Below are 56,281 nucleotides of genomic sequence, written 5' to 3' on the forward strand. Positions count from 1 at the left end.
CGTTCTGCGTGGCCGGAGCGGAGCGGCAGCGGAGTGCAGGCCGCGCGCCCTGGCGGCGGCGCGTGCGGCCCGTCTCGGGCCGCCTTGAAGACGTATAGAAAGTTCTCACCGATCGGCCGGCAGTCGGCCCGCTGCCTCTCTCGCTTGATAGCGGTCGCGGACGGTAGGCCACTCCGCTTCGATGACGCTGTAGTAGATCGAGTCCCGTACGTAGCCGTCGCTAAGGATGCGGTGACTGCGGAAGATTCCTTCCTGCTTGGCACCGATGCCAAGGATCGAGTTCTGGGACCGGACGTTGCGGCTGTCGGTTTTGTAGGCGACGCGGATGGTGCCCATGGTCTCGAAAGCGTGGTGCATGAGCATGAAAACGGACTCGCGTGACGCGCCAGTCCGCCAACTACCTGGCGTCAGCCAAGCCCATCCGACCTCGACGGCTCGGTCACGCTGGCGAATGTCGATCAGACTGATGCTTCCGATGACCTCGCCCGTGCTGACGTCGATTGTGGCGAAGGGCAGTCGGGCACCGTTGGCCTGCTCGTTCTCGGCATCCCGGATCAAGGCTTCGGCGTCCTCGATCCGCTGCGGCGTGGGCTCGTCGAGATACGACCAGATCTCGTCGTACGCAGCCGCCTTGAGTAGTCCAGCCGCGTGGTGCAGTCCAAGCGGCTCAAGTCGAATGATCGACCCGGTCAGTGTTACGGGCGTGAGATCCATCAGGCTTCCACCTCATAGAGCAAGACGTGTCGGTCTCCAGGCAAAATCACCTGATACACCTCGACAGGCAGATCGTTCTGGTCAAGCGTCGTGCGCAGCAGTCGACCAACGGGCGTCGCTGGCCCCAAGTGCAGAGCCGTGGCCTCCTCGGCGGTGGGCATGCGCCAAGTGATCTCGTCCTGGTAACGAGTCGGTGTGTGACCCAGGTCTTCCAGCACCTGATCGGTTCCTTCGGCAACGTCGGCTGGATCCATGATCTTGCTGCCCTGCACGATCGTCAGTGGGTAGTAGCTGTCGCCGAGCTGCAAAGGTTCGTCGTCGGCATACTGCACGCGCCGCCGTAGGGCCACGAGGTCGCCGGGTTGCAACGCGAGGTGAGCGGCAATCTCGGCGTTCGCAGCGACCGTCTCGACGGTGCTCACCTGCTTTGGCCGCTTGCCCTGCGCCTCGATCTGCTGACCGAACGTGTCGCGCTTCCGCTCGGCCTCCAAGCGCCGCTGACGCGAGCCCGTCAGCGATGCGTAGTAACGCATCGGCGGTTCTGACCTTACGAAGCTGCCTCGCCCCTGCTGCGACGTGATCAGACCTTCGTTGCGAAGTACGTCCAAGGCAAGCCGGACAGTGTTCCGGCTGGTGTCGTAGCGCTCGGAAAGATCGGCTTCGGTGGGAACACGGTCGCCCGGAGCCAGTGCCCCGCCGTTGATCTGTTCCCTGATTAGCGCCGCGAGCTGCTGGTAGAGCGGCCGACTATCGGCCGGGTTCAACATCATGTGCCTTCCTCGGGTCCGTTGTACCAACAGGCTAACAACCTATTGACCCGAGCGGTATTGGGCTGCTAGACAGGATGTTGTTGGTACAACCCAACAAGAATGGCCCCGACGGGTTGCAGCCCGTCGAGGCCGGTGCATCGGTTCCCCTGCGAAAGGACCACACGATGCCTGTTCAGCGTACCCAAAACCCTGCGTGTCGCGTCTCGGGTCTTCAGACGGACGCTCCTTCCGTGCCCTCCACCCATGGGCACTGGTCGGTGGCGTCGACCCCTGTCGAGGCGTCGTGCGACTCGCCTGCGGGCTCTCGCTCGCACCTGTCACCCGCTGACTACGGCCCTACCGTCCACTCCCACACCCGCACCGCTACCAGTCCCTGCAACGAACGGCTCCGAGAGCTACTGCTCTCCCTCGGTGAGTCCCCTGCGGACTTCGCCGGCAAGCTCGGTGTCGATCCGAAGACCGTCGAACGGTGGATCAGCAGCCGGACCCGCACTCCGCATCCGCGTATCGCCTACCAGGCAGCGCGGCTACTCGACGTGGACGTCACCTACCTGTGGCCCACCATCCACGGCCGCCGCGCCTCCAAGATCTCCGGCACTGACGAACTCCTGGCCATGTGGCCCGGACGTGCCGCCGTCCCCGCCGACCTGTGGCCCCGGCTGTTCGCCGAAGCACAGCGGCGCATCACCATCATGGGCGACCCGGGCCTACCGGACCTCATCCCCCACCTCGCCCGACTCCTGGTCGACAAGACCAACCAGGGCGTCCAGGTCCGGATCATCCTCGCCGACCCCGACGCCACCCCCAACCCTCTCGACAAGGCCCGTGCCATCGCCGCACAGGCCACCTACCAACCCCTCACCGCACACGGCGTCACCGTCTGCCACTACCCGGGCAGCCTCGCCACGACCATCCTGCGCATCGACGACGACCTGATCGTGCGCACCGGCATCGACGGCTGCCCTGCCGCGTTCGCCCCCGTCATCCACCTCAGGGCACTCACCGACGGCCCGCTGTCCCGGTCCTACCTGACCAGCCTCGACAGCATCACCGAAACCGCCATCCCGCTGACCACCGGCCTGCGTGCGGTGGCCTGATGACCACCACCCCAACCCCCACCGGCTACCGATGGCGTCAACCCCGCCTTGTCCGAGGCTGGGAACCCGTCCAACTCATCGGCCGCTTGAAGATCCTCGCCGCTCGTGACGGTGTGGAACTGCCGAAGACCTACCAACTCATCCGCGACATCTACCTGTGGGAGCACCACCGGGCCGACCTGCCCGCACCCGTGGCTTCCCTGCTCGGCCGGATTTTCGACGGACCCAACCCGTTCGCCAGCGGCCCCGTTCAGCACCTCCCGATGAAGGCGGCCCGCACCCGTGGCCGCTGATGTGATGACCGTTGTCCCGGACCAGTGCAGCACTGCTGGTCCGGGGCTCCGGCCCGCCTCGTTGACCGGCTTCGTTGGTCGGGATGAGTCCGCGTTTCACCGGGCCACCGACCCGAACGTCTTCGACTGGCTCGATCACGTCAAGGCAGCCGCGGGCTGCTCACACCCGATCCGACTCTCGGGCGAGGTCGCCACCGTCGACCGGGCCACCGGCCAACTCCTGTCCGCCGCTCGGACCGAGGACATGCCGGACGGGGAGATCTACAAGCCGTGTGGCAACCGCCGTCACGCCGTCTGCCCCTCCTGTGCCCGGACCTACCAACGCGACGCCTACCAGCTCCTGCGCGCCGGTCTCGCCGGCGGCAAGGGCATCCCCGCCTCGGTTGCCGGGCATCCAGCGGTGTTCGTCACCTTCACCGCCCCGTCGTTCGGCACCGTGCACACCCGCATCGTGAAGCGGCACACCTGCGGTAACCGTCGCCGCTGCGACTGCCGGGCTGAACCCTGCCACCCCCGCCGGGCCACCGACCCCACCGCCCGTCCCTGTGAACACGGGCAGCCGTCGGTCTGCTGGGCACGTCACGAGGAGACTGATCCTCGGCCGGGTCAACCGTTGTGTCTGGACTGCTACGACTACGACGCCCAGGTCGTGTGGAACCACTCCGCGCCGGAGTTGTGGCGCCGCACCACCATCGCCATCACCCGACACCTACGCACCCGCGCCCGGCACCTCGGCCTGCCCTGGGTGGAGCAGGTCACCACCTCCGGCCGTCTGCGTCGAGTGCCACCGGCCAAGCCGTCGTTCGGCAAGGTCGCCGAGATGCAACGTCGCGCCGTCGTGCACTACCACGCCATCATCCGCCTCGACGGCATCCACCCCTACGACCCCGAGGCCGTCATCCCACCCCCGGCAGCCTTCGGCGTTGACGACCTGGTCGCCGCCGTCGAACACGCCGCCACCACGGTCGCCTTCACCACCCGCCCTCACCCGGCAGCCTCGGCAGGCTGGCATATCGCTTGGGGCGAGCAGGTCGACGTGCGCCCCATCGCCGCTGACGGGGAGATCACCGACGGCAAAGTCGCCGGGTATCTCGCGAAGTACGCCACCAAGAGCACCGAGGCCACCGGGCACGTGTCCCGACGCCTCGACGGCGAGGTCATCGACCTCTACGCCAACCACCAAGGCAGCCACCCAGAACGGCTCATCGACGCCTGCTGGACCCTCGGCAGCAACCGCGACTGGCAGCACCTCCGACGCTGGGCACACATGCTCGGCTTCGGCGGCCACTTCCTCACCAAAAGCCGCCGCTACTCCACCACCTTCCGCATCCTGCGCAACGCCCGCGTCATCTGGCGACGCACCGAAACCGGCCACGAATACGCCGACCACACCGAGGAAGAGACGACGCTCATCGTCGGACTCCTCACCTACGCCGGGTCCGGTTGGCGCACCACCGGAGACGCACTGCTCGCCAACACGGCCGCCGCCATGGCCCGCGAAAGACGCGAGGTCGCACGAGAGGAGATGGCCGCTGCTGCCTGACCTGCAAGACCCCGTTCGCAATCACGAGAGGATCACCGCCCTGAACGAACCCTGCGACGTCGACATGCTCACCGTCGAGCAAGCCGCGCAACGCCTCGGTACCGGAGTCCGCTTCGTGCGCCGCATCGTCGCTGAGCGCCGTATCCGCTTCTACAAGGTCGGCAAGTACGTCCGGTTCCACCCCGACGACATTGCCGAGTACATCCGTCAAGGCTGCATTGACGCTATCCGGCCTGTCCTGCACTACCGGAAGGGAGAACACGTCTATGGCTAGCAAGCGCCGTTTCGGCCGTGTTCGCAAGTTGCCTTCCGGCCGGTACCAGGCTCGTTACCAAGGCTCGGACGGCATCGACCGGCCCGCACCCCGCACCTTCGCCTCCGAGACCGACGCTAACCGCTGGCTCACCGCGATCGAGGCAGACATGATCCGGGGCACCTGGCGCAACCCGGACCTTGGCCGTATTGCCCTCAGCGACTACTTGACCGAGTGGATCGACCACCGCCCGGGTCTGCGTCCTCGGACCCTCGACCTCTACCGGTGGCTGCACCGGAAATACATCGCGCCGAGCCTCGGCGACGACCTTCTCACCGACCTGACGCCCGGTGCCATCCGGGCCTGGCGTGCTGACCTCCTCGCCGACGGAGTGAGCGCCACCATGACGGCCAAGGCGTACCGCCTTCTTCGCGCCGCACTGAACACCGCCGTTGACGACGAACTCATCCGGCGTAACCCCTGCCGCATCCAGGGCGCGGGCATCGAACGGCCTACCGAGCGACCTACCGCCACCGTCGCCCAGGTCTTCCAGCTCGCCGACATCGTGCCCCGACGCCTTCGCGTCCTCATCTTGCTGGCCGCCTTCGCCAGCCTCCGCTACGGAGAGCTTGCGGCCCTGCGTCGTCGCGACTTCGACCCGCGCTGTCGGACCCTGACGGTCCGCGCGACTTTGGTCGAGCGCCAGGACGGCACCCTGACTTTTGGCCCGCCCAAGACCGATGCCGGCATGCGCACTGTCACCATCCCTGCAGCGATCCGTCGCGATGTGCTCGCCCACCTGGACGCCTTCGTGAACGACGACCAGGACGCGCTCGTCTTCACTGGCGCAACCGGAGCGACCCTGCGTCGCTCCAACTTCCAGCGCACCTGCAATTGGCGGGCGTCCGTCGCGGCGGCTGGCCTGCCTGGCTTCCACTTCCACGACCTGCGGCACACCGGTAACACCCTCGCCTCCCGGACCGGCGCGAGTCTCGCCGACCTGATGGCGCGGATGGGTCACGCCTCTACTCGTGCCGCGATGATCTACCAGCACACCGCCCGCGAGCAGGACGAGCAGATCGCCGACGCGCTCAGCTCGCAGATCAAGAAGAGTCAGGATCGGGCACGTAGCGGGCACGGTAAGCGTAAGAAGTGACGGCAACGAATGAGGCCCCAGCCAGGAAACATGTCCTGAGCTGGGGCCTCACGTTGGAGCGGGTGACGGGAATCGAACCCGCACTGTCAGCTTGGGAAGCTGATGTTCTGCCATTGAACTACACCCGCAAGCGGCACCACTGTACCCGAGTCACCGAGCCCGTGCACCCAGGCACCCCCGCGCGACGGCCGCCCTGCCGGCCCAACCTTGTCCCGGGGAAAGAAGTTTCCCGACGGCAACTCATAGCCGTTCTCAAATACATCGATGAGTTGTAACGTCTGCCTCACGTTTCCAGCCACGGCGTGACACACCCCCTGCCACGCCGCCAGAAAGAGGTGGGCCCATGGGACTCCGTCCCAACCTGCTGACCCGGCGTGCTGCCGGTGTCGCGTCGACGACCCTCGCGCTGCTGCTCAGCACCGCTGCGGTGGGCGTCGTTCCGGCTGCTTCGGCCTTCTCGGCGGCGCCCGGCGGCGCCTGCGTGGAGCCGGCCGACAGCCACGCCAACGCCCGGGCGAAGCCCGGTGCCGCGGCCAAGCACGACCCGAACGAGCTGACCGCCACACAGGTCCGCCAGCGGGAAGCCGACCTGGCGGCGGCGCTGCGCGAGCGCGCCACCTTCCGCACGGGTGCCGGCGCGACGGCGCTGGCCACCGTCACCATCCCGGTCGTGGTGCACGTGATCCAGGAGAACAGCACCCGGGCCGGCGGCAACATCCCGGACTCGCTGATCACCTCACAGATCAGTGTGCTCAACCAGGCGTACGCAGGTGCCACCGGCGGCGCGGTCACCGCGTTCGCCTTCCGGCTCGACAAGATCAACCGGGTGACGAACCCGTCGTGGTACCCGATCGTGCAGGGCTCGTCGGCGGAGCGGTCGATGAAGTCCTCGCTGCGGGTGGGCGGCAAGAACACCCTCAACATCTACCTCGGTGAGCTGAGCAACGACCTGCTGGGCTGGGCAACCTTCCCGCAGCGGAACCTGAGCAGCATGGACGGCGTGGTCGCGCTGAGCGAGTCCCTGCCGGGCGGCACCGCGACCAACTACAACCAGGGCGACACCGGCACCCACGAGGTGGGGCACTGGCTGAACCTGTACCACACCTTCCAGGGTGGCTGCGGTGGCTCGGGTGACAGCGTCAGTGACACCCCGGCCGAGGCGTCGCCCGCGTACCAGTGCCCGACGGGGCGCAACACCTGCTCGGCGGCGGGGCTGGACCCGATCACCAACTTCATGGACTACACCTACGACTCGTGCATGTACCAGTTCACCCCGGGGCAGGCGACCCGCATGCTGACCGCGTGGAACGCGTACCGCGCGGCGTGAATCTTCCGCGTACACCCGGTGCCGGCTCCGTCGTGACGGAGCCGGCACCGTCGTCTCTGCCTCCGGACCCGGCCGTGGTCAGGCGGCCGTGTACTGGACGTCGCGGTTGAGACGGGTCGGGCGCGCCTGCGGTACGACGAGCGGCGCGGCCGCCGCCGACGGGGCGTGCGGGTCGAGCCAGACCCGAACGGCCGGCCGACCCGGCGCGAGACCCGGAATGCCCGCGGTGTGCTGCTCGCGGCGGGTCAGCATCGCCACGTCGACGGTGAACTCGAACAGCCGCCAGTCGACCTGCGGCTCCGCACGGGCGCCCTGCGCCAGCCGGGCCACCCGTGTCGGATCGGTCACCGGATGGGCCCGCCCCGCCACGTACGCCTCGTCGTCGCTCTCCTCCGGGGGGAACGAGTGCAGCGCGTAACGGCCGTCCCGTTCGAGGTCACGGCGCTTCGGAGAGTCGATGATGAAGCAGAAGAGGCCCTCGTCGGTGATGACCGGGGAGACCGGGTGGACCCGGGGTCCGCCGTCGGCGCGGACCGTGGCCAGATAGCCGAAGCCCGGCCCGTACTGCTGAAGGAGAACGCGGATCCCGTCGGCGAGTCGGGGCTCGTCGGCGGCGAATTCGGACCAGGAAGCCATGCGGACATTCTATCGAACAAATGTACGAAGAGCGACCTCGACACGCTGGTCACCGCCTACCTCGCTATGGTGGTCCGATGCTGCTCTCTGACCGCGACCTGGTCTCCGAGATCAAGGCCGGCACGCTGGGCCTGGAGCCGTTCGAGCCCACCCTGGTCCAACCGTCCAGCATCGACGTGAGACTCGACCGGCTGTTCCGGGTCTTCAACAACCACCTTTACACCCACATCGATCCGGCGATGCAGCAGGACGACCTGACATCGGCGGTCGAGGTGCCCGACGGCGAGCCGTTCGTGCTGCACCCGGGGGAGTTCGTGCTCGCCTCGACGCTGGAGGTCATCTCGCTGGGCGACCAGCTCGCCGGCCGGCTGGAAGGGAAGAGCTCACTGGGCCGGCTCGGGCTGCTCACGCACTCCACCGCCGGCTTCATCGACCCGGGTTTCTCCGGTCACGTGACGCTGGAGCTCTCCAATGTGGCGAACCTGCCGATCACCCTCTGGCCGGGCATGAAGATCGGCCAGCTCTGCATCTTCCGGCTCTCCTCGCCGGCCGAGCACCCGTACGGCTCGGCGGTCTACGGTTCGCGCTACCAGGGCCAACGTGGGCCGACGCCGAGCCGCGCCTGGCAGAGCTGGCGCGCCTGGCCCACCCGCTGATCCCTGTACGCACGACGAGGGCCCGCCGCGAACGGATCGCGACGGGCCCTCATTCGTGAGGAGTGGGTCAGCCTGGGCGGCCGTAGCTGTGGATCGGGCCGTCGTCGACCTTCTTCATCTTGACCGGTTGACCAGCCTGCGAGGCGTGCACCACCCAGCCACCGCCGACGTACATGCCCACGTGGTGGATGTCGCTGTAGTAGAAGACCAGGTCGCCGGGGCGCAGGTTGGCCTTGCTGACGTCCTTGGTGACGCGGCTCTGCGCGGCGGCGTTGTGCGGCAGCGACACGCCAGCCTTGGCCCAGGCGGCCAGCATCAGCCCGGAGCAGTCGTACGAGTTCGGGCCCTCGGCACCCCAGACGTAGGGCTTGCCGATCTGGGCGCAGGCGAACTTGACGGCCGTGCCCGCGGCGCCGCCGGGGTAGCTGCCAGGGCAGGGCGCCGGGCGCAGCGAACCGCCGCCACCGTTGCCATACACCTTGAGGCGCAGCTTCTGCAGCCGGTCGATCTCCTCGTTGATCTGCTTCTTCTTCGCCGCCAACTGCGCTTCGGTGCGGGTCAGCTGGGCCACCATCTCGTCCAGCGGCGCCTTCTGCTGGGCCAGCTCGTCGCGCAGGTCCGCGACCTGCCGCACGTCCTGCTGCTGGTTGTGCGCGAACCGGTCGAGCATCTCCAACTGGCCGACCACCTCGGTGGGTGACCGGCTGCCCAACATCGCGTTGACGGTGGAGACGTTCTCGCCCTTGTAGGCACGGACGGCGAGGGCGCTGACCTTGTCCATCGCCGCGTCGACCTCCCGCTCCAGCGGGGCGATCCGGGCGGCCAGCGCGTCGGCCTGCTTGCGCTTGGCAGCCAGGTCGGTTCGGGTGGCGTTGTGGCGTTCGATGATCGGTTCGAGCTTGTTCCAGTCGGCGTCGATCTGGCGCTCAATCTCGGCGACGGACGGGTCCGCGTGGGCCGCCGTGGCGCTGCCGGTCAGGACGACGGCGACGCCGGCCAGTGCGGCGAGGGCCGTGGTGAAGCGGGACCAGCGTGGGCGCGGCACGATCGACGTCGGGCCGGCTGACGCCGACCGCTCGGACGACGGCCGCGGGGCATGGAGTGCCACCGGGTTCCGTACTCCTTCTTCCTGACCGCCTACCGGGTTAGCTGACGGGTTCGGGCGGGAAGTTGGCGCCCTACCGCAATGGCTGCGGATTCACCCCGGGAAAACCTGGGTCCCCGGTTCGCTCGGAAGCGACTCGGCGGTGTCGGTCCGTTACCGCCCGGGCTGGGCGGACCTGCTATCGGGCCGACAAATGACCAGAGTAGAGACGGCTGTTACCGATCCGCAACCCGTGCGGCCGTGACACTCCGTACCGATCCGAAAGGTTCACCGACCGTGTGTGAAGATTTTTTTCCTAACACCTCGATACATGGAAAGGTATTGACGCAGACTCCCGGGCGGCGCGAAGGTGACCTCACCTTCACCCGCAACATCTAGGGGGTTCGATGCGCCATTCAACCCTGTCGACCGGCCGGCGCGCACTGCTCGCCGCCGCCGTGGTCGCAGCCGCGACCGCGGTTCCGCTACCCTCCGGCCCGGCCGCCGCCGCGCCCACCGCCGACCGCCAGCAGCAGTACGCCGCGGCGGCGACCGAGTACGGTGTGCCGACCGTCGTGCTGCTCGCCGTCTCCTATCTGGAGTCCCGCTGGGACAGCAACGCCGGCACACCGAGCACCAGCGGCGGCTACGGCCCGATGCACCTCACCGACGCCCGGCACGTGGCCGCCCTACCCGGGCGCGGCCACCACGACGCCGGCACCGAGGACCCACGCGGCGACGACTCCCGCTCCGCGAGACTGCTCGCCCCCCGACCGGCCGAGGATCCCGCGCCGCCCGCCGCCGCGTTGCAGACCATGGACGCCGCCGCCGCGCTGACCGGCGCCGCCCCCGAGGCACTGCGCACCGATGCGGGCGTCAACATCCGGGGCGGCGCCGCGCTGCTCGGGGCGTACCAGAGGGAGTTGGGCGCGCCGGTCGGTGCCGACACCGACCCGGCGGCCTGGTACGGCGCGGTGGCCCGCTACGCCGGCGCGGACAGCGCTGACGCCGCGGCGGCCTTCGCCGACGAGGTCTTCACCACCATTGGTGCCGGCGAAACCCGGGTGACCGACGACGGCCAGCGGATCACACTGCCGGCCCGCGCGGTGCAACCGCAGCGTTCCTGGTTGGACCGGCTGGGCCTGCGCCGCCTGGCTCGCCCGGACGGGCTGGAATGCCCCCGCACCATCTCCTGCGAGTGGATCCCGGCACCCTACGAGGCGTTCGGCGACGGCGACTACGGCAACCACGACCTCTCCGACCGGCCCGCGCGGCAGAAGATCGAGTACATCGTCATCCACGACACCGAGGCGAGCTGGGCGACCACCCTGCAGCTCGTCCAGGACCCGACGTACGTGAGCTGGCACTACTCGCTGCGCTCGGTCGACGGGCACGTCGCCCAGCACGTGAAGACCAAGGACGTCGGCTGGCATGCCGGCAACTGGTACGTGAACGCCAAGTCGATCGGCCTGGAACACGAGGGCTTCGCCGCGCAGGGCACCTGGTACACCGAGGCGATGTACCGGACCTCGGCGAAGCTGGTCCGGCACCTGGCACTGCGGCTGGGCATCCCACTGGACCGCCAGCACATCATCGGCCACGACAACGTGCCCGGCACCGTCGCCTCGACCGTGCGCGGGATGCACTGGGACCCGGGCCCGTACTGGGACTGGACGCACTACTTCAACCTGCTGCACGCCCCTCGGCTGGACACCGGCACCCCGGCCACCGGGCTGGTCCGGATCGACCCGGACTACGCCACCAACCAGCCGGCGTTCATCGGCTGCGTCACCGTCGGCGTGCCGTGCGCGCCACGCGGCTCCTCGGCCGTGGTGCTGCGCAGCGCGCCGTCCGCGGACGCCCCGCTGGTCAACGACATCGCGCTCCGCCCGGGCGGCACCCCGAACACGATGGAGGTGTCCGATCACGGCGCCCGGGCATCCGCCGGTCAGACGTACGCGCTCGCCGGCCGGCAGGGCGACTGGACGGCAATCTGGTATCTCGGTCAACGGGCCTGGTTTCACAACCCGGCGTCCGCGCCGACTGCCAGCTGGACCGTCGGCGTGGTGGCGACCCCGAAGCCCGGACGGGCCACCATCCCGGTGTACGGGCGGGCGTACCCGGAGCAGGCCGCCTACCCGGCCGGGGTGCCCTACCAGGCGATCTCACCACTCCAGTACACCCTGTCCGCCGGGCAGCGGTACGCCGTCGGCGCGGTCCTGGCCGGCGAGTACTACCGGGCCAGCACGTTCGACGGCTCCTCGCCGGGTGACTGGACGGTGATCCGCGGCCAGAACCGTTACGCGCAGATCCAGTTCGGCCACCGCATCATGTACGTCGACCTCGCAGACGTGCAGCTGCTGCCGTCACCGGTGGGCGCGCCCCGCTGAGACGCCACGCGCTCCACTGAGAACCACGACGGCCCCCGGTCGGTGACCGGGGGCCGTCGTCGTGCCTGTGGGGATCAGCCGGGTCTGCGGAACCCGGCGACCGGCATCGTGTTGATGCTGGACACCTGCACCGGTTTACCGGCCCGGGGGGCGTGCACCATCTGGCTGTTGCCCAGATACAGCCCGACATGACTCAGGCCGGCGAAGAAGAAGACCAGGTCACCGGGGCGGGCGTCGGCTCGCGAGATGGCCTTGCCCTCGTTCCACTGGTCACCGGTGTGGTGGGTGAGGCTGATCCCGGCGGCCTTGTAGGCGTACTGGGTCAGCCCCGAGCAGTCGAACGAGTTCGGGCCGGTGGCGCCCCAGACGTACGGCTTGCCGACCTTCCCGCAGGCGGTCCTGATCGCGGTACGGGCAGCCGCACTGACCACTCCGTTGATGGTCGGGCAGGCCGCGGTCACGACCGTGGTCTTGGGCATCGACGCCTCGAGCTGCTTGATCTCGGCGTCGATCTGCTTCTTCTTGGCCGCCAGGTCGTTCTGCTGCTTGGTCTGGGTGACGATCAGCGCGTCCAGCTTCTGCTTCTCGCCGTCGTACTTGGCCCGCACGGCCAGCACGCTCTCGACCTCTTTGCGCTCCTGCGAGGCCAGCCGGTCGAGGACGGTGAGCTGCTCGGTCAGCGTGTCTGGCTTGGCGCTGACCAGCAGTGCGCCGATGTCGTGCGACGGGCCCGAGATGTAGTAGCGGGAGGCGAGGTCGCCGACCCGGTTGAGCGCCAACTCGCTCTGCAGCGCAAGCGGCTCGATCTTCTTCTGCAGCTCCGTCGACTTCTTCCGGTTGACCTTCAGCTGCGCCCGAACCTTGTTGTACTGCTCGATGGTGGGCTCCAACTGCTCCCACTTCTTGTCGATCTGCGCTTCGATCTCGTCGACCGTGGGCTCGGCGTGTGCCGGCGCGGCCAGCAGACCGGCCCCGACCGCCGCAGCGGCGACCAGAACGAGCAGACGGTGGGCGGCGCGACGCAGGCCACCCGACCGAGCAGACGCTTTCAGGTCGTGACGATGAGGGGGCATGGTTGCCACCGGCATCGACTCCTTTGCAACCGACCGCCGGGCGCCTCGCGTGAGGGAAGGCCGAGGCAGACGACCCACAGCGGTCGGTGCCTCACATTAGGGAAGGTCGGGGCGGTAATCAAGGCGAGCGGCGACACCATCACTGTCGTGCAACCGCTTGCATACCAAGGGTATTGGCACATCACCCAACGATTGCAGTCAATACGTCATCGAGTGTGACCACGCCGAGAGGGCGCCGACCGTCGCTGACCAGCACCATGTGCCGCCGCTCGCGGCGCATGGCCAGCAGCAGGTCGGCCAACGTACGCTCCGGCGGCACCACCGCCAGCGGCCGGTAGACCTGGGCCGGCACCGGTGACCGGCGACCCTGCCCGGCGTACCCGAGCACGTCCTTGACATGCACGAAGCCGAGCACCCGACGGGTTGACCTCTGCACCACCGGGAACCGGGACCGGCCGGTCCGGGTGGCCAACACCTCCAGCGACGCCGGCGAGACGTCCTCGGCCACCGTCACCACCGTCGACCACGGCTGCAGGGCATCCGCCGCCGTGCGGGTGTGCAGGGCCAGCGCACCGGTGATCCGTACGTGCTGCTCCTCATCCAGCAGACCCTCGGTACGCGCCTGGGAGACGAGCCCGGCCAACTCCTCGGCGGTGAACACCGTCTTCACCGCCTCGGACGCCTCGATCCGCCAGAACGCGAGCACCCGGCGGGCCGCCCATTTCATCGCCAGCAGCAGCGGCTTGGTGGCCACACAGAACGCCAGCATCGCCGGGCCGAGCCAGAGTGCGGAGACCTCCGGACCGGCCAGCGTGATGTTCTTCGGCACCATCTCACCGACGACCGTGTGCAGAAAGACGACCACGCCCAACGCCAGCACGAACGCCACCGGGTGCACCGCCCGCTCGGGCAGACCGGCCGCGTGGAACGGTGGCTCCAGCAGGTGAGCCAGCGCCGGCTCGGCGATCGCGCCCAGGCCCAACGAGCAGACCGTGATGCCGAGCTGCGCGCCAGCGATCATCAACGGGATCTGGTTCATCGCCGACAGCGCCCACCGGGCACGCTTCGATCCGGCGGCCAGCGGCTCGATCACCGTCCGGCGGGACGCGATGAGCGCGAACTCGCTGCCCACGAAGAACCCGTTGCCGAGCAGCAGCACCACGGTCACCAGCAGCTCAGTCATCGTCGTCCGGCTCCGCCGGGCGCAACACCCGGACCTGCTCGATCCGGTGCCGCTCCACCTCCACCACGGTGAATTCCCAACCGCCCGCCTCGACCGTCTCGCCGGCCAGCGGGATGTGCCCGAGCCGGGCCATCAGGAACCCTGCCAACGTCTCGTACGGGCCCTCGGGCAGCCGGAAGCCGGTCTGCTCGGCCAACTCGTCGGAGCGCAGCACCCCGTCGACCAGCACGGTGTGCTCACCGCCGGGCACGGTCAGCTCGGCCGGACGGTTGTCGTCCACGCTGGCCGGGTCGAACTCGTCGGCGATCTCCCCGACCAACTCCTCGACCAGGTCCTCCACGGTCACCACACCGTCCGTGCCGCCGTACTCGTCGACCACGATGGCCAGGTCGGCCCCGGCCGCCTTCAACGCGGCCAGCACACCGTTCAGGTTCAGGCTCTCCGGTACGTACACCGGCTCGCGGGCCACCGCGCCGACCATGGTCGACGTCCGGTCGGCCAGCGGCACGCCCAGGGCGTCGGGCACACCGGCCACTCCGGTGACCAGGTCCAGGGTCTCCTCGTACACCGGGAAGCGGGTCCGCCCGGTCCGCCGGGACTCCTCGAGCAGCTCGGCCACGGTGGCCGTGACGCGCAGCGCGACCACGTCCACCCGGGGCGTCATCGCCTCCGCGGCCCGCTTGTCGCCGAACCGGATGGTGCGGCGCAGCAGCATCGCGGTGTCCGTGGGCAGCGCGCCGGCCCGGGCCGAGATGGCCGCCAGCAGGCCCAACTCCTCCGGCGAGCGGGCACTGGCCAGCTCCTCCTGCGGCTCCACGCCGAGCGCACGGACCAGCCGGTTCGCCGAGCCGTTCAATCCCCGGATCACCCAGCCGAACGTCCGCGAGAAGGTGTGCATCGGGCCGGCCGTGGCCAACGCCGCCGGCATGGGCCGGGCCAGCGCCGCGTTCTTCGGCACCAACTCACCGAAGAGCATGGATATCAGCGTGGCCAGGGCCAGGGCGAGGAACGGGGTGAACCGCTCGGTGCTGTCCCCGACCAGCGGACGCAACAGCGGGGCGAAGAGCCGGGCCAGTGCCGGCTCGGCCAGGTAGCCCGTGAGCAGCGCCGTGATGGTGATGCCGAGCTGCGCCCCGGAGAGTTGGAAGGACAGTTCGCGCAGCGCTGTGCGTACCGTCAGGGCGGCCTGGTCGCCCGCGGCGGCCCGCCGGTCGATCTCCGCGCGATCGACCGTGACCAGGGCGAACTCGGCCGCGACGAAGAACGCGTTGCCCACGGTCAGCGCGACGAAGCCGACCAGGGGCAGCAGCGTCGTCAAGAGTAAGCCGTCGATGTCGCCTCACCTCGGCGAGATTCTTACACGACGACGGCGGCCCGCAGGGGCCGCCGTCGTCGATGTTCAGATCCAGGTGTACGCGTCTCAGCCGGCGATCGGCGCGGTCTCCTTGCCACCCTGCGGCTGCTCCGGCTTGACCGAACGGAGCAGCACGCTCGCCACGTCGATCACCTCGACCTGCTCGCCGGCACCCTTGCCGTTGACCCCGTCATTGAGCATCGTCGAGCAGAACGGGCAGCCGACGGCGACCGTCTTCGCCCCGGTGGCCATGGCCTCCTCGACCCGGTCCACGTTGATCCGCTTGCCGATCTTCTCTTCCATCCACATCCGGGCACCGCCGGCGCCGCAGCAGAAGGAGCGCTCGCTGTTGCGCGGCATCTCGGTGAGCTCGCCTTCGATGGCGTCCCCCAGCACCTCACGGGGGGCCGCGAAGATCCGGTTGTGCCGGCCCAGGTAGCACGGGTCGTGGTAGGTGACCCCACCGTCGACCGGCTGCACCGGGGTGAGCTTGCCGGTGGCGACCAGGTGGGCCAGCAGCTGGGTGTGATGGACCACCTCGAACTCGCCGCCGAGCTGGCCGTACTCGTTGCCCAGGGTGTTGAAGCAGTGCGGGCAGGTCGCGACGATCTTGCGCTTGGCCTTCTCCCGGCCCTCGAACGCCTCGTTCAGCGTCTCCACGTTCTGCTGGGCGAGCATCTGGAAGACGAACTCGTTGCCGATCCGCCGCGCCGGGTCACCGGAGCAGGTCTCGCCCTCACCCAGGATCGCGAACTTCACGCCCGCCTCGTTGAGCAGGGTGGCCACCGCGCGAGTGGTCTTCTTGGCCCGGTCCTCGAACGCACCGGCACAGCCGACCCAGAACAGATACTCGAAGTCGTCCACCTCGCCGACCCGGGGCACCTCGAAGTCCAGACCCTTGGTCCAGTCCTCCCGGGTGTTCTGCGGGGCGCCCCACGGGTTGCCCTTGTTCTCCAGGTTGCGCAGCATCACGCCGGCCTCGGAGGGGAAGCTCGACTCGATCAGCACCTGGTAGCGGCGCATGTCGACGATGTGGTCAACGTGCTCGATATCCACCGGGCACTGCTCGACACAGGCGCCGCAGGTGGTGCACGACCAGAGCACGTCCGGATCGATGACACCGCCCTCCTCGGCGGTGCCGATCAACGGCTTGTCCGCCTCGGCGAGGGCCAGGACGTCCAGGTGTGCGAGCTGCGCCTGGGTGGCCTTCTCCTCACCGGTCAGGTCCTTGCCGCCACCAGCCAGCAGGTAGGGCGCCTTGGCGTACGCGTGGTCGCGCAGGCTCAGCACGAGCAGCTTCGGCGAGAGCGGCTTACCGGTGTTCCAGGCCGGGCACTGCGACTGGCAGCGACCGCACTCGGTGCAGGTGCTGAAGTCCAGTAGGCCCTTCCAGCTGAACTGCTCGACGTGGGCGACGCCGAACTGGTCCTTCTCCGGGTCGGCCTCCTCGAAGTCGAGCGGCTTGCCCTGACTCGTCATCGGACGCAGCGCGCCGAGGCCGGAGCCGGCCGGTCGGGCCGGTTCGCGCTTGAAGAAGATGTTGGGGAACGCCAGGAAGCGGTGCCAGGCGACACCCATGGTGACGTTCAGCGAGATCACGATGAGCCAGGTCATCGAGATGACGATCTTGATGAGTGCGGCGACGCTCGCCCCGTCCGACCAGTCGGGCAGCACCGCGCCGACCGCGTGGCTGAGCGGGGTGGCCCAGAACGGGTACTCGAAGTGGTCGGTGGCGACCTTGAAGCCGCGGATCACCAACCCGAAGATCAGGACCAGCAGCACGATCCACTCGACGAAGTAGCCCTGCCACATGGTCGAGCCGGTGAACCGGGACCGCCCACCCAGCCGGGTCGGCCGGTTGCGCAGCCGGATCGCCATCAGCACCAGGATGCCGACCAGGCCCAGCACGGTGATGACCTCGGTGGCCAACCCGAAGATCGTCCAGTGCCCGATGATCGGCAGCCCGCCGGTCGGGGTGACCACCTCGAAGTACGCCTCGAGCACCAGCAGCGACAGCACGACGAAGCCGACCATCACGAACCAGTGCGCGGCACCCACCACGCCCCACTTGAGCATCCGGGTGTGGCCGGCGGTCTCCACCAGCATGGTCCTGGCGCGGGCGACCTTGTCGGTGAACCGCTCCGGCGCGGGCTGCCCGAGCCGGATGACTGCCACCATCTTCAGGACCGCACGCACCGCAAGCCACACCGCCACGGCGGTGATGGCGGCCGCGAGGATCGTGGTGACGATCTGGACGCTGCCCATCGAGTTGGCCTCCCCGGTCTGCTGCCTGATGACCTCGCTCCGCTCGGTCATGCGTTGCAGCCTACGCGAAGGTTACCCAGCAGTAACGTGAGTCATCTCGCAAGTAGGCCACGCCGCCTGCGGACACCATAGGGGGCCCCACCCGATCGTGCCGGGCAGGGGCTCGGTGGGGTGACGCTGAACCGCCGACGCGCTGGCGCCGAGCCAGCTCAGCGCCAGCGGGAAAGCAGCGCCAGCGAGGCGACCATCGCGCCGAAGCCGACCGCGAGGTTCCAGTAACCCCACGCCATGACCGGATACTGCTGCTCGGACAGGTAGTAGAGCACCAGCCAACCGATGCCAGCGACGATCAAGGCGACCGCGGTGATCGGCAACCACACCGGGCTAGGCTTGCGCGTCGACGCCGCCGTCGTCGGACGAACGTCCGTCGGCGGGGTGTACACCTTCTTCTTGCGGACCTGAGACTTGGGCACGACGCTCTCCAGAGGGGTGACGACCTCGTCCGGCCTGACAACCGGGCGCGGGGGCGACGGTCCATGGCCAATAATGTTCGACAGCTAGCGTAGTCCCGATTACCCGCCCGGACCACGAATGGGGTCAGGCCGGTGCACGGAGTGACCGAAAAAGGCGGGACTGTTCGCATCACCGGCCCAGCCGGGGCGGACCGATCCTCGACACACGGAAGGAACGCTCGGTGGAGTACACATCCGGCGCAACCTCCTGGCAGAAGGTCCTCCGACGGGCCGCCGCCGGGCTGCTGCCCCGGCGACCGCGTCAACGCCGACCAGGCTGGTCGATCGGGGTGCCCCTGATCGCCGCCGCGGCGGGGCTGCTCTTCACCACCAGCGCGACCACCGCCGACGGCACCGCTCTGCGCGAGGACCGGCGGCCCCAGCTCAACCAGTTCATCGAGGACCGGCGCGAACAGGTCGCGGCGAGCGAACGCCGTGCCGCCACGCTGCGCGGCGAGGTCGAGCAACGGACCAACACGCTGGCCGGCTCGGACGCCCCGATCAAGGCGCAGCAGGATCGCGCCCAGGGCAGCCTCCAGGCCGCCGGGTTCACCGCCCTCAGCGGGTCCGGGGTCACGGTCGAGCTGAACGACGCGCCACAACTCGACCAGTCCCAGTCGGACGCCAGCAATGACGACCTCGTGGTGCATCAGGGGGACGTACAGGCGGTGGTCAACGCGCTCTGGACCGGCGGAGCCGAGGCCATGTCAATCATGAACGTCCGCGTGCTCGCAACCAGCGCGGTACGCTGCGTCGGTAACACCCTGCTGCTTCATGGTCGGGTGTACTCCCCACCGTTCAAGATCGTAGCAATCGGCGATCCCGCTGCCCTCCAGCAGGCCCTCGCCAGCTCTGAGGGAGTCCGGTTGTTCAAGGACGCGGTCGACGACTATCAGCTCGGCTACAAGGAGACGGCCTCCACGGTGCGAGTTCCGGCATTCGAGGATTCCACCGCCCTGCGCTCGGCGACGGTGCCCAAGTGAGCGGGCCCGACGAGCGTCGCGACGGACGACACCGGGACCAGGCCGACGAGCCCACCGCCTTCCTGCCCAAGGTCGACCGGCCCGAGCCGGCGCCTGGCCGGACGGCCCCGGCCGGCAACTGGCCCGAGCCGGTGCTGCCCGCCCGACCCGAGCACCCGGCGCGGGCCGAGCACCCGGCGCGGCCGAACTCCGGCCGACCCGACCCGAGCGGCACCCCGGCCCGGCCGGGTGTCGAAGCCCCGCCGCCCTGGCCGGGCAGCGCAGCGCCCGGGCTCGGCCCACAAGGAGGGTCCGGCCTTCCCCCCGCAGCCACCCCCGGCCGGCCGGCCGCACCCACCCAGGGCCCGGTTCGGCCCCCTGCCCCCGGCAACGCCCCGACCCGACCCCCCGCGCCCGGTGCCGCGTCCAGCCGACCGCCGTCACCCGGGAGCGCGCCGGGTGCCACCCCGACCCGCCCGGGTACGCCCGGCGGGGTGCCGACCCGGCCGACGACCTCCGGCACGCCGAGCCGGCCTGCCCAGTCCGGCCCCTCAACCCCGTCGGTTGCCGACTCGCCGACCGCGTTCATTCCGCAGGTTGCCGCCAGGCCCGCGCACCCGACCGGCTCCCCGGCCGCCCCGGTCTCCCCGGCCGCCCCGGGCCGTGTACCTACCGCTGGGCCGGGCCGTGTCCCGCCCGCCGGCCCCGGCCGTGTTCCTCCCGCTGGGCCGGATCGCGTCGCCGACCCGGCCGCCACCGCGTTGATTCCGGCAGTGTCCGCACCCACCACCCGGCCGCCGACCATGGACTCCACGGCGCTGATGGGTGCCGTCCCCCGCACGTCGGTCCCCGACGAGCCGACCGGTGGCGACAACTCCGCCGAGCCCCCCCAGCCCCGACGCGGCGAGCGGGTGGTTCAACTCCGACCCCACCAGACCGGCGAGGGCTACAAGAGCGTCTACTCCGAGCTCACCCGCCCGTCGTTCGGCTCCCGGCTGCGCACCGGCGTCCGCGTCACCGGCGAGGTCCTGATCACCTTCGGCCTGGTGGTGCTGCTCTTCGCCGGCTACGAGGTCTGGGGCAAGTCGGCCATCGTCGACGCCCACCAGAACGACCTCAACAACGAGTTGGCTCAGGCATGGGGCCCGACCGACGACCCGACGGTCGCCCCGTCAGCGGCCGGGCCGAGCGTCAAGCCCGCACCGCCGGTACGTGGCAAGCCGCTCGCGGGCCTCTACATCCCCAAGCTCGACAAGAACTGGGTCGTCGTCGAGGGCGTCACCCAGCAGGACATCCGCTACGCACCGGGCCACTACCCGGCCAGCGCTCTGCCCGGCCAGGTGGGCAACTTCTCCGTCGCCGGCCACCGCAATCGGGCCACCTTCTGGCGGCTGGACGAGCTCAGCGACGGCGACGCGATCGTGGTCGAGAGCAAGACCGACTGGTACGTCTACCGGGTTTCGCAGTCACGGATCGTCAGGCCGACCCAGGTCGAAGTGGTGGCGCCGGTGCCAGGCGAGCCGGACAAGAAGCCGACCAAGCGGATGCTCACCCTGACCACCTGCAACCCGAAGTTCGACAACTACCAGCGCCTGATCATCCACGCCGAGCTGGACCGCACTCAGCCCAAGTCGGCGGGCCGCCCGGCGGAGCTGGGAGGCTGACCCGATGTACGCGTTCATCTGGCGCAAGCTGCCATTCGGCCTGGTCGGAAAGCTGGCCGGCTCGGTGCTGCTCGTGGCCGCCACGGTGGCCCTGCTCTGGTATGTCGCCTTCCCGTGGGCCGAGCCCCTGCTGCCCTTCGACGACGTGCAGGTCGAATCCGGCGTCCCCGCAGAATCGGGCGACGGCAGCCCGGTGACCGGGGACACCCCGGCCGGCGACGAGCACGAACTGCCGTACGACACCGACCAGAACAACCCCGCGCCGTCCTCCCCGAGCAGGTGACCATGCGCGTCCTGGTGATCGACAACTACGACTCGTTCGTCTTCAACCTGGTGCAGTATCTCGGCCAGCTCGGCGTGGACTGCGAGGTCCGGCGCAACGACGAGATCGACGTCGCCGAGGTGGGCAAGGTCGACGCCGCCGGCATCCTGCTCTCACCCGGGCCGGGTAGCCCCGACCGCGCCGGCATCTGCCTGGACGTCATCCGGGAGTACGCGGGCGAGCTGCCGATCTTCGGCGTCTGCCTCGGTCACCAAGCGATCGGCGAGGCGTTCGGAGCGACCGTGACCCGTGCCCCGGAGCTGCTGCACGGCAAGACCTCCGAGGTACGGCACCACTCTGTTGGCGTACTCGCCGGCCTCCCCGACCCGTTCACCGCCACCCGGTACCACTCGCTGGCCGTGCTGCCCGAGACGCTCCCCGACGAGCTGGAGGTCACCGGCTGGACCGGCTCCGGCGTGGTGATGGCGATGCGGCACCGGACGCTGCCCATCGAGGGCGTGCAGTTCCACCCCGAGTCGGTGCTCACCGAGGGCGGTCACCTGATGCTGGCCAACTGGCTGGCCGACTGCGGCCATCGGGAGGCGCTGGAGCGCGCCCCGGAGCTGGCCGCCGAGGTCGACGCCCGTCGCCGAACCGCCTTCGCCACCACCTGAGGCCGACCCGTCAGGGCCCGGCACCCGGTCACCGGACCCGGAACACCGGCTGCCCGGGTCAGCCCCGCAGCGCGTTCTCAATCGCCGGATCCGCGGGCGAGCGGACCGCTGGCGCACGGCCCCGGACCGCATCCCATGCCGCCTTGCCACTGGCGAAGTAGTCCCTGACCGACTTCTCGGCGAGCAGGACGTGTCCGCAGCCGTCGCAGCGGGCGGTCACTCCGTCGACGTCGAGGCCGAGATGGCGGCACAGCGTCACCGCCCGGGACAGATGGTAGGACTGGGTGACGATCAGAGCCCGCTCGACGCCGTACACCTCGCGCGCCCGGGCGCAGCTGTCGTAGGTGTCCAGGCCGAACGGGTCAGCCACCACGCGACGCGGGTCGACACCGAGCTCACTGAGGTACGACGTCATCACCGCCGGCTCGTCACCCGACGTGCCACCGCCGTCGCCCGACACCAGGACGACCCTGGCCCGCCCGCTGGTCACCAACTCGGCGGCGGTCTCCAGGCGCCCGGCGAGCCGGTCCCCCGGCCGCTGCCGATCAGTGGCCACGGCGGTGCCGAGGACGATCACCACGTCGGCGGCCGGCGCATCGGCCTCGGCGTACAGGTGGCCGCGTGCGGCGAGCGTCGTCCACAGCCACGGAAGACTGGCGAGCAGCAGCACGACACTGCCCAGAATGGCCACGCGTCGGAGGCATCGGGGCCGTCGAGGCCATCGCCTCAACGGCCCGACACGGGAGGCTTCCGCGTCGGTCACACCGATGCCCGGGTGTGGCCTAATCCTGGGGAAGCCGAGTCGGCGAGGGCGGGAACGGCAGACCGATGCCGCCCCCGCCGCCGGGAGTGGTCGGCGTGGTCGTCGGCGTGCCCGTCGGCGTGGCCGTCGGCGTGGCCGTCGGCTCGACGACCTTCTCCGGGATGCCGATCTCGATGGTCACCGTCCTGTCCCTGGCCAGTTCGGTGCCCGGCTCCGGGCTCTGCTTCTGGACCCGCCCGGCCCGGTCGGCCGGCACCTCATCACCGTCGCGGAAAGAAACCTTGTAACCCGCCTCGCGAAGTTCCTGGGCTGCCTCGTCCTTCGTGGAGTTGAGCACGTTGGGCACCTTGTTGACGTTGCCCCGGGAGACCTCAAGGGTCACCTTGCTGCCCTGTGCAACGGTGGTCCCCGACGGAGGGTTGACCTTGACCACGATGCCCTTCTGGGCCGGGTTGTCCACAAGCTTTTCGTCGACCACCAACCCCTGAGCCTCAAGTTGGGGCTTGACGTTGTCGACCTGGGAGTTGACCAGGCCAGGGGGGATCTTCACGTCGGGCTTGCCGTCGCAGATCTGGACGGTCACCGTGCTGGCCTGCTCCAACCGTGTGCCCTGCAGTGGATCCTGCTTCGCGACGGCGCCCTTCGTGCAATCGTTGTCCAGCACCGGGTCCCCCACCTGCGCTCGGAAACCAGCGTTGGTGATCTCGGTGACCGCGGCGACCTGACTCTTGCCGGTGAGGTCGGGCACTGCCTTCAGGTCCTTGTCCTGCTGCTGGCTCCAGAGCAGCGCGGCGACCAGGGCGATCACCGCCAGCACGCCGACCGCGCTGAACATCGCGATCAGCCAGGAGGACGCCTTGCGCTGGCGCGGGTCACCCACCCGGGCCGGGATCTGCCGGGTCTGCGACCCACCGGCGGAAGCCGGATAGCCGCCCCCGCCGGCCGGGGCCATCGCCACCGTCTCCGCCTCGCGCAGCACCGGGGTGGCCAACACGGGCCGGCCGGCGGCGGCGCGGAGCAGGTCGGCCCGCATCTCGCCGGCGCTCTGGTAGCGGTTGAGCGGGTTCTTCGACAACGCCTTCAACACGATCGCGTCGATGGCCGGGGTGACATCCGGGTTGATGTCGCTCGGCGTCGGAGGCGTCTCCCGTACGTGCTGGTACGCGACGCTGACCGGGCTGTCCCCGACGAACGGCGGGTGCCCACAGACCAACTCGAAGAGCACGCAACCGGCCGCGTACACGTCGGAGCGAGCGTCGACGGCCTCACCGCGCGCCTGCTCCGGGGAGAGGTACTGCGCCGTGCCGATCACCGCGCTGGTCTGCGTCATGGTGGTCGCGCCGCTGGCCAGGGCGCGGGCGATGCCGAAGTCCATCACCTTGACCTGGCCGGTCTGGGTGAGCATCACGTTGCCGGGCTTGATGTCCCGGTGGATGATGCCGTGCCGGTGACTGAACTCCAGTGCCGCAGCCATGTCGGCGCAGATCTCCAGCGCCCGGCGCGGCTGCAACCGACCCTCCGCGCCGAGAACCTCCTTCAAGGTCCGCCCGTTGACGAACTCCATCACGATGAACGGCAGCGTCTCGCCGGTCGGCGCGGTTTCCTCGCCGGTGTCGTAGACCGCCACGATCGCCGGGTGGTTGAGCGAGGCGGCGTTCTGCGCCTCCCGACGAAATCGCATCTGGAACGTCGCGTCTCGGGCCAGGTCGGTACGGAGCATCTTGATCGCGACGTCCCGACCGAGCCGGAGATCGCGACCGCGGTGCACCTCGGCCATGCCGCCATAGCCGAGCAGCTCGCCGACCTGGTACCTGCCACCGAGCAGGCGGGCCTGCGCTGTCATCGCGTCTGTCGTCCTTCGCTCGTCGTCGTCCCGCCGTCGCCCGGCTGGAGTCGTATCTCCCGACGGTACGACGTCCGGGTCGGATCGTCGCGCCCGTCGAGTCGCAGCGCGCCGGACGTCACGGTGCGCGGAGCCAGCCCGCCGGGTTCACCGGCCTGCGACTGCTTCCGCAGGTTGTAGGAAATCACGCCGGAGCAGAGCAGGACCAGCATGGCCAGCAGGATGGCGAGAAGCACCATTCCGGGCCGGGACCGGTGGGGCTCGGGTGACGGCACCGCCGGGCCGGCCTGCCGGGCGTACGCCGGCGGGTGGTCCTGCCGAGGCGGCGCCGACGGCACCGCGGCGGCACCTCGCGGGTACCCGGTCGGTGCGACCGGCGGGCGACCGGGCGGGACGGCCGGCGCGATCGCGGTGGGGCGCGGCTGCTGGGCCGGCACCATCGCGGTCGGCCTCGGCCCGACGGCCTGCGGGCGGGCAGTTGGCGGGCGCATCTGGTGCGCCTGCGGGACCTGGGCCCGGCCGGGCGCGGCGGGTGAGGCCGGGGCCGCGGAGACCGGCCTGGAGTTGCCACCGGCCCTGGCCTGCTGGGAGAGCGCGGCCTTGAGCTGACGGGCGACCCCGGCGAGGGCGGCGGCGCTCGGCCAGCGGGCGGCGGGGTCCTTGGCCAAGGCCCGTTCCACCAGCGCGCGCACCTGCGGGGGAATGTCGGCAGGCAGTGGCCGGGGCGTCTCCCGGACGTGTCGCATCGCGATGTCGAGGGGGTTGTCGCCCTCGAACGGTCGCCGCCCGGCCAGGCACTGGTAGGCGACCACGCCGAGCGCGTACACGTCGGATGCCGGGGTGGCGACGCCGCCGGTGGCCTGCTCCGGCGAGATGTACGAGGCGGTGCCGAGCACCGAACCGGCGGCGGTGAGCTGGCCGACCATGTCGGAGCGGGCGATGCCGAAGTCGGTCAGCACCAGCGTGCCGTTCGGTCGGACCAGCAGGTTGCCCGGCTTCACGTCGCGGTGCACGATGCCCTTTTCGTGGGCGGCGTGCAACGCGTCCGCGGCCTGCGCGACAAGTGCCATCGTCCGGGCCGGGGTGAGCCGGCCGACCCTGCTCAGCGTGGACGACAGGGCGTCACCCTCGACGTACTCCATGACCAGGAACGCGATCTGCTGGTCGTTGCCGAAGTCGTAGACGTCCACCACGCCGGGGTGGTTGATGGTGGCCATGGTCCGCGCCTCGCCGCGGAACCGCTCGCCGAAGTCCGGGTCGTCGAGCAGCGCGGGGAGCAGGCTCTTCACCGCGACCGTCCGGCCGAGCACCTGGTCGGTGCCGCGCCAGACGTCGCCCATGCCGCCGCTGGCGATCCGCTCGTCGAGACGGTAGCGGTTGCCGAGCTGGACGCCGGGGCTGAGCATGTCAGCGACCTCCGGGGTCGGCGATGGCGGCCCGCATGATCTGGCCGCCGATCCGGGCGGCCTCGGCGCTGCCACCGCTGCCCGCCTGCTCCAGCACCACGCAGACCGCGGAGACCGGCGTGCCGTTCTTGTCCAGCGCGAAGCCAATGAACCAGCCGTGGTCGGGCCGGTCCGGGGCGGACTGGGCGGTGCCGGTCTTGCCGCCGACCGTGTAGCCGCTGATCGCGGCCTTCCGCCCGGTGCCGTTCTGGACCACGCTGACCATCATCTCGCGCAGGTCGGTGGCGACCTGCGGGCTGACCGGCTGGCGCAGCTCCCGGGGCTTGGCGGTGTAGTAGCTGGTGGTCCGGTCCGGGGCGAGCAACTGCCGGACCAGGTATGGCCGCATCTGGCTGCCATTGTTCGCGACGGAACCGGCGATCATGGCCCCTTCGAGGGGGGTCATCCGGACGTTGTTCTGGCCGATAGAGGACTGGGCCAGCGCGGCCGGGTCGGTGCTGCCATCCGGATTCTGCATGTCCCCGGTCCGGCTGGCCTCCGTGCGCAGGCCGCCCTCACCGAGCTGGCCGACGGTGAGGTCCTCCTGCTCGAAGCCGAACTGCCGCGCCTTTTCCTTGATGGTGTCGGCGCCGAGCCGCACCCCGAGCTGGGCGAAGCCGGTGTTGCAGGATTCGGTGACCGCCTCCAACAGGGTGACCTGCGGCTCGGGGCAGATCGACGGAGCGGCGTTGCGGATCGGGGTGCCCGAGGTGGGCGGGGTGTAGCTCGACCCGGCCGGGATCTCGGTCGACTTGGTGATGCCGTTCTCCAGCGCCGCCGCAGCCACCACGACCTTGAAGGTGGAACCCGGCGGCAGCGTCTCGGCGAGCGCGCGGTTGTTCAGGGGGCGTTCCGGGTCCTGTTCCAGCTTGTTGAACGCCGCCGCCGCTTCGTTGCCGTTGTGGCTGACCAGCGGGTTCGGGTCGAAGCTGGGCATGGAGACCAACGCCTGCACCGCACCGGTGCGTGGGTCGACGGCGATCGCCGCGCCCCTCTTCGCCCCCACCTGGTTGTTGCGCAGTTGGTCGTACGCCACGTCCTGGGCCCGCTTGGAGAGTGTGAGCAGCACGTTGCCGCCACCGGTCTCGTCGCCGGTGAACATGTCCTTGAACCGGTCACCGATCAACTGGTCGCTCGTGCCGGCCAGGAAGTCGTTCTCCACCTGCTCGATGCCCCTGTCGGCCAGGTTGACCGGCTTGTAGCCGAGCACGTGGGCGTACTTGGCGCCGCCCGGATAGCTGCGCTGGAACTTCAGCTTGCCCGTGGTTTCCTTGCTGGTGGCCAGCGCGGTGCCGCCGGCCTCGATGTTGCCGCGCTTGCGCTTGTAGTCGGCAACCTGGACCCGACCGTTGTAATCGCTGGTGCGGTACTCGTCGGCCTTGTACGCCTGGATCCAGTTGAGGTTCGCGAAGAGCAGACCGAACAGGACAATGACGACGACGCCGACACGGCGCAGGGGTGCGTTCACGGCTTGATCACCTCCGTGGGGGCACCGTGCAGCTGCTCAGGTGGGCCACCGGCGGGCCGGGCAGCCTTGCCACCGCTCCCGGTGACCGGCCGGCGGGCTCCATCGGAGACCCGCAGCAGCACCGCGATGAGCAGCCAGTTGGCCATCAGCGATGAACCACCGGCGGACAGGAACGGGGTGGTCTGACCGGTGAGCGGGATGAGCTTGCTGATGCCGCCCACGATCACGAAGACCTGCAGGCCCAGGGTGAAGGCGAGACCACCGGCGAGGAGCTTGCCGAACGAGTCGCGCACCGCGAGCGCGGCACGCAGGCCCCGCTCCACGATCAGCAGGTAGACCACCAGCAGCGCGGAGAGGCCGAAGAGGCCGATCTCCTCACCGATGCCGGCGAAGATGAAGTCGTTCTGCACCTCGGGAAGGATGTCCGGTTGACCGCCGCCCGGCCCGGCGCCGAAGAGCCCACCCGTGCCCAGGGCGAGCAGGCCCTGGACGAGCTGGTAGCCCTTGTCGGTCGGGTCGGCGAACGGATCCAGCCAGATCTCGGCACGTACGTAGAAGTTGGCGAAGGGCCCGCCGACCATCTCGCCGAGGACGTAGGCGAGGTACGCGCCACCGAAGAAGAGGACCAGGCCGATCAGTAGCCAGCTGACCCGTTCGGTGGCGATGTACAGCGTCACCACGAACATGCCGAAGTAGAGCAGCGACGTGCCCAGGTCCTTTTCGAAGATGAGCACCAGGAGGCTGATCAGCCAGACCACGACCACCGGGCCGAGGTCGCGACCGCGCGGGAAGTCGATGCCGAGGAAACGCCGGCTGGCCAGCGACAGCACCTCGCGCTTGCGCACCAGGTAGTAGGCGAAGAAGACCAGCAGCGCCAGCTTGGCGAACTCACCCGGCTGGATGGAGAAACCACCGACCCGGATCCACAGCTTCGCACCGTTGATCTCGGAGATGCTCGACGGCAGTACCGCCGGGAGCATCACCAGCACGATGCCGGCCAACCCCAGGGTGTACGCGTACCGGGAGACCGAACGGTGGTCGCGCATGATGGCGAGCAGGCCGGCGGCGAGGATCACCGAGGCGAGCGTCCAGGCCAACTGCCGCCCGCCGATGCCGGCGAAGATCGCCAGAGTCTCCCGGTCGACCGGGGCGGCCTCGCCCAGGTCGATCCGGCGCAGGAAGCCCACGCCGAGGCCGTTGAGCAGGGCCACCGCCGGCAGCAGCGCCGGGTCGGCGAACGGGGCGAGGAACCGGATGACCAGGTGCAGGCCGAGGAAGACCGCGCCGAGCGCGGCGGCGGGCATCCAGAAGTCCGGGGTGACCGTGTCCAGCAGGTTCGCCTCGACGGTCGCCCCGTACGCGGCCACCAACACCATCGCGAGCAGCAGTAGGGACAGCTCGGCGTTACGGCGCGACCGCGCCAGGCGTACGCCGGACTGCTCGCCCGCGGTCGCGGGCGAGGTTGCCGGTGTGGCCGCTACGGTCACGGGTGGAGTCCTCGGGATCTCAGCCGACGCTCACTCAGGAGACCGGCAACCGGCCGGGTCGAGCGCCGGCGTGGCCGAGTCGGAGGGCGTGACGTCGGGGGTGGTGGTCGGGCCGGTCACACCGACAGCGGCGGTGGCACGGACGGTCGGGCTTGCGCTGACAACCCCGTTGGGGGTCGCCAGGGCGTTGGCGCTCGGGCTGCCGTTGGGTGTCGGCGTCGTACCGATCGGCGTGGGCGTGGGCGTGCCGCCCACCGCGCCGGTCGGGTCGGACGGGCAGAGCGGCTTCAGGTTGGGGTTGCTCGGGGTGTCGCTGGTCAGCTCGGTGAGCTGGCGCTCGGCGTCCGGCTCGCTCTTGGCCCGGATGCCCACCTTGACGGTGTCCTGCGCAGCGACCGTGAGGTCGTCCAGTCGGGTGCCGCTGCGACGGTGCACAGTGGAGAGGTCCATCCCGGCGATCTGACCCTGGACGCCACGGAAGACGGCGACCTGCCCCTCCTCGGTGGCTCCCACGTAGTACTGCCGCTGGGTGTACGTCCAGCCGGCGAAGCTCCCACCGCCGATGATCACCAGCAGGGCCAGCGCCATGGCGGCGGCCCTGACGGGGCGACGCTTCGGCCGGTCCGGTTCGTCGTCCGAGGCCGCCGGTTCCTCGGGCACGGCCGGGCGCGGCGCGGAGAGCGCCGAGGCCCGGGCGGCCGGGGTCGACTTGTCGGCGGAGGTCGCCATTCCCCGGTCCCGCGCGGCGGCGCCGCCCACGATCGGGGTCGCCTCGACGATGTCCTGATCCGTGGCATCGGCGATGATCACCGTGATGTTGTCCGGTCCACCGCCGCGCAGCGCGAGCTGCACCAGCCGCTCGACGCACTGCTGCGGGTCGGCGTACTCCCGCATGGACTCACCGATGGTCTCGGCGCTGACCACACCCGAGAGGCCGTCGCTGCAGATCAGGTACCGGTCGCCGGGCAGAACCTGGCGCACCGAGTACTCCGGGTCGATGTCCCGACCGTCGAGGGCCCGGGTGAGCAGTGACCGCTGCGGGTGGCTGCTCGCCTCCTCGGCGCTGATCCGGCCCTCGTCGACGAGCATCTGGACGTACGTGTCGTCCTTGGTGATCTGCGCGAACTCACCGTTGCGCAGCAGATAGGCCCGCGAGTCGCCGATGTGGACCATCCCCAGCTTGCTGCCGGTGAAGAGGGTCGCCGTCAGCGTGGTGCCCATCCCCTCCAGCTGTGGGTTGGCGTCCACCGTGTCGCGGAGATGTTGGTTGGCGGTGCCCACGGCCGAACGCAACGCATCGACGAGGGCGTCCCCTGGGACGTCCTCGTCGAGCGGCGCCATGGCACCGATGACGATGTTGCTGGCGACGTCACCGGCGGCCATACCGCCCATGCCGTCGGCAACGGCGAGTAGCCGCGGGCCGGCGTAGACGGAGTCTTGATTGCCGTCTCGGATCAGACCGCGGTCGCTGTGGGCCGCATAGCGCAGGGTCAGAGTCATGGCCGTAATTCGAGGGAAGTGCGGCCGATCCGGATCGGCACGCCGAGGGGGACGGGGGTTGGTCCGGTGACCTTAGCGCGATCGAGGTATGTGCCGTTAGTCGAGCCGAGATCCTCGACGTACCACTGCCCGTCGCGCGGCACGAGCCGGGCGTGCCGCGCGGAGGCGTAGTCGTCGGTGATGACCAGGGTGGAGTCCTCAGCCCTACCAATGGTGATCTGCGCTTCACCGAGAGTGATCCTGGTGCCGGCCAGCTGACCGGCTGTCACCACCATCTGGTGTGCCGCCCTGCCTCGCTTCACCTTCGCCGGCTTCGCCGCCTGCCCCGTCGAGGCGCCCACCGCGCGCGGCGCCGCCACCAGGCGACCGGACCGGGCACCCGCGAAGAGGTCCCGGCGAATCACGCCGACCACCGTGAACACGAAGATCCACAGCAGGATCAGGAACCCGAACCGGGCAACAGTGATGACCAGTTCCGGCAAGGCGGGTCAGCCGTCCACGCGGAAGGTCAGCGTCGTGGTGCCGAGCTGGACCATGTCACCGGGGTTGAGTGCGACGGCGGAGACCCGCTGCCCGTTGACCATGGTGCCGTTGGTCGACCCCAGATCGGTCAGCACGACCTGACCGCCATCGAAATCCAGCCGGGCGTGTCGCCGGGAGATGCCGACGTCGGGCAGGCGCAGATTGGCCTGGTCGCCGCGACCGATCACCGTCGACCCCATCTGGAGGGGGTAGGTGCGACCGTCACCGGAGACCAGCCGCACGTTGCGACCCCCGCCCTGCCCGGGCGGCGGACCGTAGCCACCGCCCTGGTCGTACGCGGGGTAGGCGGGCGGACCGGCGTCGTAGCCGGGTGCCGACACCGGGGCGACCTCGCCGCCGGTGTAGACCTCGGCCGTGACGCGGAACATGCCCGTGTCCAGGCCCTCGCCTCGCTCGATCTCCACGATCACATCGCCGTAGACCGTCCAGGCCTGCTCGCCGATGAACTCCGCCTGCGACTGGGCCAACTCCTGGGCCAGCGCGGCGGCGTACGGCGCCAGCCGACTATGGTCGAACGGCGAGAGATCGATCACGTAGCGGTTGGGCACCAACGTGCGCCCACCGGCCAGGATCGCCTTGTGCGCCTCGGCCTCCCGCTGCATGGCGTTGAGGATCTCCACGGGGTGGACCACCCCTTTGAAGACCTTGGCGAAAGCCCCTTCGACCAGGCCTTCCAGACGCTTCTCGAAGCGTTGCAGCACGCTCACCGGCTCCTCCTCGGGTCCCGAGGACATGATGGTATCCGGCCGGCGCGCGCGCAGCTCACACGCCGCTCGGCCGCCTGCTCCTGACCCGTTCGGATGGGCCGGGACTGCCGTGCTAATCTTTCGTCCGCCACGAACGGTAATCGCTCGTGGCGAGCGCCTGGGACAGCGTAGTATTCCCGAGGCCCGTTGGAGACAGCGGGACCGGGACGGCTACTGTGTTCCGGGTCGTGCCACGGGGATGTGGCGGAATGGCAGACGCGCACGGTTCAGGTCCGTGTGCCCGAAAGGGCGTGGGGGTTCAACTCCCCCCATCCCCACCACCGACGAGGGCTCCGCATAACGCGGGGCCCTTCCGTCATATCGGGGCACGCCGAACGTCACGCTATGCTCCGAAGGATTCTGCCCTCGATGGACCAGGAGTGGCGTGTGAGTGTCGCGTTGGTGACAGGCTCGGGTGGCTTGATCGGCTCCGAGGCGGTCCGGCACTTCGCCGGCCTCGGTCTGGATGTCGTCGGCATCGACAACGACATGCGCCGGTACTTCTTCGGCGAGGACGGCTCCACATCATGGAGCCTTGAGCGGCTCGGCCGTGACCTGGGTAACGCGTACACCCACTTTGCCGTGGACATCCGGGACCGGGACGGCCTGGAGCAGGTGTTCAAGAAGTACGGCTCGGACATCGCCGTGGTGATCCACAGCGCCGCGCAGCCGAGCCACGACTGGGCGGCCAAGGAGCCGTACACGGACTTCGACGTGAACGCCGGCGGCACGCTCAACATCCTGGAGAACACCCGCAAGCACGCGATCGACGCACCGTTCATCCACTGCTCGACCAACAAGGTCTACGGCGACCGGCCCAACAGCCTGCCGCTGATCGAGCTGGAGACACGGTACGAGCTGCCCGAAGACCACCGCTGGTACCAGGGCATCACCGAAGAGATGTCGATCGACCACTCCCTGCACTCGGTCTTCGGCGCCTCGAAGGTCGCGGCGGACGTGATGGTGCAGGAGTACGGGCGCTACTTCGACCTGAAGACCGCCTGCTTCCGAGGTGGCACGCTGACCGGCCCGGCGCACTCCGCGGCCGAGCTGCACGGGTTCCTGGCCTACCTGATGCGCTGTGTGATGGAGGGCCGGACATACAACCTGTTCGGCTACAAGGGCAAGATGGTCCGGGACGCGATCCACTCGCGCGACGTGCTGACCGCGTTCGAGGCGTTCTTCCGGGCCCCGCGATCCGCGGAGGTCTACAACCTCGGCGGCGGCCGGCACTCCAACACCTCCCACATCGAGGCGTTCCGGATCGCCGAGGAGATCACCGGCCGCGAGGCGCAGATCAACTACGTCGAGCAGAACCGCACAGGCGACCACCAGTGGTACGTCAGCAGCATGGCCCGGTTCGAGGAGCAGTACCCGGACTGGAAGATCACTTACGACGTGCCGATGATCCTGCGGGAAATTTACGAGGCCAACGTGGACAAATGGGTGGCCCACTCATGACCACGTGGACCAAGCGCAACGTGCTCGGGGTCCTGGTCGACGCCACCGACTACGCCAGGGCGACCGACGCGGTGGTGACCGCGGCACACGAGCGGCGCCCTCTCGCGCTGACCGCGTTGGCCGTGCACGGCGTGATGACCGGAGTGCTGGACCCGGCGCACAACGCGCGACTCAACTCCTTCGACGTGGTCACACCGGACGGGCAGCCGGTGCGCTGGGCACTCAACCTGCTGCACCACGCCGGGCTGACCGACCGGGTCTACGGGCCGACGTTGACGCTGCACGTGCTGTCGCGCTTCGCCGACGAAGGGCTGCCGGTCTACCTGTACGGCTCGACCGAGGAGACCCTCGCCAGGTTGATCCCCGCCCTGGAGCGGATGTTCCCCGCGCTGAAGATCGCCGGGGTGGAGCCGTCCAAGTTCCGTGCCGTCCAGCCCGGTGAGGATGCCGAGATCGCCGACCGGATCCGGTCCAGCGGTGCCCGGCTGGTCCTGGTCGGGCTCGGCTGCCCGCGCCAGGAGGTCTTCACGTACGCCATGCGACCGCTGCTCGACATGCCGCTGATGGCGGTCGGCGCGGCCTTCGACTACCACGCCGGGCTGCTGCGCCAACCCCCGCCGTGGATGCAGCGCGTCGGCCTGGAGTGGTTCTGGCGTCTCGGTCTGGAGCCGAAGAGGCTCTGGCGCCGCTACGTCATCCTCAACCCGGCCTACCTGACCCGGCTCGCCGCGCAGAAGATCGGCCTGTGGAAGGCCCGCCCGCCGGCACCGGCCACCGAGCGGCCGGCCACCTTCTCGGTCTGAGCCCGATCCACACGACACGAGGCCCCACCCGGCGTGCCCGGGGTGGGGCCTCGGTCGTGGGAGACCGGTCAGACCGTCAGGGTCCAGGTGTTGATGTAACCGGTGTCGGCCGAGTAGACGTCGCGCACCTGGAGCCGCCAGGTGCCATCGGCGGCCTCACCGGACACGTTGGCCGTGTACGTGGCGATCACGTTGTCGGCGCTGTCCGAGCCGCTGTTCTTCAACCGGTACGCACTGCCGTCCGGAGCGAGCAGGTCGATGACCAGGTCACCGCGGTAGGTGTGCACGATGTTCACCGCGACCGTGGAGGCAGACGAGGCGTTGCGACCGCAGCCGGCGATGGTGATGGAGCTGGTCACCGCCGCACCAGCGTCCGGGATCGCCACGTCGGTGCCGTTGGTGCCGGTGCAGCCGGTGGGCGGCGGCGGGGTGGTGCCGGTGCCCACGTAGAGCAGCCGGTTCGGCGAGCCCGTGCCAGGGCTGGTCACCACGTTGGGGGTGGCGTTTGCGACCAGTTGGTCGCGGACCTGCTGCGGCGTCCAGCCCGGGTTGGCGCTCGCCACCAGGGCTGCCGCGCCTACCACGTGCGGCGTGGCCATCGAGGTGCCGCTGATCGTGTTGGTCGCGGTGTTGCTGCTGTACCAGGCGGAGGTGATCGACGAGCCGGGGGCGAAGATGTCCAGGCAGGTGCCGATGTTGGAGAACGACGAGCGGGCGTCCGTGTTGGTCGTCGAGCCCACCGTGATGGCCTCCGCGGTGCGCGCGGGCGAGGTGTTGCAGGCGTTGGCGCCACTGTCGTTGCCGGCCGCCAGGCCATACGTCACGCCGGACGCGATCGAGTTACGGACGGCGGTGTCCAGCGAGCTGTTCGCGCCGCCGCCGAGGCTCATGTTCGCCACCGCCGGCTTGATCGCGTTCTGGGTGACCCAGTCGACGCCGGCAATCACGCCTGCGTTGGTGCCGCTGCCGGAGCAGTTCAGCACCCGTACGCCGACCAGCTGGACGGCCTTGGCCACCCCGTACGCCGACCCGCCGACCGTGCCGGCCACGTGCGTGCCGTGCCCGTTGCAGTCGTCGGCCGACCCGCCGTCCACGGCGTCGTAGCCGGAGGTTGCCCGACCACCGAAGTCGTTGTGGGTGAAGCGGATGCCGGTGTCGATGATGTAGGCGTGCACGTTGCTCGCCGTGTTCGGGTAGGTGTAGGAGCTGTCCAGCGGCAGGTTGCGCTGATCGATCCGGTCCAGGCCCCAGGAGGGCGGGTTGGCCTGCGTTCCGGAGATCGAGACCGTGTGGTTCTGCTCGACGTACGCCACTGCGGGGTCGGCCGCGATTCGCGCCGCCGCGCTCGCGCTCACCGTGACCTCGAAGCCGCGCAGCGCCGTGCCGTAGGTGCGGGCCACCGTGCCGCCGTGACGGCCGGAGAGCCGCTTCGCGGCGTCGCCGACCCGGTCCCGGGCCACCGCGCTGTCCTTGAGAACGACGATGTAGCTATCCGGCACGGCGGTCGCTCCGCCGGCGGCCCGAACCACGCCGACGGGTTCGGCGGCGGCCAGGGCCGGGGTGCCGACGGCCAGCACGGTCGCCGTGGCCACCCCGACCAGTACGGACCTGCGTGGAAGACCCATTTCCTACCTCCCTCTGACCGGCGGTGGAAGGCGACCACCGGTCGCAACATCAATCGACATGTGCCGATCTAGCTGAGGGTAGGTCAGCTGCCGGGCAGTTGAACATGTCGAAATATCCATAACCTTCGGAGGATGGCCCCCTACGGGCCCGGCGTCCGGGGCGAACGGGGGACCGGCCCGGATTCGCCCCGCCGCGATTCGGGAAAGACTCTCGAACATGGAGAGTCAGCTCACCATCCTGCTTCCGGTCGCCGCCGTCTGGCTGGCCGCCGGCGTCGTTGCCGACGGGCTGCCCCGGCTGCGCAACACCCGCATGCTGCGCCGGCGTACCGGATGGTTGCTGGTGCTGGCCCTCACCGGCATGGCGCTCACCGCGGCCGTGCTCGGCGGCGGACTACTCAGTGCCGGTGCCACGCCGGTCGACCGGGCCGCCGCCGGGCTCACCCTGGCCGCCGGCCCGGCGCTCGTGGCGGCGGTCTGCTCCCTACGGCGGATCCGCCGGCTGCGGGCCGGGGCGGGCGCCTTCGTCAGTGCCCCCGCCACACCCGCGCCGCACGGTCTGCGTGCCTCCGCGGCCCACCCGCTCGTCGGGCTGCCACTGCAGGCGACGGCCCTGGCCACGCTGCCGGCGGTGATCGCGGCGGCCGGTACCGACCTCGGAGCTGACCCCGGTGTCACCGGCCCGGCAATCACCGTGGGCGCGCTCGCGGTGGCCGCCATCGGTGTCCGGCACGCACTACGGCACAGCCGGTTCGCCGAGCGGGCCCAGCCGGAGGCACCACGGTCAGCGGGGACGGCCGGAGCCCTGCACGTATAGCAACTCCAGGATCGCCCTGGTCGCCTCGAACCAGCGGTCCAGCCAGCCCGGCGGTGGCACGCTGCCCTTCGGCGGCAACTCCATCAGCAGGCCACGCAGCAGCGGGTGGTCGGCCAGCGACCCGGCGGGCTCCATCGGCCAGCCGGTCGGCGGGAACGACGGCTCGACCAGCGGGTTCGGGTCCAGCGAGGGCAGCGAGAGCGGAGGGTCGGCCGAATCGGAGGCAGACGCCTCCCGTCCGCCCAGCTCCTGGTCGGTCGACACCACCTCGGTCAGTACGGTGTCTCGACGCGCTCCGCGGTACTTGCCACCGAACCGCTCCGGTTTGCCCGGACCGTTGGTGAGATTGTCTGAGCCGATCGTCGTCATCCGTCTCGCCTACCTCGCTCGGTTGCGGATCGGTGCGGCAGGTCGTCGACCTGCGTCGTACCGACCGGTTCAACGAGACGGGCCCGCTGTGGCGACGGGAATCCCGGCGGAACCTCGCCGACCGCCGTCGTGACACGACCAGCCGCCGGGCCCTCCCCTGGCCACGGCAAGGTCCCCGTCCGGGCGAACCGGACGGGGACCTCAGCTGACCACTCGGTCAGATATCGCCGAACGCACCGCCTCGGGTACCGGCGACGAAGGCGTGCCAGTCACCCGGTGCGAAGACCAGGGCTGGGCCCGCCTTGTCCTTCGAGTCCCGCACTCCGACCGCCCCCGTCACGTACGCCACCTCCACGCAGTTGTCACAGTTCGGCCCGCTCTTCGAGCTCTTGAACCATGCTGCCTGCGTCAGGTCCACGGGGAACCCCTTGGTCGCCATTTCCACAACGGCTCCTCTGCCAGTTTTGCGATGTGTGCGACGGACTCCTCTGGGCGTATGGCCGCAGCGCGGATGTGATCGAAGATGAAGCTGTACTTCTGTAGTTCGTCGCTCTTCTCGAGGAAAAGCCCACCCGTGGCGTTCTCCGCGTACACAACATCCGGATCACCGGGCTCAGGGAAGCTGAGGATCGTGAAAGTGCCGTCCATGCCGGCGTGCGCACCCACCTCGAACGGCAGGATCTGCAGCGTCACGTTCGGCAACTCGGCCACCTCGACCAACCGCTTGAGTTGGCCGCGCATCACCTCGTCCCCGCCCACCGGCCGACTCACCACCGCCTCATCGAGCACCACCCACAGATCGACCGGATCGTCCTGGGTCAATAACGACTGACGGCCCAGACGGACACGCACCCTCTGGTGTACCTGGTCGGCGGTGAAATCCGGCCGGGCCGCGCGGATCATGGCCCCGGCGTACTCCTCGGTCTCCAGAAGGCCCGGCACGACCTGCTGTTCATATGCCCGGATCGAGCTCGCCGCCGCCTCCAACCCGACGTATGCGCCGACGAGCACCGTGCTGTACGGGTGCCACCAGCCCTTCTGTCGGGCCTCCCGTGCGATCTGCACCAGTTCGTCGCTCTCGGCACCGACCACGCCGTAGATCCGCAGCATGTCCCGCACGTCGCGAGGGGTTGCCGTGGTGTGCCCGGTCTCGATCCGGGAGACCTTCGACGCCGAGCACTCCAACTGCTCGGCGACCACCTCGATGGTTATTCCGGCGGACTCCCTCTGCCGGCGCAGCTCGGCACCGAGCCGCCGCCGTCTGATGGTGGGACTGCGCCGCTCACTCATCGCGCAACCCGTGAGCCACTGGTCCCCGCCGCTGGCTGCTCGACCCCACTCGGGCTACCTCCGGTTGACGCGCCACTGGGTGACACCCGCCGGGGGCGCGACCGTCGACCGGCGGGCGTTCGCGACGAGGGGATGGTGCCGGTCCTCGGCCGGCCGCGACGGGCGAAACCGCTCTCAGTGTGCCGTCCGGACGCGGATGGCTTCAATAGCCCTTTCGCGGGACACGCTCACGTATCGGCAAAAGTCGACGTGCAACTTGCATGGAGCACGTCCCTGATGCACTCTGTCCGTATGGCACGGATCACTCAGCGTCTCCGTCCGCTCCCCCGGAGTGGTGACCTCACCAATCCAGGGAAGCCGGACACGCGGGCCCGGCCGGCGACACCGAGACCTGCTCCGGGGTAAAGACCCCGCCGCTGCAAGCCGGCAAGCTGCGGCGGCGGGCGCGGTTCCCGGAAGCAGCCGGGTGATGGTCGGGTGGCGGCACGCCACCAGCGGAGTACGGCCCGACCACCACCATCCGCACCACCGGTTCACGAGGCACGACCCCGTCGCCGGCCGAGACGTCCCCCGTTCAGGCACCGCCGGCACAAACGCCGGCCGATCCTCTCCAGGAGCCCATGTGCTTCCCCGCACCGGTGACGTTCTGCACGTGACTCGCGCGGCGAGTGTCCAGTTCCTCAGGCCCATCAAGTTCCGGGTGATCCGAGTCCTCGACTGGCCCACCTACGACGGTTGGCTCTGGCTCGACGGCTACGAGTTGAACGTCGCGGGCGACGCGGTCAACCGACGGTCGATCTTCGTCCAGCGGGCGGGGCTGCAGCAACTGCAGGCCGCGCCCGAGCCCCGCCCGCACACCGTACGGGCCCGGCGGCCGATTGCCCGTACCCCGGTCCGGGTGAGCTGACCGACCCGATCCGCCGCCAGTGGGCGTGCCGTCGCCATAGAATCGGTACGCCCACCCCGGCACCGTTCCACCCGCGCGTCCAGGACCCTGACCCTGGGATGGTCATGGTCAATCAGCCCGCCCTGCGGCGGCACCACCGCTCCCGTATCGCCTATGCATTTGGACTGCTCGCCCTGTTCGGCGCGATGGCCACACTCGTGGTCCTCGCCCACGACCCGGCGATGTCGTCCACCCGGCTGACCGCACCGGTGCCCGCACCGGAGATCACCGTGGTCGACGCCGACCCGCCGATGGACGACGGCCCATCGACGCACGGGGAAGCCGGCTGGATCGGCGCCGACGCCCCAGGCAGCCACGCCGGAGTTGCCGACCCGACCGGGCCGGTGACCGGCCTCGGCGGCGGCCAGTCCAACGGCCGTCAGGAACTCACCGAAGCAGCTCCGACCGGGCACACCGCGACGGACATCCGCCGCTCCCTGTTCTGGTCAGGGATCTTCGGCCTCGCCATCTCGCTGGCCGGCCTCGGCCTCGTCGGCACCCGTCGTCGGATGTGGTGACCACCGGTCACGGCGTGCTCGTCACCGTCGGGCTCGGCGTGGTCGGGGTCGACCCGGTCGAGGGCGGCTCCTGGGAGATGACCAACAACACCTCGTCGTCGGTCGACACTGGCGTGCCTGCCCCCGGCTCAGTGCCCACCACAGTCCCGGGCGGCAGCTCGGACGGGCGGTACACCACCCGGTAGGCCAGGCCCAGCCGGTCCAGCAACCCCTCGGCGGTGGCCTGCGGTAGGCCGGCGAGCGGTGGCACCGGCACCTCGGCCGGTGCGGTGGTGGCGGCCGGGCTGCTCGGCGTCTCGCTGGTCGGTGCCGCCGAGGTGGGGGATGCGCTGGTCGGTGCGGCGCTGGTGGCGCTGGCCGGCGGAAGGGACGGGGTGGAACCCGGTTCGTCCCGGTCGTCCTCCTGGTTGGCGAGCCCCCACCAGATCGCACCGCCGAGCAGGCCGGCGAGCAGCAACGCGAGCACACCCCAGAGGATCGGCAGCCACCAACGCCGGCCACCCTGCTCCTCGACGTACCACTCCCCGGTGGGTTCGGCCGGCCGGGGCGGCCGAACCTCCGCCCGCCCGGACCACGACGGTGGGGTCGACCGCTCGGCGGGCATCCGCTCCGTCCGGTCGACCGGCGTGCCCGGCTGCGTGCCGGCGGGACGATCAATCGGCACGGTCTGGTCGGGAGGCACGGCGGGACGAGCCGGGACAGGTCGGTCGAACGGCGCCGTCTCATCCGGCTCGGTGGCGGGTCGGGCCGCTTTCGGTGGCTCCGGCCGGTCGGCGGGTGGCAGAGGGCGGGTCCGGTCGTCGTCGTGCTCGCTGGCGGGAGGCTCCTGGCGGTCGTCGCTCATCGCACGTCCTTTCCCGAACCGGACGGGCGTTATGGCCCTCGACCGCCAACCTAGTCGCCCACGCCGTCATCGGTGGGGATCAGCGTGCCGAGTCGCGCCGGCCACCGGCAAGGGGTGGCGCACCGACCGTGGACCGCTCGTCGCCGAGGGCTTCAGATCAGGAAGTGGGTTTCGTCGTTGGCGGCTGGAGGCCGCCCGTCCCACACCAGATGCTGACCTCGTCGTTCCAACGGGCAGAACCGTCCTCGGCTGGATCCTGCCGGCTGACCTTTCCGCTGCGTCCACTGACGTAACGCGGGTAGAGACCCTCGTCGATCAGCTCGTCGACCGCCCTGGCGCAGTCCTTGCCGACCACGTCCGGCACCTCGGCGGCGGGCGCTGACCCGGCCACCTGCAGTTGCACGGTCGTACCCCGGGCAACCTCGGTGCCCACGGCCGGTGAGGCGCTCTCGACCGAACGCCCGGCGCCACTGCCGAAGATCAGCCGCCAGCCCAGTCGCTGCTTGCGCAACATGTCCCGGGCCTCCACGAAGTCGGTGCCGACCACCGGTGGCACGGTCAGGCCGGCCCCCTTGGTTGCGGTGGCTGAGGTCCGGACGGCCGACGGCGTGGTCCGGCCGGTGCTCGGGCGGGGCGCGGTGGTCCGGCTGGTCGGCGGACCGGTCGCGGTCGCGACGGCCAGCGGATCCCCCGAGGGTGTGTCGTCGTCGCCGGCCAGGAGCCAGCCACCGGTCGCGCCGACCGCGGCGAGCAGCACGGCGACCAACCCACCACCCAGCAGTACGCTGGCCCGACCCGCACCGCCGCCGTCCCGGCCACCGGTGGAATCCCGCTGGCCCGTGTTCGCGTCCGTCATACCGCCCACCGCCTCATCACCGGCGACCGTACCGGTCGCCGCCCAACACGCTCCGTCTGCGGTCCATACCGGCGGGTCGTTGCGACTCGCCGCGCCGACGACGGGACGTTACGCTGCCCCGCATGGCCAGACAGGGCTGGGGAGTGTCGATCGCTACGGCGATCGGGGTCGCTGCCGGCGCAGGCGCCGCGCAACTGGGCTTCGGCTACGGGCTCGGCGTCATCACCTGGACGCCCACCGATGCCGGAGCCACCGAAACAGCCTGGGCGGACGGCCTCGCCTGGGCCACCTGGCTCGCCGCCAGCTCGACGGTGCTGGGCGCGGTCTGCGCGCAGCGGCTACACCAACGGAACGCACCGGCGGCGGCCAAGCCTCAGGTGACCGACCCGGAGACGACGGACGGCTCTGACCCCGCGATCGCGCCGGAGCAGGCGACACACGGTGGCGGGCGCCCATCGGCCGGCGACGCCACCGGCCCGGAGGCGACGGACACGCAGTCGGCGCAGGTGGCCGAGGCCCCGCCCAACGACCGTGGTGGCCTGTTGCGGCGGGTGGCCCTGGCGCTCGGCGCCGGGATCGGCGGGCTGGTCACCGTGCTGCTGATCGCCGTACCCGCGCGGGTCGCGATCGGCGCCGACACCGGCGCACCGCAACGCACGGCCGCCGTACAGGCGGTGCTGGGCATCCTGATCGGCGTGCTCGTCGCGATCTGGGCGCTTCGCTCCCGGGCCGCCGCGATCAACGTGACCGCGACGGCCGCCTGGCTCTGGCTGCTCGCGGTGGTCTCGGTGATCGACGGGGTACGCGTCGGACGAGGGCTGACCGGCGCTCAACTCGGCACCTGGCAGCTCGACCCGGACCACCCGCGGTACTGGATCTCCGACCAGCTCTACTGGCCCGGTGCGCTGCTGGCACTCGTGCCCGCGCTTCTGATCGGAGTGCTGGCCGCCCGGCGGGCCGCCCGGTCGGCCGAGCACCGCGTCGGCGCGGCGGCTTCCGGCGCGGCCGGCCCGGTGCTCGTCGCGCTCGCCTACCTGACCACCCTGCCGCAGTGGTCGACGCTGGGCCCCGCGCAACTGTCCACCCAACTGATCGCCCCGTACGCGGTGATCATCGGCCTCGGCGGCTCGGTGCTGGCCGCCGTCCTCGGCGAGCGTGCCGACCGGAACCGCGCGGCAACCCGGAGTGCGGCTGCCTTGGGCACCAAGACCGAGCCGGCTCAGGCCGACTCGACCCCGGCCACCGCGAGCGGGCGGACCCCGACCGCGCGGGCCAACCCGACTCCGGTCACCGACTCCGAGCCGTCGGCTTCCGGCTCGTCGATCAGTGCCGCAGCTCGGCGCGGCAGGGCCGACGCCGCACCGCAGACAGCCAGGACGGGCTCCCGGCCGGGCGAGGCTGCCGCCGTCCCCCGGGTGCCGGCGCCGCGTACGAAGCCGGGCCTCTCCGACCCTGCCGAATCCGGTCCGGCCGGGCCAGCGGGCGCCGGAACGGCGGAGGACCCGACAGCGAGCAACCGGCGTGGCCGGTCAACCCGACGACCAGCCCGCCCCACCACCGACTGACCCCGGCTGCGCGGGTCAGTCGACCGGCCAGGTGTGAACGGGTTCGTTGGCGCGCTGAAGTTCCGCGTACCGCTGGACCATGTGGTGCAGCGCCCCGGCCCGGTCCAGGCCCCTGCGCCGCTCCGCCGCCCAGACCGCCTCGGTCTGCCAGACGGCACCGTTGCGGCCGGTTCGGCAGCGCTGCTCGATGATGCCGAGCAGCCGGTCCCTCTGCTCCGGGGCGACACCGAACCCGTCCAGGCCGGCGGCGGCGGTGGGCAGCAACTGCTCCAGCACCAGCTTGGTGACCGGCACGTCGCCGAGCCCGGGCCAGTGCAGCACGGCGTCGAGGCCACGTCGGGCGGCGGCGTGGAAGTTCTCCTCGGCGGAGCTGAAGGTGAGTTGGCTCCAGATCGGACGCTCCGCCTCGGCCAGCCCGCGTGCCAGGCCGAAGTAGAAGGCCGCGTTGGCGAGCATGTCCACCACCGTCGGGCCGGCCGGCAGGACCCGGTTCTCCACCCGCAGGTGTGGGCGGCCGTTCATGATGTCGTAGACCGGGCGGTTCCACCGGTAGACCGTGCCGTTGTGCAGCCTCAACTCCCCGAGCTTCGGCACACCGCCGGCGTGCAGCACCTCCACCGGGTCCTCGTCCTCGCAGATCGGCAGCAGTGGCGGGAAGTACCGGACGTTCTCCTCGAACAGGTCGAAGATCGAGGTGATCCACCGCTCGCCGAACCACACCCGGGGCCGAACGCCCTGGGCCTTGAGCTCGTCCGGGCGGGTGTCGGTGGCCTGCTGGAACAGGGCGATCCGGGTCTCGGCCCACAGTTGGCGGCCGTACAGGAAGGGGCTGTTCGCCCCGATCGCCACCTGCACGCCGGCAATGGCCTGGGACGCGTTCCAGTAGTCGGCGAAGCTGTCCGGTGCGACCTGGAGGTGGAACTGGAGGCTGGTACAGGCGGCCTCGGGCGCGATCGAGTCGGTGTGCGTCCGCAACTGCTCGACACCACGGATGTCGAGCTCGATGTCCTCGCCCCGGGCGCCGACGATCTGGTCGTTGAGCACCCGGTAGCGCTCGTTGGTGGAGAGATTGTCCTCGACCAGGTGTCCCTCGGTGAGGGTGGGCAGGATGCCGACCAGGACGATCTTCGCGTCGGACTTGGCCGCGCGCTCGTCGGCCCGGGAGAGGCTGCCGCGCAGGTCATGCTCGTAGTCGGCGAAGCCGGTGCCCTCGATCAGTCGAGGTTCGGCGTTGAGTTCCAGGTTGAACTGCCCCAGCTCGGTCTGGAAGAGGGGGTCGGCGATGTCGGCGAGGATCTCCTCGTTGCGCATCGCCGGCTCGGCCGCGGAGTCGACGAGGTTGAGCTCGATCTCCAGGCCGGTCATCGGCCGGTCGGCGTCGAACCCGAAGTCGTCCAGCATCAGGGCGAAGACGTCGAGGCACCGTCGCACCTTCTGCCGGTAGCGGACGCGATCCTCCCGGGTGAAGGCGCCCTGCGAGACGTCCCTGCCCATGTGTCCTCCCCGGCGGCCGGCGCGGTCGGGATCCAGCCGTCCCGGAAAGCGCATTGTGAACCATCCACGTTAAGAGCGCCCACCTGACCGGGGCCAGAGGCCGACGGCGGTGATCCGACGTCAACCGGAGGGGACGCACCCGTGGCGCCATCTGTACCCCGTCGTCGACCGACTGGACCCGATGGCGGTGCGAACAACTCGTGACAATTAACACGAGGTCGACGTCGGGTACGGAGACGACGGAGGGCCCGCGCCGACGTACGGCGCGGGCCCTGCGTGAAAGTGATCCGGGGAGGGATCAGGCCTGGCGGACGGCCTCGCCCTCGATCTCGATCTTGATCTTGCGGCTGACCAGCACGCCCCCGGTCTCCAGGGCGACGTTCCAGGTCAGACCGAACTCCTCGCGGTCGATCTCGGTGCTCGCGGAGAAACCGAAGATGTCCTGGCCGAACGGGCTGCGGCCGACACCCTCGAACTCCACCTCCAGCTCGACCGGCCGGGTGACGTCCTTGATGCTCAGCTCACCGGTGAGCACGAACTCGTTGCCACGGCGGGACTTGACCCCGGTGCTGCGGAACTCGAGCGTCGGGAACTTCTCGGAGTCCAGGAACTCGGGGCTGCGCAGGTGCGCGTCCCGGTCGGCCTGGGTGGTGTCGATGCTGGCGGCCTGGATGGTCGCGACAACCGACGACTGCAGCGGGTCCTCGGCGACGGTGATGGTGGCGGTCGCCTCGTTGAACTCACCGCGGACCTTGCTCACCATCATGTGCCGGGCAACGAAGCCAACCCGCTTGTGGGCCACGTCGAGCACGTAGGTGCCGGCCGCCGGGATGGTGAGGCCGTCCCAGTCGCGGGTAACCGCATCGGTGCTGCTGGTCATGCTGCTGTCCTCCAGGAGAATTGTTTAGTAGCCCAACGACTGCTTCAGCAACTATAACCGCAACAACATTCCCCGTGTCAAGTACTGGTAGAGTGAACGAGTGACCAACGTCTTCGACGATCCCCGGATCACCGCCGTCGGCCTGCTCTTCGAGGCACACGCCGGGCTGTCAACCCGGTTCAACGCCCAATTCGAGGAGCACGGCCTCTCCGCGGTCGAGTTCGAGGTCATCACCCGACTGGCCCGCTCGCCGGGCAATCAGCTGCGCATGACCGACCTGGCCGCCCAGACCTCCCTGTCGACCAGCGGGGTGACCCGTGTGGTGGACCGGATGGAACGTGACGGGCTGCTCACCCGGCAGGCCTGCCCGAGCGACCGGCGCAGCTCGTACGCGGTGGTCACTGCCGCCGGGATTGAGCGACTGAACGAGACGCTACCCGGGCACCTGCAGATGATCGAGCAGTGGTTCACCGGGCAGCTCGACCCCGATGCACTGGCGGCTCTGCTCGACGGGCTACGCCGGGTCCGCGACGCCGCGCATCCCTGTGCCACCGCCGGCAGCGACGATGTCAGCCCTGACCAGCAGATCGTCTCCAGCGATGGCGCCACCCGACTCTGAGCACCCGTGCTCTGACGCGGTGGCAGCACCGGCAGAAAGACCGGCAGAACTGACCCAGCCAGCCGGACATGCCGCCCGAAACAGGCTTTCCACCTCGATCGCGGTGGCAGGCTTTTGTCAACCGGGGATCACCGGGGGGTGACGGCGCGGGCGAACAGCGAGGGGTAGCACCAAAGGGGGCTTTTCGCCCGCGCCACTCCCCAGCCGGCAACCCGCACACGACTATCGCGCGGGCGGCCCGCCCCGGCCAGCGGCCAGCGCGTAGAGCAGTTCCGACTCCTGCGGCAGCAGGCGGACGCCCCTTTCCTGGCAGACCCGGTCGAGCTGGTCGAGGATCGCCGGGTCGGCAGTGCTGGCGGCCAGCCCGACCAGCGCCTCCACCGCGTCCCGCCGATCCTGACCGGCCTCGGCGGCGGCGGCGAACCACTCGGCCGCCAACTCCCGGTCACCCCGGTGCAGCGCCACGTACCCCTCGATCAACGCGCAGATCGCCGTCTTCGGGCCGCCCCCGGCCGGCACCACACCGTCCAGACGCGGTTGCGGCGGCCCGGCTCGCTCCGCTGGCGGCCGCGACCGTCCGGCGACCGCCAGTTCGGCGGCGTCGGCGCGCAACTCGATGAGCACCTCGGACGCCTCGTCACCGCGACCGTCCTGGGCGAGCGCCAACCCGATCGTGCCGAGCACCCGTCGGCGATGCCGCGGATCACCCAGCTCGGACAACGCCGCCACCGCCCGTCGGCCCTGGTCCACCGCGTCCGCGTACCGGCCCTCCAGGCGGACGACCTCGGCCCGGTTGGCCCAGGAGAGCGCCCGCAGCCGCTGCTCACCGCACTCGGCGGTGAGCCGGTCCACCGCGGCCAGCCGGCGGTGCGCCGCGGCCAGGTCGGCGACCCGGATCTCGTGCCAGGCGAGGCTGTTCTGGGCCACCGCCATGTCCCGGACCCGGTTGTTGCGGGCGGCCAGCCGGAGCACCGTCTCGGCCTGCTCGCGGGCCTCCTCGCGCCGGCCAACACCGATCAGCAGGGCGCCCAGCACGATCCGCGCCTCCAACTCTCCGCTGATGTCGCCGGCCTGCCCGAACGCGTCCAACGCGGCCCGCGCCGTCGGCAACTCGTCGGCGCCCGCGCCGTGCTCGGCGGCGAGCCGGGCCACCCCGAGTGCGCCCCAGCCCCGCAGCACGGGGTCGGCATCGGCGGTCCGCGGATCGGCCAACAACCGGCGCAGCCACTGCCGGCCGGCGACGTCGCGGCCACGGAACCGCCACCAGCGGGTCAGGGACGCCGCCAGACGGAGAGCGGTCACCGGATCGTCGGTTGCGGCGTGGGCCAGCGCCGAACTGATGTCGCTGCTCACCTCGTCCAGCCGGTGCAACGCCTCGGGCAGCAGGGGACCGACCAGATCGACGGCGGTCCGTGCGACCAGTCGGGCGATCACCACCGCATGCCGACGCCGGATGCAGGTCAGCTCGCCACCGCCGGCCGCCTGCTCGGTGGCGAAGTCGCGTACCGCGTCGAGTAGCCGGAACCGGAACGGCCCGGTGCCGCGCACGCTCAGCAGGCCGAGTTCGACGAGCCGATCCAGCAGGGGAACGGGATCGATCGCCACCGCGTCGTCCCGATCGACCTCGTCGACGAGCATTTCCTCGGCCAGTTCCACCGACCACCGGTTACCGAACACGGCGAGCCTGCGCAGCGCGGCCCGCTCGTTCGACGCGAGCAGCCGGTAGCTGGTCTCCACCGCGTCCCGCAGGGTCACTGCCACCACTGCCCCGGTGTCGTCCGCGCCGACCGAGCGGCGTGCCCGCTCCGGCCCGTCCCAGCCGGGGTGGACCGCCGGATCGGCGGGGGTGGCCAGGTCGAGCACGCGGTCGCCGTACCTGTCGAGCAGCTCGGTGAGGTCGAGGATCCGGCCGCGGGCGGCCATCAGCTCGATGGCCAGCGGCAGCCCGCCCAGCCGGCGGACCAGTGCGGCCAGGGCAGGCAGCTCGTCCGCGGCGGGAGGCTCCCGACGCACCTGGCCCAGACGGGCGGTGAACAGCGCGACCGCCGGCCAGGACCCGAGCGTGGTCGGCCCACGCCGCTCGGCACCCGGCGGCGGTACGTCCAGTGGCGCGACCGGCCAGACACGCTCCCCGGGCAGCCCGACCGGATGCCGGCCGGTCACCAGCACCCGCAGCGAGGGCAGGGCACCGATCAACCGGTGCAGCGTCGCGGCCACCGGGCCCGGCGCGTGCTCTATCGCGTCCACGACCAGCAGCGCGGGCCGGCCGGCGAGCCGGGCGACGAGTTCCGGCAGCCGGGCCGCACCGAGCACGGCCATCGAGGCGGCGAGCACGTCCGGCCCGTCCGAACCCTCGCCGACCAGCACCCCCGCCACGCCGCCCGGGTGGGCACCGGCTGCCGCGTGCGCGACGGAGAGCGCGAGCGCGGTCTTGCCGACCCCGGCCAGCCCGACCAGGCTCACCAGTCGGGGGCCACGCTCCGCGGTCAGCATCCCGGCCAGCTCCGTGACATCGCTGTCGCGGCCGATCAGCGCGACCGGCGGTGGAAGAGCGACCTGCGGGTCGGATCCGGTGGGCTCGGCTGTCGACGCGGTGCTGCCGGTGACCGGGAGCGCCGCCGGGGTGCCATCCGCCTGGGGTGGCTCACCGCCACCGGTGCTGCGGGCCGCGGCCAGGAACGCCGCCCGGCTGGTGCCGGTCAGCGCCAACGCCGCAGCGAGCAGCTCGACTGTGGTGCGCTGTGGCCGGAGCGACCGGCCCCGCTCCAGGTCACGTACCGTTCGCACACCCACCCCGGCCCGGGACGCCAGCTCGGCCTGGGTCAGGCCGGCGGCGCGTCGATGCCCGCAGAGCAGCTCCGACAGGACGGCACGGCCAGTCGAGCTCCGCGACCGATCATGCTCCGGAGTCATGGGCACGAAGAGTACGGATCCGCTCCGGCCGATGGCAGCCGAACGTCGGGCTACCGACGCGCGCTCGCCGATATCCGACAGCCCACCCGGAACGGATGGTCGGCCAGCTCGGCCGGACCTTTCAGAGCCCCAGATCGCGCGCGATGATCATGCGCTGCACCTCACTGGTGCCCTCACCGATCTCCAGGATCTTGGAGTCCCGCCAGAACCGCGCCACCGGGTACTCGTTCATGAAGCCGTACCCGCCGTGGATCTGGGTGGCTTCCCGGGCGTTGTCCACCGCGATCGTGCTGGCGTGCAGTTTGGCGATGGCGGCCTGCCGCTTGAACGGCTCACCGGCCAGCATCCGGGCTGCGGCGTCGTAGTAGGCCAGCCGGGCGGTGTGCGCCTTGAGCTCCATGTCCGCGATCTTGAACTGGATGGCCTGGTTCGCGCCGATCGGCCGGCCGAAGGCGTGCCGCTCCTTGGCGTATTTGATCGACTCGTCGACGCAGCCCTGGGCGAGGCCGACGGCCAGCGCGGCGATGGCGATCCGGCCCTCGTCGAGGATCCGCAGGAACTGGGCGAAGCCCCGGCCCCGCTCGCCGAGCAGGTTGGCCGCCGGCACCCGGCAGTCGTCGAAGGTCAACTCGTGGGTGTCCGAGGCGTTCCACCCCACCTTGGAGTAGCCCGGCGCCACGGTGAACCCGGGCGTGCCGGTCGGCACGATGATGGTCGACAACTCCTTGGAGCCGTCCGGGTTCGTGCCGGTCACCGCGGTGACGGTGACCATGGCCGTGATGTCGGTCCCCGAGTTGGTGATGAACGCCTTCGACCCGTTGATCACCCACTCGTCACCGTCCAGCACCGCCCGTGTCTGGGTGCCGGCGGCGTCCGAGCCGGTGCCCGGCTCGGTGAGACCGAAACCGGCCAGCGCCTCGCCGCTGAGCAGCCTGGGCAACCAGGTCGCCTTCTGCTCCTCGGTGCCGAAGCGGTAGATCGGCATCGCGCCCAGTGAGACCGCCGCCTCCAGCGTGATAGCCACGCTGGAGTCGACCCGGGCCAACTCCTCCAGGGCCAGGCAGAGCGCGAAGTAGTCGCCGCCCATGCCGCCGTGCTCCTCGCCGAAGGGCAGGCCGAACAGGCCCATCTTGCCCATCTGCCGGATCACCTCGTACGGAAAGGTGTGCTGCTCGTAGTGCTCGGCAATGACCGGGGCGACCACCTCGCGCGCGAATTCCCGCACGCTTTCCCGCAGCGCCGCTTGTTCGTCGGTGAGCCGGAAGTCCATCTCATCCTCCTGTGGGGACGGTCCGCCAGGCGCTCGTGACGCCGGACGGGTCGCTGTGGGGCCTCAGTCGAAGATCAGACCGGGGTGACGCCGTGCCGACGGCGGGAGAAGTGCCGATCCTTCGTACGCGCGGCAGCGAACCGACGGACCAGCTCGGTGCGCAGGTCGTGCGGCTCGACGATGGCGTCCACCACCAGCTCGCTGGCGAGCCGGACGACGTCGATGTCCTGCTCGTACTCGGCGCGCTTCGCGGCGACGAAGGCGGCCCGCTCATCGGCGTCCGGGATGGCGGCGATCTTGTTGGCGTAGACCGCGTTCACGGCGGCCTCGGCCCCCATCACCGCGATCTTCGCGCTGGGCAACGCGATGGTGGCGTCCGGCTCGAACCCGGGGCCGGCCATCGCGTAGAGGCCGGCGCCGTACGCCTTGCGGACGACAACGCAGATCTTCGGCACGGTCGCCTCGGAGATCGCAGTGATCATCTTGGCGCCGTGCCGGATGATGCCCTGCTTCTCCACGACGCTGCCGACCATGAAGCCGGGCACGTCGCTGAGGAAGAGCAGCGGCACGTTGAACGCGTCGCAGAGCTGCACGAACCGGGTCGCCTTGTCGGCCGAGTCGACGAAGAGCACGCCACCCTTGAACATCGAGTTGTTGCCGATGACGCCGACGACCTCGCCGTTCAGCCGGCCGAAGCCGATGGTCAGCTCCTTGGCCCAGAGCGCCTGGATCTCGAAGAAGGAACCCTCGTCGAGCAGGCCCTTGACGTACCGCCGCATGTCGAACGCCTGCCGCTCGCTGGCCGGCACCAGCGCGGCCAGGTCGGCCTTCGCGGGCGCGGCGACCGCCTCGGCGGCTGGCGGCGACTGGGTCCAGTTGGCTGGCAGGTACGACAGGTAGCGGCGCACCACGTCGAGCGCGTCGGCCTCGGTCTGGCAGAGGAAGTGCCCGACGCCGGATTCGGCGGTGTGCACCTTGGCCCCACCCATCGCCTCCAGCGTGGTCTTCTCGCCGGTGACCATCTCGACCATCCGGTCGGAGCCGAGATACATGCTGGCGTTGCCGTCGACCATGGCCACCACGTCGCAGAACGCCGGAATGTACGCCCCACCGGCGGCGCTCGGGCCGAACAACGCGCACACCTGCGGGATCGCGCCCGAGGCGCGCACCTGGTTCCAGAAGATCTTGCCGGCGCCACGCCGGCCGGGGAAGAGGTCGACCTGGTCGGTGATCCGGGCGCCGGCCGAGTCGACCAGGTAGACCATCGGCACGCTGGTGCCGTACGCCCGCTCGATGATCCGGATGATCTTCTCGACGGTGCGGGCGCCCCAGCTGCCGGCCTTGACGGTGGAGTCGTTGGCCATCAGGCAGACCTGCCGGCCGTCGATCGTGGCGGTGCCGGTGACCACCCCGTCGGCGGGCAGGCCCTCGGCCAGCGTGTTGGCGTAGAGGCCGTCCTCGACGAACGAGCCCTCGTCGACCAGGAGCGCGACCCGCTCACGGGCGAAGAGCTTGCCCTTGGCCGCGTTGGCCGCGTGGTACTTGTCCGCGCCGCCGGACCGGGCCCGCTTGCGCAGCTGCTCCAGTGCCTCACCGTCGAGCGTCACGCAGACTCCCTCGCCATACTGACCTGAACGATCGTTAGGCTAGCGCACTCGTGCCGCCGGCGGCGACCCGTGGGCGAATCCGGAGGGTGAAGCTCAGAGATAAACATTGAAAAACATGAATCTATGTCGCTAGGCTCCTGACACCCCCTCCTCCCGGATTGGAGTCAGCGATGACCTCACGACTCAATCGGCTCGCGGTCGCGTTGCTCGCGACCGCCCTTGCCACCCTCGGCGTCACGGTCGCCAACCCCTCGCCCGCGTCCGCCGCCATGACCATCTGCTACAACACCAGCCAGGCGGGAAGCTACGCCAGCACCGCCAACCAGGCCGCCTCGATCTGGAACAACGCCACCGTGAACCTGACGCTCTCGGCGAACTGCGGCTCCAACCTCCGGATCTACCGGATCACCGGCGGCGGCTCGTACGCCGTCCGGACCAGCCTCGGCAACGGCCGGGTCTACATCGACACCCAGCAGGCGGCGCAGTACAGCCCGCTGCGGATCATGACCCACGAGATCGGGCACATCCTCGGTCTGCCGGACAACTACAACGGCAACTGCTCGCTCCTGATGTCCGGCGGCAGCGCCGGCACCAGCTGCACCAACGCGTACCCGAGCACCGCCGAGGCGAACCGGGTGAGCAGCCTCTTCGCCGGCACCTTCGCCGCCACCGAGCGCGGCACGGACCGCGCCGGGGCGGACATCTTCCGCGACAGCTGGCCGAGCATGCTCACCTCCGTGAGCTGATCGACCGGTACGACGGAGGGGCCGGCATCGTGCCGGCCCCTCCCCGCGCTCCCGAGCGATCAGCTCGGCATCGGCGTCAGTCGGGTACGAGGGCCGGCCCGCAGCACGCCGGACGGCAACTTCTTGCCGAGCAGGTGCTCGGCCAACTCGGCCGCCTCGATGAGGGCCGCCAGGTCGATGCCGGTGTCGATGCCCATGTCGTGCAGCATGTGCACGGCCTCCTCGGTGGCCAGGTTGCCGCTCGCCCCCGGGGCGTACGGGCAGCCGCCCAGACCACCGACGCTGGCGTCGAACTCGGTCACCCCCAGCTCCAGCGCGGTCAACAGGTTGGCCAGCGCCGTACCCCGGGTGTTGTGGAAGTGCAGCAGCACCGGGACGTGCGCGTTGCGGTCGCGTACCGCGGTCAGCAGCTCGCGGACCCGACGCGGAGTGCCCATGCCGGTGGTGTCGCCGAACGCGACCCGGTCCGCGCCGTCGCGAACCACCCGATCGACGATGCCGGCCACCCGCGCCGGGTCGATGTCCCCCTCGTACGGGCAGCCGAAGCTGGTCGCCACGATCACCTCGACCCGCGCGGAGGCACCGTGCAGCAGGTCGATCAGCTCGGCGATGTCGTCCAGCGACTCGCCGGTGGATCGGTTGACGTTGCGCCGGTTGTGCGTGTCGCTGGCCGAGACCACCACCTCGATCTCGGTGAACCCGGCGGCGAGGGCCCGCTGGGCACCCCGGGTGTTCGGCACCAGCGCCGAATAACGCACCCCGTCGGCCTTCACGGCCCGCTGCCACACCTCGTCGGCGTCGGCCATCTGCGGGATCGCCTTCGGGTGCACGAACGACACCGCCTCGATCCGGCGTACGCCGGTGCCGGAGAGCGCGTCGAGCAGGCGCACCTTGGCCTCGGTCGGGATCGGGTCCTCGTTCTGCAACCCGTCCCGAGGCCCAACCTCGCGAATCAGAACGGAATCCGGCAGGTCCGCCATAAGGGGTCACCTCACTGTGACGTAAAGCTGTGCTGGAGTTCCCCCAGCATGCCACTCCTGCCACGACTGACGTTGATCAAGAGGTTTGCGTCATCCGTGGCAGGAATTCTGACGCAAACCTCTTGATCAACAAGGGTGGGAGTGCGGTCAGCGCATGCGGGACACGATGCCGGTGTCGTAGGCGCCGGAGAGGAACTCCTCGTTTTCCAGGAGCTCGGCGAAGAAGGGGACGTTGTTCTTCGGGCCCTCGATCTGGAAGGCGGCGACTGCGGCCTTCGCGCGGGCGAGCACCTCGTCGCGGGTGTCGCCGCTGATGATCAGCTTGGCCATCAGGCTGTCGTAGAACGGGGTGACCGTGTTGCCCTCGGTGTAGCCGGAGTCCACCCGGACACCCTCACCCGTCGGCTCCACCCAGGTCCTGACCACGCCGGGGCCGGGTAGGAAGCGCTTCGGGTCCTCGGCGTTGATCCGCATCTCGATGGCGTGCCCCCGCGGGGTCAGCGCGTCCGGGTCGAACGTCGGCGCCAACCCCGATGCCACCCGCAGTTGCTCCTCGACCAGGTCGACGCCGTAGACGTACTCGGTCACCGGGTGCTCCACCTGAAGCCGCGTGTTCATCTCCAGGAAGAAAAACTCCTCGGACCCGGGACCAGTGCCGGCAGCGGCCCGCTCACCCGGGACGAACAGGCACTCCACCGTGCCCGCGTTGCGATAGCCGACCGCCTCACCGGCCCGTACCGCCGCCGCCAGGAGACGAGACCGCAGCTCTGGCGAAACCGCCGGCGACGGAGACTCCTCAACCAACTTCTGGTTGCGACGCTGCACCGAGCACTCCCGCTCGCCGAGCGCCACCACCCGGCCGTCGGCCAGGCCGAGGATCTGCACCTCGACGTGACGCACCCGGGGGAAGTACCGCTCGATCAACACCGAGCCGTCGCCGAACATCCGCTCGGCGAACGCGCGCACCTTGTCGTACTCGGTGCGCAGCGCGGCCTCGTCCACGGCGACGCCCATGCCCATGCCGCCGCCACCGGCCGCGGCCTTGACCATCACCGGGTAACCGATCTCGGCAGCGGCCGTCACCGCCGCGTCCAGGTCGGCGGCCGGGTCGGTGGTGCCGGGCGCGACCGGAACGCCGGCCGCCGCCATCAGATTCCGAGCGTTGATCTTGTCGCCCATCGCGGTGATCGCGTCCGCGCCAGGCCCGACCCAGATCAGGCCGCTCGACTCGACGGTACGGGCGAACTCGGCGTTCTCCGACAGGAAGCCGTACCCGGGGTGGATGGCCTGGGCGCCGGTTGCCTTCGCGGCGGCGAGGATCGCCTCGGTGTTGCGGTAGCTCTGCGCCGGGTTCGGCGGGCCGATGAGGACCGCCTCGTCCGCCTCGACGACGAACGGCAGGTCGGCGTCGGCCTCGGAGTACACCGCGATCGCGCGAATGCCGAGCCGCTTGGCGGTCCGGATGATCCGGCGGGCGATCTCGCCCCGATTGGCGACCAGCAGTGACTCGATCATGTTTCCTCCCGGCGTCCGGATGGTGGGACGGTTGTCAGGGAATCATGACCGGCACACTTCTGACGAGTCGGGTTCAGGCGAGCAGCGCGGCCAGGGCGGCGTCGCGCAGCAGCTCGGCGCGGCGTCGTCGGTCCACCTCACCGCCGAGGAACGGGGTCGAGTTCATCAGGCCGAACGCGGCGTGCGCGAGCACCCGCGCCTCGCCGTCGGGCATGCCCGGGTGCAGCGCGGTGAGCACGGTCACCCACTCCTCGACGTAGAGCCGCTGCAGACGGCGGATCCGCCGACGCGGCTCCTCCGGCAGGCGGTCCAACTCGTGCAGGTGCAACGCGATCACCGCCGGGTTGGCCAGGGCGAACTCGACATGGAAGTCGATCAGCGACTCCAGTACACCGCGCGGGTCGTCCGGGTGCCCGACGGCACGCTCACGCCCGCCGGCCAGCAACCCCTCACTGACCGGGATCAGCGCGGCGGCCAGCATGGCCTCCTTGCCGGCGAAGTGGTGGTAGAGCGCCGGACCGGTGACCCCGGCTGCCGCGCCGATGTCGTCCATCGACACACCGTGGTAGCCACGGGTGGCGAACAGGCCGACCGCGATCTCCAGGATCTCGTCCTTGCGGGACCTGCGCCGGCCCGCACCCGCCGCACCCCGTGCCTGCTGCTCCACCGTCACCGGGCAAGCGTAGACCGCGAGTTGCCTGCGGTGGAGCGGCGGTTACGACGATGGCGGCTTGACCCTCGACCCGGTTGAACCCGCACGGTCACCGGCATGACCACCTCCGCTCTCGGCCGGGACTTCCGGCTGCTCTGGTCCGCCGCCGTCTCGTCGCGGTTCGGGGACGCGCTGCGTACGCCGGCATTGGCCCTGCTGGCCGCGACGGTGACCCGCGATCCCCGGATCATCGCGGCGGTCACCGTGGCCGGTCAGCTGCCACCGCTGCTCTTCGGCCTGCTCGGCGGCGTGTACGCGGACCGCTGGGACCGTCGTCGGACGATGGCCCTGGTCGACGGGGTGCGCGCCGCCGTGGTGGCGGCCCTGGCCGTGGCGGTCGCTCTCGGCCAGGTAAACGTTCCGGTGCTGCTGGTGGCGGCGTTTCTGCTCGCCGCACTGGGCACCCTCTTCGACTCCGCCTCCTTCGCGCTGCTTCCCGCGGTGGTGCCGCCGGACGCGCTGCCTCGGGCGAACGGTCGACTTCAGGCGGGATCTGCGGTGGCCGGCGGTTTCCTCGGCGCGCCCGCCGCCGGTGTCCTCTTCGCCGTCGCCCCCGCCCTCCCGTTCGCTTTCGACGCCGTCACCTTCGCCGCGGCCGCCCTGCTCGTGCTGGCCCTCAGCCCGAGCGCGGGGCTGCCCCCCAGCGGGCATTCTGTGCCGCGGCGCGGGTCGGTGTGGGGCGAGATCATCGAGGGGGTGCGGTGGCTGCGCGGGCACCGGACACTGTGGCGGGTCACCCTGCTCGCCGCCGCGTGCAACCTGGCGATCAGCGGGATCATTGCGGTGCA

General features: G+C 70.3%; 52 protein-coding genes, 2 tRNA genes and 1 riboswitch (1 of these 55 cut by a window edge). Of the genes, 22 read left to right on the forward strand and 32 right to left on the reverse strand.

What is annotated here, in order from left to right; all coding sequences use genetic code 11:
- Positions 1-105: 105 nt before the first annotated feature.
- Both ABZT18_RS25670 and ABZT18_RS25675 read right to left on the reverse strand, forming a co-directional pair.
- On the reverse strand, positions 106-714 hold the full coding sequence (locus tag ABZT18_RS25670) for a GNAT family protein (RefSeq protein ID WP_355252621.1): 609 nt from the start codon (positions 712-714) through the stop codon (positions 106-108).
- Positions 714-1,484 carry a GntR family transcriptional regulator gene (locus ABZT18_RS25675; protein WP_355252624.1) on the reverse strand — a complete coding sequence of 257 codons (771 nt, stop codon included), beginning with the start codon at positions 1,482-1,484 and terminating at the stop codon, positions 714-716. The genes ABZT18_RS25670 and ABZT18_RS25675 overlap by 1 nt, the downstream gene beginning before the upstream one ends.
- Before the next feature lie 230 nt (positions 1,485-1,714).
- Here ABZT18_RS25675 and ABZT18_RS25680 point away from each other — a divergent pair, with 230 nt between their 5' ends.
- The 5 genes from ABZT18_RS25680 to ABZT18_RS25700 all read left to right on the forward strand — a co-directional run bounded on the left by ABZT18_RS25680 (position 1,715) and on the right by ABZT18_RS25700 (position 5,826).
- Positions 1,715-2,581, forward strand: a complete 867-nt coding sequence (locus ABZT18_RS25680) for a helix-turn-helix domain-containing protein (RefSeq protein WP_355252627.1) — start codon at positions 1,715-1,717, stop codon at positions 2,579-2,581.
- A complete protein-coding gene (locus ABZT18_RS25685; protein WP_355252630.1) occupies positions 2,581-2,874 on the forward strand; it encodes a hypothetical protein in 294 nt (97 codons plus the stop codon). The genes ABZT18_RS25680 and ABZT18_RS25685 overlap by 1 nt, the downstream gene beginning before the upstream one ends.
- Positions 2,864-4,417: a replication initiator gene (locus tag ABZT18_RS25690; RefSeq protein ID WP_355252633.1), complete on the forward strand. Its 1,554-nt coding sequence runs from the start codon at positions 2,864-2,866 to the stop codon at positions 4,415-4,417. The genes ABZT18_RS25685 and ABZT18_RS25690 overlap by 11 nt, the downstream gene beginning before the upstream one ends.
- Before the next feature lie 64 nt (positions 4,418-4,481).
- The gene (locus ABZT18_RS25695) at positions 4,482-4,691 is read left to right on the forward strand and encodes a helix-turn-helix domain-containing protein (protein WP_355252636.1); all 210 of its coding nucleotides are present in this window, start codon (positions 4,482-4,484) and stop codon (positions 4,689-4,691) included.
- Positions 4,684-5,826: a tyrosine-type recombinase/integrase gene (locus ABZT18_RS25700; RefSeq protein WP_355252639.1), complete on the forward strand. Its 1,143-nt coding sequence runs from the start codon at positions 4,684-4,686 to the stop codon at positions 5,824-5,826. The genes ABZT18_RS25695 and ABZT18_RS25700 overlap by 8 nt, the downstream gene beginning before the upstream one ends.
- Before the next feature lie 54 nt (positions 5,827-5,880).
- On the opposite strand, the gene ABZT18_RS25705 is transcribed toward ABZT18_RS25700, so the two are convergent.
- Positions 5,881-5,954, reverse strand: a tRNA-Gly gene (locus ABZT18_RS25705).
- 215 nt (positions 5,955-6,169) lie between these two features.
- On the opposite strand from ABZT18_RS25705, the gene ABZT18_RS25710 reads away from it, so the two are divergent.
- Positions 6,170-7,153, forward strand: coding sequence for a zinc metalloprotease (locus tag ABZT18_RS25710; RefSeq protein ID WP_354992910.1), 984 nt, complete (start codon positions 6,170-6,172; stop codon positions 7,151-7,153).
- Positions 7,154-7,231: 78 nt separating this feature from the next.
- On the opposite strand, the gene ABZT18_RS25715 is transcribed toward ABZT18_RS25710, so the two are convergent.
- Positions 7,232-7,789: a pyridoxamine 5'-phosphate oxidase family protein gene (locus ABZT18_RS25715; RefSeq protein WP_354992911.1), complete on the reverse strand. Its 558-nt coding sequence runs from the start codon at positions 7,787-7,789 to the stop codon at positions 7,232-7,234.
- Between the two features lie 77 nt (positions 7,790-7,866).
- Between ABZT18_RS25715 and dcd the strand changes: the two genes are divergently transcribed.
- On the forward strand, positions 7,867-8,445 hold the full coding sequence (gene dcd, locus ABZT18_RS25720; protein ID WP_354992912.1) for a dCTP deaminase: 579 nt from the start codon (positions 7,867-7,869) through the stop codon (positions 8,443-8,445).
- A gap of 67 nt (positions 8,446-8,512) precedes the next feature.
- Here the strand turns inward: dcd and ABZT18_RS25725 are convergent, their stop codons facing one another.
- Complete coding sequence (locus tag ABZT18_RS25725) at positions 8,513-9,553, reverse strand: NlpC/P60 family protein (protein ID WP_354992913.1); 1,041 nt, start codon at positions 9,551-9,553, stop codon at positions 8,513-8,515.
- Positions 9,554-9,565: 12 nt separating this feature from the next.
- A riboswitch (cyclic di-AMP (ydaO/yuaA leader) is annotated at positions 9,566-9,702 on the reverse strand.
- A 234-nt stretch (positions 9,703-9,936) separates the two neighbouring features.
- Between ABZT18_RS25725 and ABZT18_RS25730 the strand changes: the two genes are divergently transcribed.
- The gene (locus ABZT18_RS25730) at positions 9,937-11,919 is read left to right on the forward strand and encodes a peptidoglycan recognition family protein (RefSeq protein WP_354992914.1); all 1,983 of its coding nucleotides are present in this window, start codon (positions 9,937-9,939) and stop codon (positions 11,917-11,919) included.
- A 74-nt stretch (positions 11,920-11,993) separates the two neighbouring features.
- Here ABZT18_RS25730 and ABZT18_RS25735 read toward each other — a convergent pair whose 3' ends face one another.
- From ABZT18_RS25735 to ABZT18_RS25755, 5 genes are all read right to left on the reverse strand, one after another.
- Positions 11,994-13,007: an NlpC/P60 family protein gene (locus ABZT18_RS25735; protein WP_354992915.1), complete on the reverse strand. Its 1,014-nt coding sequence runs from the start codon at positions 13,005-13,007 to the stop codon at positions 11,994-11,996.
- Positions 13,008-13,173: 166 nt separating this feature from the next.
- On the reverse strand, positions 13,174-14,175 hold the full coding sequence (locus ABZT18_RS25740) for a hemolysin family protein (RefSeq protein WP_354992916.1): 1,002 nt from the start codon (positions 14,173-14,175) through the stop codon (positions 13,174-13,176).
- Positions 14,168-15,493: a hemolysin family protein gene (locus ABZT18_RS25745; RefSeq protein ID WP_354992917.1), complete on the reverse strand. Its 1,326-nt coding sequence runs from the start codon at positions 15,491-15,493 to the stop codon at positions 14,168-14,170. The genes ABZT18_RS25740 and ABZT18_RS25745 overlap by 8 nt, the downstream gene beginning before the upstream one ends.
- A gap of 102 nt (positions 15,494-15,595) precedes the next feature.
- Positions 15,596-17,794 (reverse strand): (Fe-S)-binding protein, encoded by a 2,199-nt coding sequence (locus ABZT18_RS25750; protein WP_354993130.1) that lies wholly within the window; start codon positions 17,792-17,794, stop codon positions 15,596-15,598.
- Between the two features lie 209 nt (positions 17,795-18,003).
- Positions 18,004-18,267, reverse strand: a complete 264-nt coding sequence (locus ABZT18_RS25755) for a cell division protein CrgA (RefSeq protein WP_354992918.1) — start codon at positions 18,265-18,267, stop codon at positions 18,004-18,006.
- 221 nt (positions 18,268-18,488) lie between these two features.
- Here ABZT18_RS25755 and ABZT18_RS25760 point away from each other — a divergent pair, with 221 nt between their 5' ends.
- From ABZT18_RS25760 to ABZT18_RS25775, 4 genes are read left to right on the forward strand one after another with little or no spacing between them, the layout of a single operon-like run.
- Positions 18,489-19,289 carry a DUF881 domain-containing protein gene (locus ABZT18_RS25760; protein ID WP_354992919.1) on the forward strand — a complete coding sequence of 267 codons (801 nt, stop codon included), beginning with the start codon at positions 18,489-18,491 and terminating at the stop codon, positions 19,287-19,289.
- Entirely contained in the window at positions 19,286-20,932 is a 1,647-nt protein-coding gene (locus ABZT18_RS25765) for a class E sortase (RefSeq protein WP_354992920.1), read from the forward strand. The genes ABZT18_RS25760 and ABZT18_RS25765 overlap by 4 nt, the downstream gene beginning before the upstream one ends.
- 4 nt (positions 20,933-20,936) lie before the next feature.
- Positions 20,937-21,215 (forward strand): hypothetical protein, encoded by a 279-nt coding sequence (locus tag ABZT18_RS25770; RefSeq protein WP_354992921.1) that lies wholly within the window; start codon positions 20,937-20,939, stop codon positions 21,213-21,215.
- A gap of 2 nt (positions 21,216-21,217) precedes the next feature.
- The gene (locus tag ABZT18_RS25775) at positions 21,218-21,868 is read left to right on the forward strand and encodes an aminodeoxychorismate/anthranilate synthase component II (protein ID WP_354992922.1); all 651 of its coding nucleotides are present in this window, start codon (positions 21,218-21,220) and stop codon (positions 21,866-21,868) included.
- 58 nt (positions 21,869-21,926) lie between these two features.
- Here the strand turns inward: ABZT18_RS25775 and ABZT18_RS25780 are convergent, their stop codons facing one another.
- The 8 genes from ABZT18_RS25780 to ABZT18_RS25815 form a co-directional block, all read right to left on the reverse strand.
- Positions 21,927-22,559, reverse strand: coding sequence for an ElyC/SanA/YdcF family protein (locus ABZT18_RS25780; RefSeq protein ID WP_354992923.1), 633 nt, complete (start codon positions 22,557-22,559; stop codon positions 21,927-21,929).
- A 91-nt stretch (positions 22,560-22,650) separates the two neighbouring features.
- A complete protein-coding gene (gene pknB / locus ABZT18_RS25785) occupies positions 22,651-24,474 on the reverse strand; it encodes a Stk1 family PASTA domain-containing Ser/Thr kinase (RefSeq protein ID WP_354992924.1) in 1,824 nt (607 codons plus the stop codon).
- Entirely contained in the window at positions 24,471-25,880 is a 1,410-nt protein-coding gene (locus ABZT18_RS25790) for a protein kinase (protein ID WP_354992925.1), read from the reverse strand. Before ABZT18_RS25790 ends, pknB begins: the two co-directional genes overlap by 4 nt.
- 1 nt (position 25,881) lies before the next feature.
- On the reverse strand, positions 25,882-27,387 hold the full coding sequence (locus ABZT18_RS25795) for a penicillin-binding protein 2 (RefSeq protein WP_354992926.1): 1,506 nt from the start codon (positions 27,385-27,387) through the stop codon (positions 25,882-25,884).
- Positions 27,384-28,874: an FtsW/RodA/SpoVE family cell cycle protein gene (locus ABZT18_RS25800; RefSeq protein ID WP_354992927.1), complete on the reverse strand. Its 1,491-nt coding sequence runs from the start codon at positions 28,872-28,874 to the stop codon at positions 27,384-27,386. Before ABZT18_RS25800 ends, ABZT18_RS25795 begins: the two co-directional genes overlap by 4 nt.
- Before the next feature lie 30 nt (positions 28,875-28,904).
- Positions 28,905-30,374, reverse strand: coding sequence for a PP2C family serine/threonine-protein phosphatase (locus tag ABZT18_RS25805; RefSeq protein WP_354992928.1), 1,470 nt, complete (start codon positions 30,372-30,374; stop codon positions 28,905-28,907).
- Complete coding sequence (locus ABZT18_RS25810) at positions 30,371-30,856, reverse strand: FHA domain-containing protein (RefSeq protein WP_110562905.1); 486 nt, start codon at positions 30,854-30,856, stop codon at positions 30,371-30,373. The genes ABZT18_RS25805 and ABZT18_RS25810 overlap by 4 nt, the downstream gene beginning before the upstream one ends.
- Positions 30,857-30,862: 6 nt before the next feature.
- The gene (locus ABZT18_RS25815) at positions 30,863-31,651 is read right to left on the reverse strand and encodes a DUF3662 and FHA domain-containing protein (protein WP_074315673.1); all 789 of its coding nucleotides are present in this window, start codon (positions 31,649-31,651) and stop codon (positions 30,863-30,865) included.
- Positions 31,652-31,858: 207 nt separating this feature from the next.
- Between ABZT18_RS25815 and ABZT18_RS25820 the strand changes: the two genes are divergently transcribed.
- The 3 genes from ABZT18_RS25820 to ABZT18_RS25830 all read left to right on the forward strand — a co-directional run bounded on the left by ABZT18_RS25820 (position 31,859) and on the right by ABZT18_RS25830 (position 33,927).
- Positions 31,859-31,944: transfer RNA gene (locus ABZT18_RS25820), tRNA-Leu, on the forward strand.
- A gap of 64 nt (positions 31,945-32,008) precedes the next feature.
- Complete coding sequence (locus tag ABZT18_RS25825; RefSeq protein WP_354992929.1) at positions 32,009-33,124, forward strand: NAD-dependent epimerase/dehydratase family protein; 1,116 nt, start codon at positions 32,009-32,011, stop codon at positions 33,122-33,124.
- Positions 33,121-33,927, forward strand: coding sequence for a WecB/TagA/CpsF family glycosyltransferase (locus ABZT18_RS25830; RefSeq protein ID WP_354992930.1), 807 nt, complete (start codon positions 33,121-33,123; stop codon positions 33,925-33,927). Before ABZT18_RS25825 ends, ABZT18_RS25830 begins: the two co-directional genes overlap by 4 nt.
- Before the next feature lie 68 nt (positions 33,928-33,995).
- Here ABZT18_RS25830 and ABZT18_RS25835 read toward each other — a convergent pair whose 3' ends face one another.
- Complete coding sequence (locus ABZT18_RS25835; protein WP_354992931.1) at positions 33,996-35,552, reverse strand: S8 family serine peptidase; 1,557 nt, start codon at positions 35,550-35,552, stop codon at positions 33,996-33,998.
- 217 nt (positions 35,553-35,769) lie between these two features.
- Between ABZT18_RS25835 and ABZT18_RS25840 the strand changes: the two genes are divergently transcribed.
- Positions 35,770-36,369: a hypothetical protein gene (locus ABZT18_RS25840; protein ID WP_354992932.1), complete on the forward strand. Its 600-nt coding sequence runs from the start codon at positions 35,770-35,772 to the stop codon at positions 36,367-36,369.
- Here ABZT18_RS25840 and ABZT18_RS25845 read toward each other — a convergent pair.
- The 3 genes from ABZT18_RS25845 to ABZT18_RS25855 form a co-directional block, all read right to left on the reverse strand.
- Complete coding sequence (locus tag ABZT18_RS25845; protein ID WP_354992933.1) at positions 36,337-36,738, reverse strand: hypothetical protein; 402 nt, start codon at positions 36,736-36,738, stop codon at positions 36,337-36,339. The two genes, ABZT18_RS25840 and ABZT18_RS25845, sit on opposite strands and share 33 nt — an antisense overlap.
- A gap of 217 nt (positions 36,739-36,955) precedes the next feature.
- A complete protein-coding gene (locus ABZT18_RS25850) occupies positions 36,956-37,177 on the reverse strand; it encodes a DUF397 domain-containing protein (protein WP_354992934.1) in 222 nt (73 codons plus the stop codon).
- Positions 37,147-38,028 carry a helix-turn-helix transcriptional regulator gene (locus ABZT18_RS25855; protein ID WP_030487606.1) on the reverse strand — a complete coding sequence of 294 codons (882 nt, stop codon included), beginning with the start codon at positions 38,026-38,028 and terminating at the stop codon, positions 37,147-37,149. Before ABZT18_RS25855 ends, ABZT18_RS25850 begins: the two co-directional genes overlap by 31 nt.
- 622 nt (positions 38,029-38,650) lie before the next feature.
- Between ABZT18_RS25855 and ABZT18_RS25860 the strand changes: the two genes are divergently transcribed.
- Together ABZT18_RS25860 and ABZT18_RS25865 are read left to right on the forward strand one after the other, a co-directional pair.
- Complete coding sequence (locus tag ABZT18_RS25860; protein ID WP_354992935.1) at positions 38,651-38,935, forward strand: hypothetical protein; 285 nt, start codon at positions 38,651-38,653, stop codon at positions 38,933-38,935.
- A gap of 98 nt (positions 38,936-39,033) precedes the next feature.
- Positions 39,034-39,492: a hypothetical protein gene (locus ABZT18_RS25865; RefSeq protein ID WP_354992936.1), complete on the forward strand. Its 459-nt coding sequence runs from the start codon at positions 39,034-39,036 to the stop codon at positions 39,490-39,492.
- 7 nt (positions 39,493-39,499) lie between these two features.
- On the opposite strand, the gene ABZT18_RS25870 is transcribed toward ABZT18_RS25865, so the two are convergent.
- Positions 39,500-40,336, reverse strand: coding sequence for a PASTA domain-containing protein (locus ABZT18_RS25870; RefSeq protein ID WP_354992937.1), 837 nt, complete (start codon positions 40,334-40,336; stop codon positions 39,500-39,502).
- A 157-nt stretch (positions 40,337-40,493) separates the two neighbouring features.
- Entirely contained in the window at positions 40,494-41,192 is a 699-nt protein-coding gene (locus ABZT18_RS25875; RefSeq protein ID WP_354992938.1) for a PASTA domain-containing protein, read from the reverse strand.
- A 122-nt stretch (positions 41,193-41,314) separates the two neighbouring features.
- On the opposite strand from ABZT18_RS25875, the gene ABZT18_RS25880 reads away from it, so the two are divergent.
- On the forward strand, positions 41,315-42,757 hold the full coding sequence (locus ABZT18_RS25880; RefSeq protein ID WP_354992939.1) for a hypothetical protein: 1,443 nt from the start codon (positions 41,315-41,317) through the stop codon (positions 42,755-42,757).
- A gap of 15 nt (positions 42,758-42,772) precedes the next feature.
- Here ABZT18_RS25880 and ABZT18_RS25885 read toward each other — a convergent pair whose 3' ends face one another.
- Both ABZT18_RS25885 and ABZT18_RS25890 read right to left on the reverse strand, forming a co-directional pair.
- Positions 42,773-44,251 carry a glutamate--cysteine ligase gene (locus tag ABZT18_RS25885; RefSeq protein WP_354992940.1) on the reverse strand — a complete coding sequence of 493 codons (1,479 nt, stop codon included), beginning with the start codon at positions 44,249-44,251 and terminating at the stop codon, positions 42,773-42,775.
- Between the two features lie 298 nt (positions 44,252-44,549).
- Positions 44,550-45,131 carry a YceI family protein gene (locus ABZT18_RS25890; protein WP_354992941.1) on the reverse strand — a complete coding sequence of 194 codons (582 nt, stop codon included), beginning with the start codon at positions 45,129-45,131 and terminating at the stop codon, positions 44,550-44,552.
- A 100-nt stretch (positions 45,132-45,231) separates the two neighbouring features.
- Here ABZT18_RS25890 and ABZT18_RS25895 point away from each other — a divergent pair, with 100 nt between their 5' ends.
- Positions 45,232-45,750, forward strand: coding sequence for a MarR family transcriptional regulator (locus tag ABZT18_RS25895; RefSeq protein WP_354992942.1), 519 nt, complete (start codon positions 45,232-45,234; stop codon positions 45,748-45,750).
- Positions 45,751-45,972: 222 nt separating this feature from the next.
- On the opposite strand, the gene ABZT18_RS25900 is transcribed toward ABZT18_RS25895, so the two are convergent.
- From ABZT18_RS25900 to ABZT18_RS25910, 3 genes are all read right to left on the reverse strand, one after another.
- Complete coding sequence (locus ABZT18_RS25900) at positions 45,973-48,663, reverse strand: helix-turn-helix domain-containing protein (protein WP_355252642.1); 2,691 nt, start codon at positions 48,661-48,663, stop codon at positions 45,973-45,975.
- Positions 48,664-48,784: 121 nt separating this feature from the next.
- Entirely contained in the window at positions 48,785-49,933 is a 1,149-nt protein-coding gene (locus ABZT18_RS25905; protein ID WP_354992944.1) for an acyl-CoA dehydrogenase family protein, read from the reverse strand.
- A gap of 74 nt (positions 49,934-50,007) precedes the next feature.
- Positions 50,008-51,540, reverse strand: a complete 1,533-nt coding sequence (locus tag ABZT18_RS25910; protein WP_354992945.1) for an acyl-CoA carboxylase subunit beta — start codon at positions 51,538-51,540, stop codon at positions 50,008-50,010.
- Between the two features lie 170 nt (positions 51,541-51,710).
- On the opposite strand from ABZT18_RS25910, the gene ABZT18_RS25915 reads away from it, so the two are divergent.
- On the forward strand, positions 51,711-52,286 hold the full coding sequence (locus tag ABZT18_RS25915; protein WP_354992946.1) for a snapalysin family zinc-dependent metalloprotease: 576 nt from the start codon (positions 51,711-51,713) through the stop codon (positions 52,284-52,286).
- 59 nt (positions 52,287-52,345) lie between these two features.
- Here ABZT18_RS25915 and ABZT18_RS25920 read toward each other — a convergent pair whose 3' ends face one another.
- The 3 genes from ABZT18_RS25920 to ABZT18_RS25930 form a co-directional block, all read right to left on the reverse strand.
- Complete coding sequence (locus tag ABZT18_RS25920) at positions 52,346-53,266, reverse strand: hydroxymethylglutaryl-CoA lyase (RefSeq protein WP_354992947.1); 921 nt, start codon at positions 53,264-53,266, stop codon at positions 52,346-52,348.
- Positions 53,267-53,413: 147 nt separating this feature from the next.
- Positions 53,414-54,781 (reverse strand): biotin carboxylase N-terminal domain-containing protein, encoded by a 1,368-nt coding sequence (locus ABZT18_RS25925; protein WP_354992948.1) that lies wholly within the window; start codon positions 54,779-54,781, stop codon positions 53,414-53,416.
- 73 nt (positions 54,782-54,854) lie between these two features.
- Positions 54,855-55,454, reverse strand: coding sequence for a TetR/AcrR family transcriptional regulator (locus ABZT18_RS25930; protein ID WP_354992949.1), 600 nt, complete (start codon positions 55,452-55,454; stop codon positions 54,855-54,857).
- Between the two features lie 96 nt (positions 55,455-55,550).
- On the opposite strand from ABZT18_RS25930, the gene ABZT18_RS25935 reads away from it, so the two are divergent.
- On the forward strand, positions 55,551-56,281 hold the 5' portion of the coding sequence (locus ABZT18_RS25935) for an MFS transporter (RefSeq protein ID WP_354992950.1). 550 nt of this gene lie beyond the right edge of the window; the window shows 731 of its 1,281 coding nt (coding positions 1-731); it begins with the start codon at positions 55,551-55,553; the stop codon falls past the right edge of the window.

It is taken from the genome of Micromonospora sp. NPDC005291 (assembly GCF_040607415.1).
Taxonomy (GTDB): Bacteria; Actinomycetota; Actinomycetes; order Mycobacteriales; family Micromonosporaceae; genus Micromonospora.

Bases quoted from the DNA above. Each gene is read 5' to 3' on its own strand.
- ABZT18_RS25830 (WP_354992930.1), top strand. From the start codon at position 33,121: ATGACCACGTGGACCAAGCGCAACGTGCTCGGGGTCCTGGTCGACGCC.
- ABZT18_RS25740 (WP_354992916.1), bottom strand. From the start codon at position 14,175: ATGACTGAGCTGCTGGTGACCGTGGTGCTGCTGCTCGGCAACGGGTTC.
- ABZT18_RS25805 (WP_354992928.1), bottom strand. From the start codon at position 30,374: ATGACTCTGACCCTGCGCTATGCGGCCCACAGCGACCGCGGTCTGATC.
- ABZT18_RS25850 (WP_354992934.1), bottom strand. From the start codon at position 37,177: ATGGCGACCAAGGGGTTCCCCGTGGACCTGACGCAGGCAGCATGGTTC.
- ABZT18_RS25770 (WP_354992921.1), top strand. From the start codon at position 20,937: ATGTACGCGTTCATCTGGCGCAAGCTGCCATTCGGCCTGGTCGGAAAG.
- ABZT18_RS25900 (WP_355252642.1), bottom strand. From the start codon at position 48,663: ATGACTCCGGAGCATGATCGGTCGCGGAGCTCGACTGGCCGTGCCGTC.
- ABZT18_RS25695 (WP_355252636.1), top strand. From the start codon at position 4,482: ATGCTCACCGTCGAGCAAGCCGCGCAACGCCTCGGTACCGGAGTCCGC.
- ABZT18_RS25880 (WP_354992939.1), top strand. From the start codon at position 41,315: ATGGCCAGACAGGGCTGGGGAGTGTCGATCGCTACGGCGATCGGGGTC.
- ABZT18_RS25670 (WP_355252621.1), bottom strand. From the start codon at position 714: ATGGATCTCACGCCCGTAACACTGACCGGGTCGATCATTCGACTTGAG.
- ABZT18_RS25925 (WP_354992948.1), bottom strand. From the start codon at position 54,781: ATGATCGAGTCACTGCTGGTCGCCAATCGGGGCGAGATCGCCCGCCGG.
- ABZT18_RS25675 (WP_355252624.1), bottom strand. From the start codon at position 1,484: ATGATGTTGAACCCGGCCGATAGTCGGCCGCTCTACCAGCAGCTCGCG.
- ABZT18_RS25905 (WP_354992944.1), bottom strand. From the start codon at position 49,933: ATGGACTTCCGGCTCACCGACGAACAAGCGGCGCTGCGGGAAAGCGTG.
- ABZT18_RS25715 (WP_354992911.1), bottom strand. From the start codon at position 7,789: ATGGCTTCCTGGTCCGAATTCGCCGCCGACGAGCCCCGACTCGCCGAC.
- ABZT18_RS25865 (WP_354992936.1), top strand. From the start codon at position 39,034: ATGGTCATGGTCAATCAGCCCGCCCTGCGGCGGCACCACCGCTCCCGT.
- ABZT18_RS25730 (WP_354992914.1), top strand. From the start codon at position 9,937: ATGCGCCATTCAACCCTGTCGACCGGCCGGCGCGCACTGCTCGCCGCC.
- ABZT18_RS25775 (WP_354992922.1), top strand. From the start codon at position 21,218: ATGCGCGTCCTGGTGATCGACAACTACGACTCGTTCGTCTTCAACCTG.
- ABZT18_RS25845 (WP_354992933.1), bottom strand. From the start codon at position 36,738: ATGACGACGATCGGCTCAGACAATCTCACCAACGGTCCGGGCAAACCG.
- ABZT18_RS25710 (WP_354992910.1), top strand. From the start codon at position 6,170: ATGGGACTCCGTCCCAACCTGCTGACCCGGCGTGCTGCCGGTGTCGCG.
- ABZT18_RS25835 (WP_354992931.1), bottom strand. From the start codon at position 35,552: ATGGGTCTTCCACGCAGGTCCGTACTGGTCGGGGTGGCCACGGCGACC.
- ABZT18_RS25920 (WP_354992947.1), bottom strand. From the start codon at position 53,266: ATGGCGGACCTGCCGGATTCCGTTCTGATTCGCGAGGTTGGGCCTCGG.
- dcd (WP_354992912.1), top strand. From the start codon at position 7,867: ATGCTGCTCTCTGACCGCGACCTGGTCTCCGAGATCAAGGCCGGCACG.
- ABZT18_RS25840 (WP_354992932.1), top strand. From the start codon at position 35,770: ATGGAGAGTCAGCTCACCATCCTGCTTCCGGTCGCCGCCGTCTGGCTG.
- ABZT18_RS25855 (WP_030487606.1), bottom strand. From the start codon at position 38,028: ATGAGTGAGCGGCGCAGTCCCACCATCAGACGGCGGCGGCTCGGTGCC.
- ABZT18_RS25700 (WP_355252639.1), top strand. From the start codon at position 4,684: ATGGCTAGCAAGCGCCGTTTCGGCCGTGTTCGCAAGTTGCCTTCCGGC.
- ABZT18_RS25750 (WP_354993130.1), bottom strand. From the start codon at position 17,794: ATGGGCAGCGTCCAGATCGTCACCACGATCCTCGCGGCCGCCATCACC.
- ABZT18_RS25685 (WP_355252630.1), top strand. From the start codon at position 2,581: ATGACCACCACCCCAACCCCCACCGGCTACCGATGGCGTCAACCCCGC.
- ABZT18_RS25870 (WP_354992937.1), bottom strand. From the start codon at position 40,336: ATGAGCGACGACCGCCAGGAGCCTCCCGCCAGCGAGCACGACGACGAC.
- ABZT18_RS25790 (WP_354992925.1), bottom strand. From the start codon at position 25,880: ATGCTCAGCCCCGGCGTCCAGCTCGGCAACCGCTACCGTCTCGACGAG.
- ABZT18_RS25815 (WP_074315673.1), bottom strand. From the start codon at position 31,651: ATGTCCTCGGGACCCGAGGAGGAGCCGGTGAGCGTGCTGCAACGCTTC.
- ABZT18_RS25915 (WP_354992946.1), top strand. From the start codon at position 51,711: ATGACCTCACGACTCAATCGGCTCGCGGTCGCGTTGCTCGCGACCGCC.
- ABZT18_RS25875 (WP_354992938.1), bottom strand. From the start codon at position 41,192: ATGACGGACGCGAACACGGGCCAGCGGGATTCCACCGGTGGCCGGGAC.
- ABZT18_RS25885 (WP_354992940.1), bottom strand. From the start codon at position 44,251: ATGGGCAGGGACGTCTCGCAGGGCGCCTTCACCCGGGAGGATCGCGTC.
- pknB (WP_354992924.1), bottom strand. From the start codon at position 24,474: ATGACAGCGCAGGCCCGCCTGCTCGGTGGCAGGTACCAGGTCGGCGAG.
- ABZT18_RS25890 (WP_354992941.1), bottom strand. From the start codon at position 45,131: ATGACCAGCAGCACCGATGCGGTTACCCGCGACTGGGACGGCCTCACC.
- ABZT18_RS25825 (WP_354992929.1), top strand. From the start codon at position 32,009: ATGCTCCGAAGGATTCTGCCCTCGATGGACCAGGAGTGGCGTGTGAGT.
- ABZT18_RS25735 (WP_354992915.1), bottom strand. From the start codon at position 13,007: ATGCCGGTGGCAACCATGCCCCCTCATCGTCACGACCTGAAAGCGTCT.